Annotated in this window: 50 protein-coding genes and 2 pseudogenes (2 of these 52 cut by a window edge); 10 read left to right on the top strand and 42 right to left on the bottom strand. The window is 37.0% G+C overall.

What is annotated here, in order from left to right; genetic code table 11:
- The 31 genes from LEP1GSC190_RS07080 to LEP1GSC190_RS06935 all read right to left on the bottom strand — a co-directional run.
- On the bottom strand, positions 1-878 hold the 5' portion of the coding sequence (locus tag LEP1GSC190_RS07080) for a putative sugar O-methyltransferase (protein WP_004280480.1). Its footprint begins 178 nt before the window's first position; only the first 878 of its 1056 coding nucleotides appear in the window; it begins with the start codon at positions 876-878; its stop codon lies beyond the left edge, outside the window.
- Between the two features lie 71 nt (positions 879-949).
- On the bottom strand, positions 950-2656 hold the full coding sequence (locus tag LEP1GSC190_RS07075; protein WP_004280488.1) for an ATP-binding cassette domain-containing protein: 1707 nt from the start codon (positions 2654-2656) through the stop codon (positions 950-952).
- A 2-nt stretch (positions 2657-2658) separates the two neighbouring features.
- Positions 2659-3864: a DegT/DnrJ/EryC1/StrS family aminotransferase gene (locus LEP1GSC190_RS07070; RefSeq protein ID WP_004280909.1), complete on the bottom strand. Its 1206-nt coding sequence runs from the start codon at positions 3862-3864 to the stop codon at positions 2659-2661.
- A gap of 4 nt (positions 3865-3868) precedes the next feature.
- On the bottom strand, positions 3869-4552 hold the full coding sequence (locus LEP1GSC190_RS07065; protein WP_004280684.1) for a WbqC family protein: 684 nt from the start codon (positions 4550-4552) through the stop codon (positions 3869-3871).
- Positions 4549-5514: a hypothetical protein gene (locus LEP1GSC190_RS07060; RefSeq protein ID WP_004280045.1), complete on the bottom strand. Its 966-nt coding sequence runs from the start codon at positions 5512-5514 to the stop codon at positions 4549-4551. The genes LEP1GSC190_RS07065 and LEP1GSC190_RS07060 overlap by 4 nt, the downstream gene beginning before the upstream one ends.
- Positions 5515-5516: 2 nt before the next feature.
- Positions 5517-6365 carry an N-acetylneuraminate synthase family protein gene (locus LEP1GSC190_RS07055; protein ID WP_004280665.1) on the bottom strand — a complete coding sequence of 283 codons (849 nt, stop codon included), beginning with the start codon at positions 6363-6365 and terminating at the stop codon, positions 5517-5519.
- Positions 6366-6377: 12 nt separating this feature from the next.
- On the bottom strand, positions 6378-7322 hold the full coding sequence (locus LEP1GSC190_RS07050) for an aldo/keto reductase (RefSeq protein WP_004280493.1): 945 nt from the start codon (positions 7320-7322) through the stop codon (positions 6378-6380).
- Positions 7312-8079: an SDR family oxidoreductase gene (locus LEP1GSC190_RS07045; protein ID WP_004280656.1), complete on the bottom strand. Its 768-nt coding sequence runs from the start codon at positions 8077-8079 to the stop codon at positions 7312-7314. Before LEP1GSC190_RS07045 ends, LEP1GSC190_RS07050 begins: the two co-directional genes overlap by 11 nt.
- Positions 8076-9431 carry a glycosyltransferase family protein gene (locus LEP1GSC190_RS07040; protein WP_174232288.1) on the bottom strand — a complete coding sequence of 452 codons (1356 nt, stop codon included), beginning with the start codon at positions 9429-9431 and terminating at the stop codon, positions 8076-8078. Before LEP1GSC190_RS07040 ends, LEP1GSC190_RS07045 begins: the two co-directional genes overlap by 4 nt.
- Positions 9431-10159 carry a cytidylyltransferase domain-containing protein gene (locus LEP1GSC190_RS07035; protein WP_004280422.1) on the bottom strand — a complete coding sequence of 243 codons (729 nt, stop codon included), beginning with the start codon at positions 10157-10159 and terminating at the stop codon, positions 9431-9433. Before LEP1GSC190_RS07035 ends, LEP1GSC190_RS07040 begins: the two co-directional genes overlap by 1 nt.
- Entirely contained in the window at positions 10156-11583 is a 1428-nt protein-coding gene (locus tag LEP1GSC190_RS07030; RefSeq protein WP_036047975.1) for a DUF4910 domain-containing protein, read from the bottom strand. Before LEP1GSC190_RS07030 ends, LEP1GSC190_RS07035 begins: the two co-directional genes overlap by 4 nt.
- 278 nt (positions 11584-11861) lie before the next feature.
- Positions 11862-12104 carry a transposase gene (locus LEP1GSC190_RS21010; protein ID WP_081606727.1) on the bottom strand — a complete coding sequence of 81 codons (243 nt, stop codon included), beginning with the start codon at positions 12102-12104 and terminating at the stop codon, positions 11862-11864.
- Between the two features lie 326 nt (positions 12105-12430).
- Entirely contained in the window at positions 12431-12565 is a 135-nt protein-coding gene (locus LEP1GSC190_RS20575) for a hypothetical protein (RefSeq protein ID WP_272914456.1), read from the bottom strand.
- 244 nt (positions 12566-12809) lie between these two features.
- Complete coding sequence (locus LEP1GSC190_RS07020) at positions 12810-13505, bottom strand: LbetaH domain-containing protein (RefSeq protein ID WP_004280867.1); 696 nt, start codon at positions 13503-13505, stop codon at positions 12810-12812.
- Positions 13502-14110, bottom strand: coding sequence for a class I SAM-dependent methyltransferase (locus LEP1GSC190_RS07015; protein WP_004280749.1), 609 nt, complete (start codon positions 14108-14110; stop codon positions 13502-13504). The genes LEP1GSC190_RS07020 and LEP1GSC190_RS07015 overlap by 4 nt, the downstream gene beginning before the upstream one ends.
- An 834-nt stretch (positions 14111-14944) precedes the next feature.
- On the bottom strand, positions 14945-16462 hold the full coding sequence (locus LEP1GSC190_RS07010) for a hypothetical protein (protein WP_004280040.1): 1518 nt from the start codon (positions 16460-16462) through the stop codon (positions 14945-14947).
- Positions 16463-16994: 532 nt separating this feature from the next.
- On the bottom strand, positions 16995-18761 hold the full coding sequence (locus LEP1GSC190_RS07005) for a carbamoyltransferase C-terminal domain-containing protein (protein ID WP_004280126.1): 1767 nt from the start codon (positions 18759-18761) through the stop codon (positions 16995-16997).
- A gap of 34 nt (positions 18762-18795) precedes the next feature.
- The gene (locus tag LEP1GSC190_RS07000) at positions 18796-19344 is read right to left on the bottom strand and encodes a GNAT family N-acetyltransferase (protein ID WP_004280171.1); all 549 of its coding nucleotides are present in this window, start codon (positions 19342-19344) and stop codon (positions 18796-18798) included.
- Between the two features lie 19 nt (positions 19345-19363).
- A complete protein-coding gene (locus tag LEP1GSC190_RS06995; RefSeq protein ID WP_004280062.1) occupies positions 19364-20401 on the bottom strand; it encodes a hypothetical protein in 1038 nt (345 codons plus the stop codon).
- Positions 20398-21651, bottom strand: coding sequence for a DegT/DnrJ/EryC1/StrS family aminotransferase (locus tag LEP1GSC190_RS06990; RefSeq protein ID WP_004280727.1), 1254 nt, complete (start codon positions 21649-21651; stop codon positions 20398-20400). Before LEP1GSC190_RS06990 ends, LEP1GSC190_RS06995 begins: the two co-directional genes overlap by 4 nt.
- Positions 21639-23357 (bottom strand): cytidylyltransferase domain-containing protein, encoded by a 1719-nt coding sequence (locus tag LEP1GSC190_RS06985; RefSeq protein WP_004280553.1) that lies wholly within the window; start codon positions 23355-23357, stop codon positions 21639-21641. Before LEP1GSC190_RS06985 ends, LEP1GSC190_RS06990 begins: the two co-directional genes overlap by 13 nt.
- Positions 23305-25056 carry a carbamoyltransferase family protein gene (locus LEP1GSC190_RS06980; protein ID WP_004280066.1) on the bottom strand — a complete coding sequence of 584 codons (1752 nt, stop codon included), beginning with the start codon at positions 25054-25056 and terminating at the stop codon, positions 23305-23307. Before LEP1GSC190_RS06980 ends, LEP1GSC190_RS06985 begins: the two co-directional genes overlap by 53 nt.
- Before the next feature lie 2 nt (positions 25057-25058).
- A complete protein-coding gene (locus tag LEP1GSC190_RS06975; protein WP_004280004.1) occupies positions 25059-26222 on the bottom strand; it encodes a DegT/DnrJ/EryC1/StrS family aminotransferase in 1164 nt (387 codons plus the stop codon).
- A gap of 63 nt (positions 26223-26285) precedes the next feature.
- Entirely contained in the window at positions 26286-28085 is a 1800-nt protein-coding gene (locus LEP1GSC190_RS06970) for a carbamoyltransferase C-terminal domain-containing protein (protein ID WP_004280359.1), read from the bottom strand.
- Positions 28086-28099: 14 nt separating this feature from the next.
- Complete coding sequence (locus tag LEP1GSC190_RS06965; RefSeq protein WP_004280091.1) at positions 28100-28714, bottom strand: class I SAM-dependent methyltransferase; 615 nt, start codon at positions 28712-28714, stop codon at positions 28100-28102.
- A 29-nt stretch (positions 28715-28743) separates the two neighbouring features.
- Positions 28744-29436, bottom strand: a complete 693-nt coding sequence (locus tag LEP1GSC190_RS06960) for a cytidylyltransferase domain-containing protein (RefSeq protein WP_004280623.1) — start codon at positions 29434-29436, stop codon at positions 28744-28746.
- Positions 29437-29440: 4 nt separating this feature from the next.
- Positions 29441-30505 carry an N-acetylneuraminate synthase family protein gene (locus tag LEP1GSC190_RS06955; protein ID WP_004280570.1) on the bottom strand — a complete coding sequence of 355 codons (1065 nt, stop codon included), beginning with the start codon at positions 30503-30505 and terminating at the stop codon, positions 29441-29443.
- 16 nt (positions 30506-30521) lie between these two features.
- Entirely contained in the window at positions 30522-31184 is a 663-nt protein-coding gene (locus tag LEP1GSC190_RS06950) for a glycosyltransferase family 2 protein (protein WP_004280807.1), read from the bottom strand.
- A 4-nt stretch (positions 31185-31188) separates the two neighbouring features.
- A complete protein-coding gene (locus tag LEP1GSC190_RS06945) occupies positions 31189-32274 on the bottom strand; it encodes an iron-containing alcohol dehydrogenase family protein (RefSeq protein ID WP_004280069.1) in 1086 nt (361 codons plus the stop codon).
- A 28-nt stretch (positions 32275-32302) separates the two neighbouring features.
- Complete coding sequence (locus LEP1GSC190_RS06940; RefSeq protein ID WP_004279997.1) at positions 32303-33286, bottom strand: GDP-L-fucose synthase family protein; 984 nt, start codon at positions 33284-33286, stop codon at positions 32303-32305.
- Between the two features lie 4 nt (positions 33287-33290).
- On the bottom strand, positions 33291-33611 hold the full coding sequence (locus LEP1GSC190_RS06935; protein ID WP_002764162.1) for a MarR family EPS-associated transcriptional regulator: 321 nt from the start codon (positions 33609-33611) through the stop codon (positions 33291-33293).
- A 603-nt stretch (positions 33612-34214) separates the two neighbouring features.
- On the opposite strand from LEP1GSC190_RS06935, the gene LEP1GSC190_RS06930 reads away from it, so the two are divergent.
- From LEP1GSC190_RS06930 to LEP1GSC190_RS06905, 5 genes are all read left to right on the top strand, one after another.
- Positions 34215-35630 carry an SBBP repeat beta-propeller lipoprotein, LipL53 family gene (locus LEP1GSC190_RS06930; protein ID WP_117344671.1) on the top strand — a complete coding sequence of 472 codons (1416 nt, stop codon included), beginning with the start codon at positions 34215-34217 and terminating at the stop codon, positions 35628-35630.
- A 213-nt stretch (positions 35631-35843) separates the two neighbouring features.
- The gene (locus LEP1GSC190_RS06920; RefSeq protein WP_117344672.1) at positions 35844-37259 is read left to right on the top strand and encodes an SBBP repeat beta-propeller lipoprotein, LipL53 family; all 1416 of its coding nucleotides are present in this window, start codon (positions 35844-35846) and stop codon (positions 37257-37259) included.
- 465 nt (positions 37260-37724) lie between these two features.
- A complete protein-coding gene (locus LEP1GSC190_RS06915; RefSeq protein ID WP_002762227.1) occupies positions 37725-38132 on the top strand; it encodes an Hsp20/alpha crystallin family protein in 408 nt (135 codons plus the stop codon).
- A gap of 20 nt (positions 38133-38152) precedes the next feature.
- On the top strand, positions 38153-38557 hold the full coding sequence (locus LEP1GSC190_RS06910; RefSeq protein ID WP_002762168.1) for an Hsp20/alpha crystallin family protein: 405 nt from the start codon (positions 38153-38155) through the stop codon (positions 38555-38557).
- A gap of 213 nt (positions 38558-38770) precedes the next feature.
- Positions 38771-39121 (top strand): DMT family protein, encoded by a 351-nt coding sequence (locus tag LEP1GSC190_RS06905; RefSeq protein ID WP_002762216.1) that lies wholly within the window; start codon positions 38771-38773, stop codon positions 39119-39121.
- 360 nt (positions 39122-39481) lie between these two features.
- Here the strand turns inward: LEP1GSC190_RS06905 and LEP1GSC190_RS06900 are convergent, their stop codons facing one another.
- From LEP1GSC190_RS06900 to LEP1GSC190_RS06885, 4 genes are all read right to left on the bottom strand, one after another.
- Complete coding sequence (locus LEP1GSC190_RS06900) at positions 39482-40078, bottom strand: SCO family protein (RefSeq protein WP_002762145.1); 597 nt, start codon at positions 40076-40078, stop codon at positions 39482-39484.
- A 175-nt stretch (positions 40079-40253) separates the two neighbouring features.
- The gene (locus LEP1GSC190_RS06895) at positions 40254-41270 is read right to left on the bottom strand and encodes a multicopper oxidase domain-containing protein (protein WP_002762221.1); all 1017 of its coding nucleotides are present in this window, start codon (positions 41268-41270) and stop codon (positions 40254-40256) included.
- A 6-nt stretch (positions 41271-41276) separates the two neighbouring features.
- A complete protein-coding gene (locus LEP1GSC190_RS06890) occupies positions 41277-41591 on the bottom strand; it encodes a PLDc N-terminal domain-containing protein (RefSeq protein WP_004280204.1) in 315 nt (104 codons plus the stop codon).
- Between the two features lie 39 nt (positions 41592-41630).
- Positions 41631-43643: a right-handed parallel beta-helix repeat-containing protein gene (locus LEP1GSC190_RS06885; protein ID WP_002762248.1), complete on the bottom strand. Its 2013-nt coding sequence runs from the start codon at positions 43641-43643 to the stop codon at positions 41631-41633.
- A 314-nt stretch (positions 43644-43957) separates the two neighbouring features.
- Between LEP1GSC190_RS06885 and LEP1GSC190_RS20730 the strand changes: the two are divergent.
- A pseudogene (locus tag LEP1GSC190_RS20730) lies at positions 43958-44605 on the top strand (histidine kinase dimerization/phosphoacceptor domain -containing protein); the annotation flags it as partial.
- Between the two features lie 170 nt (positions 44606-44775).
- Here LEP1GSC190_RS20730 and LEP1GSC190_RS06870 read toward each other — a convergent pair.
- Entirely contained in the window at positions 44776-46578 is a 1803-nt protein-coding gene (locus LEP1GSC190_RS06870; RefSeq protein ID WP_002762275.1) for a methyl-accepting chemotaxis protein, read from the bottom strand.
- 546 nt (positions 46579-47124) lie between these two features.
- The gene (locus tag LEP1GSC190_RS06865; RefSeq protein ID WP_002762279.1) at positions 47125-47397 is read right to left on the bottom strand and encodes an LIC_11321 family protein; all 273 of its coding nucleotides are present in this window, start codon (positions 47395-47397) and stop codon (positions 47125-47127) included.
- A gap of 449 nt (positions 47398-47846) precedes the next feature.
- Between LEP1GSC190_RS06865 and LEP1GSC190_RS06860 the strand changes: the two genes are divergently transcribed.
- Positions 47847-48851: an LA_0442/LA_0875 N-terminal domain-containing protein gene (locus tag LEP1GSC190_RS06860; RefSeq protein ID WP_004280117.1), complete on the top strand. Its 1005-nt coding sequence runs from the start codon at positions 47847-47849 to the stop codon at positions 48849-48851.
- Between the two features lie 340 nt (positions 48852-49191).
- On the opposite strand, the gene LEP1GSC190_RS06855 is transcribed toward LEP1GSC190_RS06860, so the two are convergent.
- From LEP1GSC190_RS06855 to LEP1GSC190_RS06845, 4 genes and pseudogenes are all read right to left on the bottom strand, one after another.
- A complete protein-coding gene (locus LEP1GSC190_RS06855; protein WP_002762198.1) occupies positions 49192-50172 on the bottom strand; it encodes a cysteine synthase A in 981 nt (326 codons plus the stop codon).
- Between the two features lie 399 nt (positions 50173-50571).
- Positions 50572-51627, bottom strand: coding sequence for a class I fructose-bisphosphate aldolase (locus LEP1GSC190_RS06850; RefSeq protein WP_004280913.1), 1056 nt, complete (start codon positions 51625-51627; stop codon positions 50572-50574).
- A 284-nt stretch (positions 51628-51911) separates the two neighbouring features.
- Positions 51912-52039 (bottom strand): annotated as a pseudogene (locus LEP1GSC190_RS21005) (IS3 family transposase); the annotation flags it as partial.
- Between the two features lie 247 nt (positions 52040-52286).
- Positions 52287-53762 carry an ATP-binding response regulator gene (locus LEP1GSC190_RS06845; protein WP_002762179.1) on the bottom strand — a complete coding sequence of 492 codons (1476 nt, stop codon included), beginning with the start codon at positions 53760-53762 and terminating at the stop codon, positions 52287-52289.
- Between the two features lie 404 nt (positions 53763-54166).
- Here LEP1GSC190_RS06845 and LEP1GSC190_RS06840 point away from each other — a divergent pair, with 404 nt between their 5' ends.
- From LEP1GSC190_RS06840 to LEP1GSC190_RS06830, 3 genes are all read left to right on the top strand, one after another.
- A complete protein-coding gene (locus LEP1GSC190_RS06840; RefSeq protein ID WP_002632856.1) occupies positions 54167-54607 on the top strand; it encodes a CBS domain-containing protein in 441 nt (146 codons plus the stop codon).
- A 566-nt stretch (positions 54608-55173) separates the two neighbouring features.
- A complete protein-coding gene (locus tag LEP1GSC190_RS06835) occupies positions 55174-55365 on the top strand; it encodes a hypothetical protein (protein ID WP_002762129.1) in 192 nt (63 codons plus the stop codon).
- Entirely contained in the window at positions 55362-55880 is a 519-nt protein-coding gene (locus LEP1GSC190_RS06830) for an LIC_12238 family plasminogen-binding lipoprotein (RefSeq protein ID WP_002762120.1), read from the top strand. The genes LEP1GSC190_RS06835 and LEP1GSC190_RS06830 overlap by 4 nt, the downstream gene beginning before the upstream one ends.
- Positions 55881-56038: 158 nt before the next feature.
- Here LEP1GSC190_RS06830 and LEP1GSC190_RS06825 read toward each other — a convergent pair whose 3' ends face one another.
- Positions 56039-57671 carry the 3' portion of a hypothetical protein gene (locus LEP1GSC190_RS06825; protein ID WP_002762060.1) on the bottom strand. Its footprint extends 317 nt past the window's final position, so only the last 1633 of its 1950 coding nucleotides appear in the window; its start codon lies off the right edge, out of view — the gene reads right to left on this strand; its stop codon occupies positions 56039-56041.

Genomic DNA, 57671 nt, shown 5'->3' with positions numbered 1-57671 from the left:
TGTTGTAAAAAAACAGCATTAGCAGATTCATTTACAATGCTTAGATAATTGGAAACAATGTCAGGCTCCATTTCTTGAAAGCTGGCAGCGTTCCAAAACAAATCGATTTTCATATTCTTTAAAATTGGAAACTTCCAATTCCCAAAAAAATAAATTTTTCCTTTTTTCGAAAAATCAATTGTTTCCATATCCAACGTTTCTTTAAAAGTCACCACATCCTTAGGGAAGACAGAAGACAAATAACTCTCTGAAACATAAAGCTGAGGCGGAATATCAAATAATAAAAAAATAACATCCGGATATAACTTTTTCAAAACCTCAACTTGTTTACCGGAACCACATCCTAATTCTGCAATGACTTTAACTTTTGAGAGGTTTAGATTTTTCTGACAAAATAAATAACGAAGATAATAGTATAAAATAGTTAAAGTATAATTTTTGCCACTTACGACAAACACATCTTCCGGGTTTCCAATTAAAGAAGCTGAGAAAGAATTGAGAGGTTTTGCTTTCGAGGATTTTGCGAGTAAATCCACTCTTTCATATAAAATCTCCTTTAATTCCATAAAGTTAATATTATATGGTGGTATGATCGGAAAATGCTGATTGAGTTTCTTATTTAAGAAAGAAATAACTGAATCCCAAAAAGGAAGCGATCTCACATACCGATTATTAAAATATTTATTACTTTTTAGATCGATTTGGCCATATTTAAAATCTAAATCTGTTGCTCCAAATGTTTCTAAAATTGAGTATTTCCTTTTACGAAAATCTTTCAGGCCAATTTTATTTAGCTCTTTGATAAAAACTTGCTGATGCAAATACCAATAATTAGTCGGTTTATAGATATCAGGAGCTTTTTCTAACTCGTCTAACATTAGCTTTAGGATTTCAGGTCTATCAGTAATTTGCATTTTCACCTACATAACGATTATAATTGATTCTTTATTTAAAATTCTATGATCGAATCCGCATACTTTAATGTTTCTTTTCTATGAGTCACATAAATCAATCCAATCTGTCCCTTAAGCTTGGCCAAATTTTCCATAAATTGCTGCTCTGTAGACGCATCCAACGCAGAAGTAGGTTCGTCCATTAAGATAAAATCAAATTTACCAAGTAGAACTCTTGCAATTGAAATCCTTTGTTTTTGGCCACCAGATAAATTCGCACCACTTTGAAACAACTCTTCATGAATATTGCGCGTCGAAATGAATTCTTTCGTCTGTGACAATACTAAAGCATCGTCCAATTCCTTTTCGGAAACGTTTCTATCAATACCCCATATTAAGTTCTCGTAAATAGATCCATTTAGAATTAAATTCTCCTGAGTGAGATACCCAAGTCTCTTGTGAATTTCTTTAATGTCATAAGATTCTAATGGAGCCTGATTTATTTTAACTTTACCAGAAAGTGGCTTTAAAATTCCGCTGATTAAATCCAATAGAGTCGATTTACCTGCACCGGTCTGACCAGTAATTGCATAAAACTTCCCTTTTTCAAATTCAAAGCTAAAATTCTTAAGAAGGAGATTCTCCGAACTATATCCAAACCTAACATTATCTAATAAAATATTCTTAATTTCATTTTTTTCCAAAGAAATAGACGAAGTAGGTTTAACTCCGTACTCAGAAGCAGAAATAGTATCCAACATTGAATCAATTGCAATTCTAGAAACAGATGAGTGAACAGCCCTATTTATGTTATCGGTAAGTAGCTTTACTTCTGGCAAGGTGCGTATTAAGATCGCAAAAATTACGGTCAAATTTTCTAAGGGTGTATGAAATATCACAACACTTAAATAAATAATAAACGCAAAAGTGATAACAATCAAAACCTCTGAAAATCTAGCCGTGAAATCCGAAAGAACCATTGATTTAAAATAAAACTTAGGAAGAGAAACAATATATCGATCCAAATAAGAAAGAACCTTATTTTCATTGGAACTTGTTTTAATGTATTTGAAGGCTTTTGCTATTTCTATTAAATTAGAATTGTATAAAGAAAACTCTTTTACATTTTTCTGACCTAATGCCATTATAATTTTATAGAATGGAAAGAATATGAAAGAATTTAAAGCTACAAGCCCAACGGTTACAGAAATCACTCTCCAATCCACTAAAAATGAAAACAATAGAAAAAAGATAAGATTAATCAAGTTAGCCAAAATCATAAAATCATATTTTATTAGAATTTTATAATTTTCTATTTCACGAGCTCCGATGCTTACAAATTCTCCGTGATTTAGTTTCGAAAGAGCGCCCCAAGAAGAATTTAAAACTTTTTGAAAAAAATCTCTTCGTAACTTTATATCTAATTTTCTTAAAAAATTATGTTGATAGTATTGAGCCAAAAGTAGAAATGCAGAGGAAAAAATTACGGAGATTACAATTCCTAAGATTACATTAGTTAGATTAAATTGAATGTCAAAAAGAGTAAAAATTGACTCTATCTTATTGAGTATCGGATTTTGCTCTTTACTTTGAGAATGGTTTAAAGCCATCATCGTAGCCGGATATATAAGACCAAACCCTATTAATTGAACACTTCCAGAAAGTAATATTCCCAACAAAAAGATAAACGAGCTTATCGGATGCTTTTTAATAAGGTAGAAAAATTCTAATAAAATCTGTATATAATTCGCTTTTTGAATCATTTCTATCTTTTAAAATATCCGAATACTTTTTTAATTCCATTTACAACATCCTCAATATCTTGTGTTGACATACCTGTAGACAATGGAATCGAAAAGATCCTCTTGGAGATCATTTCACAATTAGGAAAATCACTTGGGACGAAGCCATATTTCTCCTTATAAAACTGTTGCTCATAAATAGCTCGATAATGGGTCGCCACACCAATATTTTCTTGGATCAAGGCGGTCATGATTTCTTCTCTACTTCCCTTTAGAATTTCCGGATTAATCAAGATTGGAAAAATATGCCAAGTGCATAGGTCTCCTTCATTTTGTTCAATCAATGCATGAGGCAATTCAAGACCACTTTCGTCAGCCAAATGCTCAAAGTAAGTCTCTGCGATCGCTTTTCTTTTTTTAGTAAAAATTTCTAATTTTTTTAACTGTTCAATCGCCATTGCAGCATTCATATCAGGCATATTATATTTATATCCTGGAACGACTATATCATAATGAATTTGCGAATTTTTTGAATAACGCTGCCAAGCACCTCTACTCATTCCATGGAGTCCGTAAATACGAATTTTATCCGCAAGCTCATCACTATTCGTGGTCAAGACTCCTCCTTCTCCTGCAGCAATATTTTTCGTCACATACAAACTAAATGAAGTAAGATTTTGACCATCTCCGATCAAAGTTCCCTTATATTTTGCACCAATTGCATGCGCTGCATCTTCAATTACTACTAAGTTATATTCTTTTGCAATCGCGTTAATTTCATCCATTTGACAGGGAGAACCTGCATAATGAACCGGCATGATAGCTTTAGTCTTCGGTGTAATTTTGGATCTTATAGATTGAGGATCAATATGAAAACTTTTAGGTAATAAATCTGCCAAAATCGGTTTAGCACCTACATGTTCTATCACATTTACTGTTGCACCAAAGGTCATAGGGGTTGTGATTACTTCATCGCCCGGACCTATATTATGAGCAATTAAACTAAGATGAAGCAAAGCAGTACAACTATTTGCAGCTACAGCATGTTTTGCACCGGTGTAATTCTTAATATTAGCCTCAAATTTTTGTACATTCGGTCCTGTACTGAGCCAGCCAGTTTTTATACAATTGACGACCGCCTGAATTTCTTCATCTCCAATATCGGGAGCACCATATACTAAAAAAGATTCTCGAACGGGTTGCCCACCGTGAATGGCAAGTTTAGACATTTGTTTATTCCTTAAATATATATTTACGGCTTTCAAAACCGCAGTTAAATAAAAGATCTAATATACTAACATTACCGACAAAATCACCATATAACTGAGGATAATTCGGATAATCATATTCCTGGTAGAGTAAAGAAATTCCATCCTTTTCAAAATTTTCAGGAACGATATAGCTTTTGGCACTAGGTCCAGAAATATAAGTCGTAATTCCTACTTCTTTACAAATACTGATCAATTTTTCTTGTCGAGTTCCTTCATTAGCAATTTGTGAAGCACGAATAAATTTTGTATTTAGCTCCAAATATCTTGCAATCCACTCAATAGATAGAATATCTAAGTCAGAAAGATTACTTAACTTCCCTGAATAAAGTATTTCCAATAGCTCATCAAATTTTTTTAAAAAAAGTGTCTTTGAATAATTGCGTGTAATTGCATTTAGATGTTTTTCATACCATTTCGAAGAGTTATCGATTTCTACCTCGTGAATCAGTTGTCCGAATTTGCTCGTTTGAAATACTGGAATTGTCAACCACTGAAGGCCCGTTTGTGTTTTTATTTGATTCCGATTTCTCCAATCTCTGGTTGTATATTGAACGTCGTCTAAAAATACGAAAACGTCTGCTTTACCGATCAACTCAAAATAACCTCTCCAAGGGATATAATTTGGTTGGAGTATAACACCGATCATTTGTTTACCACTGATTCTATTATATTAATTACTCTACTCAAACCTAACCCATCAACTAATCTAATCCCTGCTAGGCTATATTGCTTCCTTTTTCTCGAATCTTTGATCAATTCTTCTAATGAAGATTGAATATCTTTATCTTCTATTTCATCAAAAACCCCAAGTAACCTAAACATCTCTGAATTTCCAATTGCTTGAGCAGTCTCTTTCTGATGATTATATTGGCAAATCACAATGCACGGAATTCCTTCTGACAAACTTTGAAAAAAAGTCAGCCCGCCTGCAACAACTGCGATATCTGATCCAGCCAGAATTTCGTTAAAATTCTTTGGATTCTCAAAAAGTCGAACACGAGAATCTTTTTCTATAAGTTCCAGAATATCTTCTTTTGGAAAAGAGGAACCTATCACTAAATTGATTTTAAATTCACCCGCAACTTTCGATAAGATTTGAAGAACTCGTTTAGAAATTTTTCCATAATCGTATCCCCCGAAGGATAAAAATATTTCCTCGACATTTTTTTTTTTTGTGAATCTAAATGGATTTGGAATAACCATGTAATTCAAACCATCGTATTTCCCTCTTCCATCAATGAGCACAGGATTGATTGGAAAATGAGACAATAGTTTTGATTCGTCAAAATGATCAAAGGTCAAAATCGGAATCTTTTTAAAAGTAAACGGTTCCAAAATAGATTTAGAGTATTCGTATAAATCTATTACCGCAAAGACAGGATTAATCTGATTCAATAAGAAATCGATTCGATTATCCTGAGTCAAATAGAGATCATATCCACGATTTCGAATTTCCTGATGGCCTGGACGAAAATCTTCCTCATCTTGAGATATAAAAACAATTTTAAATCTATTTTTTAATTGGTCCGCTATCAAGCAAGATCTATAAATATGCCCCATTGCTATATCTGGTCGAATCCCTCCATCCACCCGAAATGCAATTATCATTTTTACTTTCTTCTAAGACTATCTCTATATTCTATTTCTTCTTGCTCAGAAGTTTGGGGTTCTAACTTTCCATGCCCAAGAATTTTACGAATACGCTCTGCCTCTGTCACTAATTTAGCAAGTTCCTTAGGCTCTGCAGAGATTTCCCAATCAATTCCCTGTAGAGTTCGATCTACAGTATAATGTTTTTCAATAATCTCTGCACCACTTGCAACTGCAAGCAAAGGTACTTCAATTCCCTTACTATGATCCGAGTATCCAATCGGAAATTCGTATTTAGATTTTAAAGTCTGAATAGCGGATAAATTTGCATCTACTTCATTCATTGGGTAAGAGGATACACAATGCAATAGAATAAAAGGAGATTTCTTTTTCTTAAAAATAGATACTGCTGTCTCTATTTCAGAAGCAGACGCAGTTCCACGAGAAAGGATCACAATCAAACCTGAATCGGCAGCAGCTTCTAGTAATGTTATATTACAAATATCGCAAGAAGCAATCTTTAAAATTTCAACCCCGATTTCTTTGAGCATATTTAAATTTGGAACATCAAATGGCGTAGCAAAAAAAAGTATATTTCTCTTTTGAGATCTTTCTTTTAATAATAAAAATTCTTTTTTTCCAAATTCAGCCGGCTTGACCAAATTTACAGCTTCTTTATTTTCACCAAATCGTTCCTCGCTGTTGTAAGCTTGAAATTTGATCGCATTGGCCTTTGCATCTGCCGCCTCATCAATCATTCGTAAGGCAAGATTTAAATCTCCGCCATGATTCAAACCAGCTTCCGCTATAATAAAAATAGGGTTACTACCGCCTATTTTAATATTTCCTAAAGTAATTTCTTGACTCATATAAAATTTCCTTTAACTAAAAATCTGTTCTACTTGCTGATATGTATCTAACTCAAAAACAACTTCAAGACTCTTCATCTGCGCTTCCAATTGTTCTTGCGTTCTGGCGCCTAAGACAACTGACGTTACTGAATCTATACCTAAAACCCAAGCGATAGAAACAGCCGATGCAGTATGCCCTAGTCTTTTTGCAAATTCAGAAAGCATAGCTACTTTCTCAACGTTTCTCTTCAAACTTTCACCTGAAAAATCTTCATTCCCAGAGCGATTGTCATCAGAAGAAAATTGACTATCAAATTTAAACTTTCCCGTAAGAAGTCCTTTTGACAAAGGACTATAAGCCAAAAATCCTAAATTATTTTCTTTTGCGAATTTCAGATTCGTCAACTTGGCTTCTCTGTGAATTAAACTCAGCTCGTCCTGCAAGCAGGCAACTTGCATCATCGAATTAAACTGAGCAACGGTTTCTTTTGGAAAATTAGAAAGGCCAATATAACGAATTTTACCTTGAGCTTTTAATAGCTGCAACGCTTCTATCGTTTCTTCTATATCTGTATTTACATCTGGTTCATGCAAATAATATAAATCAATCTTGTCTAATTTAAGCCTTTGCAAACTTCTTTCCGCCGCTTCGATAAGATGTCTTTTAGATAAATCGATCTTTCTTGTGCCATCCAGATTCCAAACGACCCCTGCCTTTGTACCAATTACTAAACTTTCTTTTCTGCCTTTCGTCAATCGAGAGACAAATTCCTCTGACTGCCCCTTTCCATAGGCATCAGCTGTATCGATAAAATTAATTCCAAGATCGAGGGCGGATAAAAAAGTTTTCTCACTTTCTAAATTGTCTACATAACCCCATCGAAGTCCTCCAAATAACCAAGTTCCGATGCTCAATCGAGAAACTTTAAGATCAGTTTCAGGGAGAGTGACATAATCCTTCTCCTCAATCCCCAATTGTAAATCCCCCATCGACGAGAAGGTTCTGTCCTGTTACATATTCCGATAAAGAAGAAGTTAAAAAGAAAACACCACCTACGAGATCAGACGGATTGCCCATTCTACCAAGAGGTGTTTTATATATATAATTTTGAATAAAATCAGAACTCTGATTTGCAAAAATTCCCCCAGGGCTGATGCAATTGACTCTGATCCCATAAGGAGCAGCATATTTTGCCAAGTATTTCGTAAAATGTATGATCCCAGCTTTTGTCATTGCATACACTTCAGGACTATTTCTTCCGGAGTCTCCATAGATTCTCATATCTGCAATCGAAACACCATAGATAGATCCGAAGTTCAAAATGATTCCTTTCTTCCCTTTTTCTTTCCAAAGACGGAAAGTATATTGAGAGAGTAAAAAAGTCCCGTTCAAATTTACATGCACGACTTCGTTAAATTCTTCGTCCGTTCTATCCTCAAAAGGGGTAAATACAGAGATCCCGGCACAATTGATTAAGATGTCCGGAATTTTATTTTGATTTACTAAGGATAAAAAAATCTCTTTTATTTCTTTACGATTCGTTATGTCTGCTTGAATCCATTCGAACCGATTTGATTTATAATCTACTGAAGGCTGTTCTGGATCTAAGCAGATAACACGAGCAGATACGCTCAAATATGACTCTACCAGTTCTGACCCTATCTGCCCACTTCCACCCGTAATTAAAACAAGTTTATCTTGAAATTCATCAGAGAAATTTTTCAAAATCATGATTTTGTAATTCCTTCTAATATATTGAAATGTTCTTCTGCATACATTCTATCTTTTTTGTCCCAGGGCATTAAATGATAATCATTTAAAGTCTTAAACATTTTCGGTTTCAGATGTTGCAACACATTGTAACAAGATCTAGCATAGTCTTTAAATCTAGAGAGATTAAAAGATTGATTATTTTTTTTCTTATCTCGAATCAAAGTATCGATTCGTTTTGCCAATATCCAAGAGGAAGGCTCATCTTTCGGATAGCCATAATAGTCAGAAAGCAGTTTTTTTAATTTAGCTGAATTATCAAGAGAAGTTTTCAAGGGAAGCTTACCCAGATACGCCTTTTTTGCAAGCTCAACAAGCTCTTCAATCGATTTAGGCTTATACGTATAATTGTATAACTCACCGCGAACATCCGTTAGCTCTTTTCTAGGCTGGTGAAATTCCAATCGATCTTCAATGACACCTTGGACGCAAATATAAGGAACCCCGCTAATTATCGACTCTATCACGGAACTAGAATAACAAAACACATTTCCATTTTTACTTTGAAGCCATTTCGCAAATGGAGTATCTTTATCTAATTCTAAATAAGACTTATACTTATTTTTAAAATACTTAATATCATTAAAATTCTCTAAAGTATAAGGCCTCAAATATACAGGTAACTTCAAATCAAAACACCATATATCCAAAAACTCCAGATACAATCTCGCAAAAGTCGCCGAAGTCCAAAGAATATCTTCATAGCCTCCCTTTTTTCCGTAAATAACTCCCCCTAAACCTCGACCTTGATCCAATAATTGAAATACATTTCTATTATCAAAGGTCGTAATTCCGGTAAAAGAACTCATCATCCCCAATCCTTGAGATTCCTTCCGATCTTTATTAAGATAAAAGTCATAACGAGGACAACCAATCGATTCTACATTTTCTGATTTATAAAGTTTCGCCTCTATAATCCAATCCTGTAGCAAAGTTCCCCAAGTAAAAACTTTACTGATATTTTTACTATAAGAATCACCAATGGAAATCCCACCCCCTCGCATGTGATCGATCATTGCATGTTTAAGCATTCCAGAACTTTCAGGGTGAAGGAGTATAAAAGTAGTATATTTAGCCGTCTCCTGCATCTCCTTAGGATCAAGGAATCCATTTGGGTGAGTCAAAAGAACCAATTCAGGTCTAAACACATAATACAGTGATCTTGAGGTCAATCGACTACCTAAAATCACATTATAACCTAATTTTCTAAGATAAAACGCAATTAAAAAGCTCGAACTGGAATCTCTTCTTTTGTGATCGCAATGAATCAAAACCGTCTTAGATGAAAATGAATTGAAAACTAAATTATGCATCATTCTGTATATGCCTTATGGTAAACTGTTTGGTTTTTAATGATAGATGGATTTTTTTCAATAATTCGAATAATATCCGAATATTCAAAATCTTTTAATGAAAAAAAGGATAATACTGATTTCAATGTTTCATAATCATCGTTGGTATCTATAGTCAAACGATACATGGAATCATTTCTAATGTTTGGATATTCAAAAAACTTAAACTCCCTGGTATTTTCCTCTACGTAGGGAACAATATGTTCCCTTTCGTAAGGGAGACGGCAAATCGAATCCAGCTTTTTTAATAATGATAAGGTGAATATTTCAATATCCATCCCTCTTGCAAATGTTCTTTGAAAGCAGTTCGTAAGAAATTCAATTCGTCCTTGATTATATAAGAAAAGGTCTACCATTAAATCTAAAATTTTCGAATCAATGAGAGGACAATCCCCTGTCAATCGAACGATAATATCTACATTGTGTAGCTTGGCTGCCTTCAAATACCTTTGAATCAAATCGCTCGTTGATCCACGAAAAACGCTCACTCCATTTTTCTTGGCGATTTCTTCCGTTGTATCATCGATGCTTTCTTCTGTAGTAAGAACGACTATATTTTCCTGAAATTTAGAAAACTTAAGACGCTCTAACATAAAACCCAGAATCGTGGTATCACCAAATGGAAGTGAAATTTTACCTGGCAGTCTTGTAGACCCCATTCTTGCTTGAATTAAAATACCTATTTTCAATGCAGCTTCTTTAAATATTTGTAATTTTCCAAAAGATCCAAGAAAAAAATTAACCCATCGAATAAAGCGTTATTACTTTTATAATGGTAATCCATTAACCATGAAATTTCATTTATTTCGTAACCTAAGGTCAGATAATTGATAGATAATTCGCATTTAGCAAAGTATAATGGATCGGCGGATTGAAAACTTAAAAGACGATCTTTTTCCTCGTTAGAAATAATGGTAAATAATTGATTTCGATAAAGTGGCCCTAAATACGTTTTTTCAAATTTGGGTTTCTCATCGAATGATTTTTCTTGAAGCGAAATCCCAAAGCTTCTCAAATACAATTGATCCATCAATTGAAAGAGTTGAGTTCTTTCTTTCGAATTTTGAATTTCAGCTTTTCTTTCAAAAAGATTCAAAAAATGGCAAATCATGAAACTATCTTTTTTTAGATGTGGCTTTTCAAAAGATTGAATTTTTTCATTCAAATAGCGAACCAAATCTTTTTGAATGGAAGCATAATTCAAAAGTATGGATCGTTCTTTGTCTTGATTTAAAGACTTCGCAAAATCAGAAATAGCATGAATCACAGTAGAAAAAAATAAATTTAAAGTATCTTTCGAAATTTTGTCCGGAGTATCTTCCGGTCTATGATAAAAACGATCCGGGTAAGTATTCAAACACGTCGATGGGATCGCGACCGTCGAATCATTTAAAATATAATGATCACTTCCACCTGTATAAAAAACTTTTTGAGTTCTCGCCCATAGTATTGGCTCCCCAACCATTCTATAACTTCCAGCATGCGCGAGCCTTTGCATATGATCATATAAAAATAAATCCAAGTTACTTGTTAGGTGATGCGGAATTTCATCCACAATCATCGTGGATCCCGCCAAATTTTGGTCTCCTCCAACCATATCCAAAGAAACACCGGCAATACAATTCTTTCTTACATCTAAAAACTTTGAAAAATAAGCAACGGTCCCCCAATATTCAACGGTAAAAAGAAATCGAAGCGAAAGTTCTGGTTTATTTTGAGCAAAATACCGAATCAATTCGATAAACATCGCTGGCCCAGAAGCATTATCATTGGCAGAAGGTTTAGGATGGCATAAATGGGTGATAAAAAAAATTTCCTTTTCATCTTCACCCGAAACAACAACCTCCAGCAATTTTAAATTTCTATTCCTATCAAATTTAACCTGGGTATTTTTTCGACCATCCTTCCAATGCGATGTACCGAGCGGAAGATTCCAATTCCAATAAGTTGCTTCTCCAGGAAAATCAAGAATTTTATACTGGCAATCCATAGATTTAATTTGTGTAAGAACATAATCTAACGATAAATCGTATTCTTTAGATCCAGGCAACCTATCAAATTCACAAAGTGCTACTATGTGTTTATATATTCTATTTATATATTGGAAATTCATTTTAATTAGATATCTTCTTAGACTTAGAGTCTGTCCCAAAACTCAAAACGATCACACCGATCCCCAGAGATTCTGATAAAATCGAATGGTTTTGGGACGGACTCTTAGATAAATTATTTAGAAAAATCATTATTTTATCATACATTTTTACTTACTTTAAAAAACGAATCAAAAGTAATTCATGCAGCTTAACGCTGTTATGATACAAGGTAGCAAGTCTTTTGAGACAGGCTATAACTAAAACTGTTCAAAATTGGCCACTCAGGAAAAATCATGGGTCAATCGCTAAAATGAAAGAAACTAGAGATACGAAAGAATTGGAAGTTTTTAAAGCCTCTTGCATTGGATTTGATTCTTTGAATTATAGAATTAACACTTCTCAAACCAACGTTGGCAGTTCGATGAGAGTAAGTAAGAACAAACTTTAAATTTTCCTTAATCATTTTTGCAATCCTAATGATCGGTTTTAACTTAGAATGAGTAGCTAAAGAAATACCAGTGTTTGAAAAACTTTTTGGCATTGCCTCTGTAACGGAAAGATCAGAATTTCTGAAAGGCTTCTTTGATCTACTACTCTCTGCCTACTTTGAAAAGATTTACGTTTAGGAAACTGAAATTTCCTTTTGTTTTTTAAAATAGTTCTTTTGATTCTTAAGCCATAGACATTTGACTTTCAAAGGAGCTTTATCTCTCTTCTAAAAAGAACACGATCTCTCCCAGCTATGACCAATGCCCCATTCAAATATTTCAATATACAAAACTTGTCATAGACAATGTCCACATTCGGAAGTTTTTTCTATATTGTCTTTAAAACAGAATTCATACCAGCCGCAACGACCGCTTAATCTTACGACTCCAGGGAAGGAGATAATTCGTTTAAGACTTCTTTAGATTCCCCTCCATCATTTACAGCCTGGTGCTCTAATTCATACGGTAACGTATTTCTAAGTTTTCGTTTGGGTTCACTTGAATTATTACGCATTAGTTATGTTCTGTTTTTTCAATGACGAAATTTAATTCAGATTCAACTGCTTCCTCTTCTTGCAATCTTTTGTGAAGTAGCCTTTCCCCATGAACTTCCCTTAAGAGTCTCAAAATTTTAGTAAAAAACTATCAGTTTTGTTTTAGAAAATAATAAAGTGCATTAAAAATTTAAAATTTTTAATGCACTATAAATAAAAAATTAAATTAACACTAACCAGAGCTAATGAAAAATTTTATTAAGTTTAAAATTCTCTGGAAATTGAAGCTTTAAGATGCGATTTAAACGGACTTTGTTGATAAAAATAGCTAATTGGTTTATTTTTAAATATAAGATTAGGTGAAATCCCAAATACAATAGAATTATCAGGAACTTCTTGATCCTTAACTATTGAACCAGAGGAAATAATCACATTGTTACCAATTTTGGATGAACCAATTACACTTGAATTCGCACACAACCAGACAAAATCTCCTATGACAGGACTTTTTCCTCCATTTTCTCCAACATTGCAGTTTTGTTGAAAGATAAAGTAATTACCAAATAAAGCTCGTCCAATTACGCTGCCAACAGGGTGAATACAAGCGAAAACTTGAGGAAGTTCAACTTTATAAAAAAGATCAAATGAATTTAACATTTTATTTAAACAATAAACTTTGTCAGCAAGAACTATATTATTATATTCCTTCCATAATGTTTGCCCAAGAAAATAAAGAAATGTCGCATACTGATCTGAATGAAAAGGACTAAATATTAAGTCTCTTGACTCAGTCCAATAATACTTTTTTACATTTTCCTTAAAACATAGCTCAGATCTGATTAAGGCAGGGGCCACAGCTTGTTTTAAAATATCTTCTTCTATAATATCGCAAAGAAAATTGTTAGAAATTTGACTGATTAAAAGATTCGTTAATGTATTTTCACCAATAGATATAATCATTTTTCAAAAATTGCAACAGTACGTTTTCTTCCTGCTAAAGTTTCTATTGAAACATTAGTTCGAGAAAATAAAGACTGTGATCCAAGTTTTTCAAATTCTTCTGGAGTAAACGGAAAATATTCATAGCTAACTGCGTCAGTGGAAATCTCTTGTACACCTCCTACTACTTCGTGGAGAGCACATTCAATCAAGGCTTTTCCATTAGGTTTAAGTATTCTATGCATTTCATTCAAAGAACTTATCTGATCTTCAAAAATAGTCATAAAATTAAAGCTAGACCAGACACAGAAACTAAAATGAAAACTCTCTTTTGAAAATGGTAAATTTTTCATGCTACCAACTACAAATGGATCGGACTTGATACCGCTTTTAGCACATAAAGTACGACCATAATCAATAACAATTTCTGAAATATCGATTCCTAAAACTGTATAACCAGCTTGAATTAAGGGTATCGTTAAACGCCCATGCCCACAACAAATATCAAGAAGCGTATCTCCCTCGTGAATATACTTCGCAATCAGAGTTAATAAATCCCTTGTATGATCCGGATTTGGTTTGAGCCATTGTCCTCCAAAATGTTCAAAGCATTTTTTAACAGCCATTTCATTATCCATCATTGTTACCCTATAATTTATGATTATATATCATTTTATACGAAATATACCGCCAAGGTATTATAATCGAGTTGTAGCTGAATTAAATTTTGATGGTTCAGAAAATTTCACGGTCCACATGAAACACGAAAAACAGAATCGGCGAAATTACTCTTAATCTCTCGAAATACATTCCATGTGATTCTATATCATTTCACTCGAACGAAAACATTTTCAATTAAGCTCATTTTCTACTGATTCTATAGTTCCTAACTTGTGGGCAAGATAATTTCACGATCCTTTTTCTTTTTCCGGTCGGTTATGGCCAGGTTCTTGACCATGTGCGTTTTTTTCTTGCCGAATAAAATGCTTTCTGCTTCTCGCGGTTTTAAGGTCTTCTGCGGCGGCATTCGGTTGCGTCAGTGACCCACATTTAGACCCGGAACAGCTTTCATAAATTCATGCTTGCTCTTAAAGAATTGTCTTGGAAGAGCCGCCCTATAGGTTTAATGTTCATCAGAGTCTCGATGAAAGTATGGGCCTGCTGATGGCATGCAAGGGAGCGAATCTATTCCAAAATTGGATCCCAGAACATTGAATATCGGGGAAGGGGTAAAATACGCAAAATCGCTTCTCACGAGTGGTGAGAAGCGATGATTTTTTCACTATGTCGTACCCTACATTCAAAAAGCTAAGGAGCTTTTAAAATTCCTTTACCCTCATTCCTATGTTAGCACTACAGTTTCGTGGATCACGCAATATCCCCCTCCCCTTGATACCAATCAATATTTCTACAAAAGGAGTATAAGGATTTTAATTCTGCTACAACTCTAATATTAAAAATTAGAAACCGTGTTCACCAGAGCAATTCCCTGTTTTCTGATTTACAGTAACTGAATACGCATAGTATACAGGTTTCGGGGTTGTTATAACCCACCAAATATACGATGGTATTTCATCTGATAAATTACCAATTTCATTGGCAAGTTCCTCTTTAATCGATAATCGGATCGCCACACCATAAGAAGTTCTCCATGTTCGACGCGCAATTTCTCCAGTGATGTCATAGAAAGTAACCTCTATTAAATCATTATCTTCAAGGTTTTCAGGTTCAGGCATACCACGATGTATAATACCTAACCATGAATCATAATGAGAACCAATAACAGATTGCCCCCATGTAAGCCCATTTCTTCCTGTCGGAACAAATTCTTCGGAGTTAACAAGAATTACATTAATAGAGGAAGGGAGCTTACTTTTACCATAAATTAATTGCTGACTAATACGAGTTGGAATGCGACCTGTATCGGAATAAGCTTTTACTGCAAAAGATCCTATTTCTCTAACAGAAAAGCCTAATACTTCTGCAAGCGATGTTACCGAAACATCGATCAACTCTGGTCCTGGAGATGTCAAAATGCCCACTTCTACTTCGCGTTGTTTTAAGCCATCGACTGACACTACTAATATAGAGATTCTTAAGGTAGATGGAGATGCAATTGGATAAAGACAAACTCGATTTTCTAATTCTTGAAAAAAAGGAAAAAATCGTAAAGAAAGATTGTTATCCCAATATTCATGCGTTTCAGAAGAATCATAGTAACTATGATTAGCACTAAAAGTATCGCAATCACTTAAGCATTTTCCAACCATTAATCGCCCATAAAAAAACACTTGAGAAGGTTGTTGAATTTTAAGAACTCCCTTTATATCAGCTGGAAGATTTGGAAATATCTCACGAATAACTATTCTTTGATTACCAAAGCGTTTTATTTTCAATGGATAAGTAATCGAATAAACATTAGTAGCAGTAAGTATTTGAAAAACAAGCTCACCTTCACATTCAAATTGACCTGCCGTAAATATGACAAATGTTGAGCTATTTTCATTTAAATCCAAATCAATTGAAGCCTCGCGAACAGGAACCTTATTAACCACATCTTCTTCAAAGATATCATTTAAGATACGATTATATGCATGGACCTGATTTAGAAAACCGGGCCCCCTATGCATAATCATAACGGCGGGGAAAGGGATAAATAGATTTGCACTTGAGAAAAACTCTACTAAATAAGTAGATACAGAAATATTTACCATTCCAGATAGGGTAAAAGTATAAACGCGAGGCTCATCGATTTGATACTGCCTTGATTCAATTCGACGCCCTTCAAGATCAATTGCCGTAATTCGGCATGCTACATATTTGTTGTTGCGTTTTATTAAAAAATGATTTAAAAAAGAAATTTCTGCTATAGACCCTGGAATTTCAGGAACCAATAATGAGGAGCGATGGACACTATTTAGAGTCGGTTCCAAGTGATAGCTTCTTCTTGTTGCTTCAACTTCCTTTCTTAGTTTCATTTCAGTTTTGCTCCTTGTTAGATAGAATATATTTTACTACTTTGCACAATGGATAATATTTTAAAAATAAATTTCGAAATCGAGTATTAACATTTTATCTCTTTATTATTTTGAATTAAAGCGAACTTATCAATTAATTTCTTAAAGTTCAGGCTAAATCACTGAAATCCTTATAAAATGAAATTTTAAAACTTGAATATACTCAGTGCACCTTGCAAAAAATAATCCCATAGTTGCGCCTTTCGCTCAGATCAAAGCGCGCAGGGGCTTATAACAATTCTATCCCGCATTTCACACTATGAATTTTTCGGGAGGCACACTAACACTTAAATGCGAAACACAATACCAAAATTCATTTAAAAATTGATTATACGAATTTCTTAAAATTAACAGTAATATTGAAAAAGATTGAATCTGATTTTGAAAATAATCAACTTTTTTCTATTCATATATTTGCAATACAACCTCATGAATTTTTGGCAAATATTTAGCATTTAACATGTATTAAAAGCTTTAACTTTAAAACGAAATTCTACAGTCTTATAACTAAGTAATCATCAAATATTACTCCATCAAGTTCTGATCTCTCCAACGTATGAAGAGCATCCTCCGGAGAGCATACAATCGGTTCCCCATGTAGATTAAAAGAAGTATTTAAAAGCGCTCCGACCCCGGTATATTTTTCAAATGCTTTAATTAAAGCGTAGTATCCAGGATTTCTTTCTTCTTTTAAAATTTGAGGGCGAACTGTAAAGTCCGCAGGATGAATTGCTGCCGCCAAATGCTTACGAGCTAGTTCTGTAGAATCAAAGGCAACAGTCATGAAAGGAGAATCGAAAGGAGAAATCAAATAATCCCCTGCCCTATAATCCAATAAAGATGGAGTAAACGGCATCCAAAAATCCCGACCTTTAATTTTTTGATTGATTTTTCGTAAATTATCATAATTGGAAGGATTGGCTAAAATTGAACGATTTCCAAGAGCTCTTTGTCCGAACTCCATTCTTCCTACGCATCGAGCCAAAATTTTATCTTCAGCCAAAAGCTTTGCTACCTCATCCACATTATAATATTCTACAACTTTAAATTTTTCCCTTGTCTTCAGTTTTGCAATTGAATGCTCAATTGTTGTTTTATCATATGACGGACCTAAATATATGCTTGTAAGAGAATCTGGATTTTTTGATCTATTAAGATCTTTATAATATTTGTAACAAGCTCCAATACATAAAGATCCGTCACCCGAAATAGGATTTACAAATACATTATCGACTTCTGGCAAATCTTTTAAGGCTTTCATTGCTTTGATATTTTGAGCGACTCCTCCACTAAAAACAATATCTCTAATTCCAGTTTCTTTAATATGGTATAAGATCCAAGCACTCAACCTATCTTCCAGATATCGCTGCAATGCACCTGCAATACCGTCAAATCGAAGACCTTGAAAAGCCTCTATAAAGTGAAAATAGCTGTCAGGAATTTTACGCCCCTTTACTAAATTTCCATTTTTTACATCCAACAAACCTTCAAACACAGGTAAAACTTTTTGAATTTCATACTCGGATGCATAAGGAGCAAGGCCCATTACTTTATATTCGTGTTGATTCGGCTTCATACCTAAAATTAAAGTAATATATCGATAATAATGTGCTAAATGATTTTCTTTCGTATGCGCAATTTCCGTCAAGCCACTGGAATCAGCAATACTTACAGTAGAATTTGAATAGTCACCTTCCCCTTCACAAGTAAACACGAGGGCCTTTTTTCGAATATTTGCTCCATAATAACCATAATAAGAATGACAATGCTCATGTGTGATAAAATGGATGATCTTTTCCGAAATTCCTAAATCGTTTTTTGTCTTATTAAATCGAACCTTACGAAACTTTTCTTGATCCACTCCATTAGATTCACTAAAAACACCTTCATAGTTGTAAGAAGTATCGTGTATATATTTAGGGTTTTCAGCAAATAGCTTAAAATAAGATGGATTTTCGCCTGCAAACTTCTTTTTCCAATATAAATTTTGTTCATCAACCCAATCTTTAATCGAAAATGTAGCTTCTCTTTTAATCCTTATATGAGCCGCAGGACTGTTATTTGTTGCAAGAACCACAGCATCAAGATCCTGTGGTTGAATTCCCGCAAAATCCAAACAAAAACGAATCGCTTGGGAAGGATAACCCATGTCAGACTTCAATCTGGAAAAACGTTCTTCAGCAGAGGATGCTATAATCTTTCCGTCAATCATCAAAGCGGCAGCAGCCTCATGCGTATCAGAAATTCCTAATATTTTCATAATACCTATCACCCATTTACTATTATTTATTACTCTATAACTTAATCTTTTTAAAAAAATCTTCTGCAAGTATCGCCATCTTGATATCATCATGATAGGCGCCATCGATATATATTTTTTGGCGACTTACACCTTCGTGTTGAAATTGATTATTTTCAAACATCTTTACGGCGTTAGGATTGAAAGTGCCTACCTCGATTCGATTTAAATTTAAACGGAGAAATCCATACTTAACAATAAGACCAACCGCTGACGTACCAAATCCTCTACCCCAGACAGATTTATCTCCAATTAAAATTCCGAGCTCAGCACATCGCGCCTGCCAATGAATCGATTTAAGGCAAATATTTCCAATATGAACTAGATCTTTTTTTCTTCTGATAGAAAATTGTACTTCATCCGAATGATTTGAGATTTCCCTTAAAAATTTTTCTAAAGATTCTTTTGTAATCGGAAAATATCGGCGATACGAATATCGATTGACTTCTTCGTCATTTAGCCAATTTAAGTAATGCTCCGAATAATCTTCTGCCGTCAGAGGACTAAGGGATACAAGATCTGATTCTAAGAAAACACTTTCCATATCTATTTAACACTCATTATCATGAAAGCTGAAGTATTGAAGAAATTGTTAAAAAGGAATCCCTATGGCGTAGATAATCTTTATTCAAATGACTTATATTAGTAGTTAAAATTAAATCCCTTTCTCTTTGAGAAAAGCTCTTCACCCAACCCAAGCGTTCGCCAATGGACAATTTTCCACCTGCAACGACTGAAAGACTATATGTAGGCACTTCTAATAGAGAGGATTCGAGCAATAACATCGAATCAATTCCTAAAACAAAAAAAGCAGATTGAACGACTTCGAACCTATCCATCTCTTTCGGAATCGTAGGGATCGGGAGAAAATTGTATTTATCTGCATCCTCTCTCGGATGCAACTTAATGAACAATTTAATCTTATTCTCTTCAAGCCAGTTCAGATTCGAAGCAATAAAATCAGAAAGAACTTTCTTTTCGTCTAACAACGAATCGCTATTTTCATCCTGAGAAATCGGCTCCGAAATGAAAACCGCAAACTTCCAGTCCGGAGGAATCTCTAATTTACTCAAGATTTTCTCTTTTACTGAATCAGAAGTCGGATTTGCATGCGCACCGATTTGGCCCAAACCAGGATGGCCGGAAGTTATTAATCGACTTGGATCAAATCCCAGATCCGTCATCTCATGTTTTGCTAAATCATCAGGAGTAAAAATTAAATCTGGCATCGAATCCAAAGTATTCTCTATTTCTTCATAGCGAATGCGATAATTACACCAATGATCTACAATTGAATAAGATCTAATTTTATTTTTTCGCGCTTCCTGAATGATCACTTTCTCAAGATTCCCAGATATACTCGTTCCAGCCAAAATAAATTTATATTGATTCCAATTAAGAATCTGCAGCTCTTCAGAATTTACGACCTCTGAAAATAGAAACTCCTTAGTTCGAGTTTGAAAGTCTTTTTCCAATTCTTTCAAATTACTCGTTATCACAAAGTCTAATTCTAGATCAGAATTTTCGCGTAACAGATACATTGCTACTGGAAGAACTACATTTTTACCTCCAGGATGATTGAATGTGATCAGAGCCTTCAAAAGAATTCTTTTTCTATTTTCTCAAACATAATTGGAAAACATTCCAATACAGAATCATTTAGATCATAGGAGCATATTTCGAAAGTAAGACATTCGTGTAGGTATAGTTTTTCTGCATTGATACAACTTCCCTTTTGATAATTGTTTTCATTCTTTTTAGACAATAACTCAAATGGAAAGTGATCCTTTCCGTAACATATTTTGTTTTGATACAAAGATTGCCAATACAATGGCTTATACGAATCAGTAATCGGAAGATTTTCTAAAGCTGTTACTTCTCTCAAAAGATTGAGATTTATTCCACTACCGGATAATTGAAATTGCATCGGATAATCATAGTATACGTGGGAACAATCTTTTTCCACAACTGGGGTTCTAATCCATTTAAATCGGGATAAAAGATTGCTTAATTTAGCTGCTTGTTTTTGTTTAATACCAATCAAAAAATCCATCTTTTTCGTTTGTTCGACAGCAATAGCCGCCTGAAGTTCCGTTAAACGAAAATTCCATCCAATAGTATGAGATAAGTCACCTGAGAAACCTTTCACCTCTCCGTGATTTCGAATCAAACAAAGTCTTTCTTTTAATTCTTCATAATTAGTAACCGCAATACCACCTTCACCACAGTTAATATGCTTATGAAAATTTAAGCTAAAAATACCGATATCTCCAAAAGTTCCTACATTCTTGCTATGATAGTAAGCAAGGGGAGCTTGAGAACAGTCTTCAATAATTTTTAAGTTATATTCATTAGCAATTGCTAAAATCTCTTCCATTTTAGCGGGATGCCCGTATAAATGAACGACTACAATTGCTTTTGTTTTTTCAGAAATCCTCTGGCGAACTGAATTCGGATCTAATCCATATGTTTCTTTCTCAACGTCTGCAAATACCGGAATTGCAGAATATGCAAGAGCACAGGCAGCCGAAGCTGACATAGTTTGTGCAGGTACAATAACCTCATCTCCTACATTCAATCTCAAAGCTCCAATTGCAGCAACCAAGCCAGAGGTGGCTGAGTTAAAAGAAATTCCATACTTAGTACCGATTTTCTTTGAGAAAATAGATTCGAACTCTTGAACTTTCTCACCGCCATAAAATCGATGGTCACCAGTTGCAACAAAGCCTGATAACTTACCGGACTCAAGCACAGCTATAGCGGCATCTTTCTCTTCTCTACCGATTGGATTATAATCGATAAGCTTTCCAGAAAACGCGGGTGATCCACCTCTATAAACTAGTTTTGACATGGAGTCCTCATAATATCGAATAAAATATTCATTGTAGATAATGTGGTCTTTAAATCCGATTTAAAATAAGATTCATCGCCAGTTCTAATTCCGAGAATCACATCATCGATGACGTTTTTCATACTTTGAAATTGCAAACACTCAATTTCTTCTGCTTTGGAACCAATATAATGATACCCTTCAATATTCGGATGTTCTATAATCGAAAAATATTTTATTTTTGAAGTTAACTCATCTATAACAAATTTACTCAGATCCGTATAAATAGAATATTCAAAAATACTAAATTTTTCTTCATCCAAAGCAAAAAAAGAAATTTCAAAGCTATCATATACCAAATCAAAATCAAAATTTAAGTAGCCCAATCCATCAATATGCTCTTTTCTTTTTATTATCTTATTCGGACTTCCAAACAAATATAAAGATAAATCCACTACATGAATCCCGTTATGTAGAAAGCCCTTAGCATAAAAAACTACTACTTTTTGAATTTTCTCATTTCTTAACTTTTCTTTAATCGCATAAATCCCTGGCTCCCAGCGAAGGATATGATTCACAATGATTTTAGAGTTCGATTTTTTAGAAAGTGCAGCAACTTCATCGAGTTCGTCTTCTTTATCGGTGATTGGCTTTTCACACAAAATATAAGGAATATTTCTCTCCATCGCTTTTTTCAGTATTTCAAAGTGCGAAGCGGTATTGGAACAAATGGATAGTAGATCTAGGTTTATTTCAGAGGCCCAAAACGAATCTAAATCAACAAAAGATATCGGCTCTAAGCCCCATTTTATTTTAAAATTTTGAATTTTTGATATATCTTGATCTGCAACTACCGAGATTTCCGCAAACTCATTTTTAAGAAACGCTTTTGTATGACTATTGATCTCAATACCGTCGATACCAGAATCATAATCGCTTGCTATTTTTCCAAGACCAATGAGACCAACACTTAACTTACGAATATCTTTCTTTTTTCTTTTGATCTCTGAATTGATTGCAGAAACCTCTTTGTGCTGATCTAAAAATTGAATTATATCTCTTAGATTAAAATCGCTTTTTTTCGTGTATAAAGAATCAACAATAGAACTCAATGTAGAGTAATCTTCTTTCGTATCTAAAGTCAGTTGAAGGTCCGGACGATCCTGTTCTTTATCTGCTCGGACATTCAGTAATTTATAACGAATCGGTCGTTCCACTATATAAGTAGTCACATGCTCTTTGTCCATCTCCGTAAGATCCTTTTCCAGATATGTTTCTTTTAACAAGGATAAGGAAAAAACAGCAACATCCATTCCAATCGGATAAGTCCGCACTAATTCGTTTGCGACGTAATCATAACCACCATCTAAATATTTACTCACGCATTCATCAATCAACTCAGGGTCCATCAAGGGACAATCTCCCGTCAATTGAACGATAATATCAGCTTTCCTAGAATCTGCTGCTCCTATCACACGACTCAAAACATCGTCTTCACTTCCACGAAAACAATAAATCCCGATCTCCTTAGTCAGACTTTCAATTGCATCATTTTCAATATTAGAAGAGGTCGCAATTATGATTTCATCTATAAACTTCGAACGTTTGAGTCTTTCGACCAAAAATTGAAGAACAGGTTTCCCACCTAAAGGTAATAAAACTTTTCCGGGTAATCTAGTGCTTGCTAGCCTGGCCTCTATTGTGGCGATAATCTTCTTGGTTACCATATTTACTCATATCGATATCAGTCTTTTTTACAATATAATCTTCCAATACTAACGCATCAATATTGGTTCCCAAAAAACAACGCACAGCATCTTCAGGATTACACACGATCGGCTCATCTTTGATATTGAACGATGTATTCATAATTACCGGAACATTAGTAATTCTATAAAACTCTTCAATAATATTATAATACCTTGGATTAATTTCCTTTTCTACCGTCTGCACCCTTCCCGTTCCGTCTTGATGGACAACTGCAGGAATTTTATCTTTAGCAAACGGCTTTGCTTTGTAAACAAGTAGCATATAAGGAGAAGTATAATCATTTTCAAAATAATCCTTGCAATGATCCGCTAAAATAGCCGGTGCAAATGGGCGGTAAGCTTCTCTAAACTTTACTTTTTCATTTACAATGTCCTTCATATCTTCAAATCGGGGATCTGCAATAATACTTCGATTTCCTAAAGCCCTAGGACCAAATTCCATTCGTCCTTGATACAACCCAATCACATTTTTATTTGTCAACATCGCCGCAGTTTCTTTAGCAACGGAATCTGATTTATAAACAGGTAAATTATATTTCTTTAAAGCACTGATAATATCTTGGTCTGGATACTTTGGACCCAAATAGGTATCTCTTTCCACAAACACTCTTTTTTGTTTCTTCAGAGTATTATATACGTAAAAAGCCGCACCGATAGGAAGGCCGTTATCTCCACTCGCAGGTTGAATAAAAATATCCTTAAACAAACCTTGTTCAACGATCCTCCCATTTGCAACGCTATTCAGAGCGACCCCACCAGCCAGACAGATCGCCTTCATTTTGGTTCTATTATACAACGATTCAGAAATATGCAATACCGTATCTTCCAAAACCTTTTGAGCTGCTGCTGCTACATTAATATAACGTGATGTCATTTCCTCATTTTTGGCACGCCGAGGGCCAAAAACTTTATAAAATTTATCGCTTACCCAGGTATCTCTTTTTTTATAATATTCAAAATAAGACAAATCTAATTGAAAGGTTCCATCTTTCTTTAGTTTAACGAGCTTCTTAAAATCATTATAGTATTCCGAAGCATCTCCATATGCCGCAAGCCCCATAACTTTCCCCTCGTCCAATTCCGCTGTATATCCAACAAAATGTGAGATACAAGCATACATTGATCCAAGTGAATTTGGAAAAAGAATATGATCCAATCTTTTGATCGACGTTCCTTTACCGACAGCTTGTACACTAGTCTCATATTCACCCAATCCATCTAATGTCAAGATAGCTGCCTCTTCAAACGGAGAAACAAGAAATGTACTTCCCATATGTGCATCGTGATGCTTCAATAATATAATTGGCTTATTCGTTTTTAATTCTTTCTGAATATTGGATTTCAAAAACATAAACTTTGAAATCATACGCTTCACATACTTAAGCTCTCCTAAAGCCTGAGGAAAAAAGCGCAATTGATGATACAAAAATCGATGAGTTAGCCAAAGATATGGCTGATACGCATAAGTAATATAGTCGACATCTTCAAATTTAATATTCGCTTCTTTTAAGCAATACTCTATCGATAGATGAGGGAAGGCGCGAGTACTTTTTTCTCGATTCAACCGTTCCTCTTCTACCGCCGCAATCAATTTCCCATCGATAACGAGAGCAGCTGACGTATCATGTCCAAATGCATTAATACCTAATATCTTCATTCTTAATTACCTTTAAACACCTTAATCATGGCAGAATCCACTTTATCCAAGACTTGATCTTGCATCTTTACTTGAATTGGGATGGCTACGCTTCTATCCAATAACTCTAAAGAGCGTGGAAAAGCTTCGAACAAATTAGGATATTGACGAACAAGTTCGGGAATATGATTCCAAGTTCCAGCAAAATGCCAAGAAATAGCTTCGGGGAGTATTTTAGTACCAAGACCTTCCTCAAGCATCGCTAACCGAAAAGCACGTGCCAATTTTGGAGTTTTTGTAAAAAAGACCAAAGCGTCAGCAGTTTCTTCACCGGACTCGGGAACATCTCTAAAACGAATGCCCTCATATTGAGATACAACTGATTTAATTTTCTCTAAATTAGCTCTTTGCAACTTCACGATTTCACCCAACTTTTTAAGTTGAGCAAGACCAACGGCTCCCTGCATTTCTGTCATTCGATAGTTAAAACCCGAACTACTTCTAGAGTCTTCCCAGCGAGGTAACCTTGGGTTATTTTCATGTCCATGATCATGATACGCTTTAGCTCTTTCCAATAAACTCTGATCCTTTGCTAGTATCATTCCACCTTCGCCAGTAGTTATGATCTTTGCAAAATCAAAACTAAAACTACCAATATCTCCTAAAGTTCCGAGATATGAGCCCTGGAATTTTCCGCCACATCCCCAAGCAGTATCTTCCATGACTAAAATATTATGCTTTCGGGCAATCGCGAGAATTTGATCCATCCTTGCGGGGACCCCTAACATATGCACCGGAATAATCATCTTAGTTTTTTGAGTGATCAATTTTTCAAGAGTAATCGGATCCATATTGAGAGATTCATCTATCTCACAAATGATTGGAGTAGCACCTGCCTCTACAATCGCTTCCACAGTTGCTAAGAATGTAAAAGACTGGGTGATTACTTCATCCCCAGGTTTAATATTAGCGGCTTTCATCGCTACTTTCAAAGCTGCGGTTCCGGAAGTAACCGCTAGGGCATCCTGAAACCCGAAATGTTTCGCAAAAGCAAGTTCAAATTCTCTTACCTTAAAAATCCCATTCCGAATCCCGTCAAATCCATGCCGAAAAAGTATTTTACTCCTTTGAAATAAATCTTCCAATTCTCCAAACTCTTCATTTCCTATTAGTTCAAATCCGGGCATATTTATTTTCCTATTTGCTCAATCGAGATTTTTGACCGCGACGAAATCAATTAGAATTGATCTTTAAAATTCCTTTTTAGAGATAATCCAATTTGGAAGAATGATCGCATCCAAACCACTTTTTAAAAAAACACGATAAGCATCTTTAGAACCATTTACAATTGGTTCTCCATGTAAATTAAAAGAGGTATTCAGCAATCCACCAACTCCGGTTATCTTCTTAAACTCATTAATTAAAATATAATATTCTCGATTTGATTTTTCAGTCACCGTATTCGGCCGCACCGTAGCATCTGAAGGATGAGTGGCAGCCCGCAAAGCTTCTTTTCCTTTAGCCGTGGTTCGAAAGCCTATCGACATAAAAGGAGAATCAATATTTTTCGGGTTTACAGTATATTCATTTAAGTCTTCACGTAAAACGGAAGGGGCAAATGGCATCCAAAAATCTCGATTCTTGATCTTCTCATTGATAACACCAATTGTATCAAAGTTTCTCGGATCAGCCAAAATTGCCCGATTTCCAAGCGATCTGGCACCAAATTCTCCCCGACCTACTGCCCTTCCAAAAGCAAAACCTTTTGACAACATTTGAGCAGCGAGAGTTGGATTATATTCTTTGACAAAAAATTGTTTCCTCGCCTCCGAAACAACCGTTGCTTCTTCTTTAAGATCCATATCAGGACCAAGATATAAATTCGCAAGTGGAGTAAGTTCTCGACTTCCAATTTCTTGATCCATATACGCATAGCAAGCACCGATAGCCAGAGACTCATCCCCTCCTGATCCGGGGACATAAAGCTCTTTTAACACACTCTCTTCATGAAGTAGCATGTTGGTTTTAATATTCATGGAAACACCGCCAGAATACGCGAGTTTTGTTTTTTTCTTGGATTTTAGAGCATTTGAGATGTACTTTAATACGATTTCTTCAGTGTATTTTTGTAGTCCGCCAGCAATTCCATCAAAACGACTCCCATTCAATCGTTCCCTAAACCAATAATAGTAATCTTTTGGTTTATTTTTGTAAACCATTGATAAACCATTTACTTGCATTGTAGATGAAAAAATTTCATAAGGTTTTTTTAATATTTCTTCTTTAGCATACGGCGCTAACCCCATTACTTTATATTCGTGCTCATTAGGTTTCATACCTAAAATTAGAGTTACATATCGATAAAGACGGGCCAAGGTAAATTCATTAGAACCAAGTTCATGAACTCTTTTCAATCCACCATCTTTTTTAATGACAGAAATTGTAGAAGAAAGCCCGTCCCCATATGCATCTGCGGTTAACGTGAGTACATCCTCCCCTCTACAAATTGATCCCCAATACGCATACGCAGCATGACATGTATGATGATCTAGGTGAACAATTGGAATGTCCGTTCTACCGAGGATAGAATAAAAATAATCGTGCAAGAAAACCTTATAGTGAGGCCAATCTTTACTTGAATAATACCCCTTTATATTCTTTAAAAGTTTTTTCCATTTTTCCGGCCCAGGTGTTTGATTTAAGTCAATTTTATCTTTAAATACTTTGTAAAAATCTACGTCCTTCTTTTTGTATAATTTAGGATACCAATAATCGTCCATTGAACGGATATAATCTGAAATTTTCCAAGAGCTATAAGTTCTCATAATATGAGTCGAAACATTCAACTCGGTTCCAGCAATCACAACACGATCTAAATCGGACGCTGCAATTCCACCTGTCTCTAAAACATAACGAATTGATTTTTCAGGTAATACTTCGTCATTTTTTTTTCGTGTAAACCTTTCCTCGCTGACACAGGCGACGATATGACCGTCAATCATCAATGCAGCTGTACTCAACTCACCTAAAGATAACCCTAAAATTTTCATTTAAAAACGTCCAATCAATCTATTTTAAATATGCAGCTAGTTTCTATATTCTCAGAACCAGGATATCTGGTCTCAGAAAAAGAAATCAGTTCAAATGGGCACAATTTGATAAATCCTGCCAAATTAGTAAAAAAATCTGTACCATATTTTTGACCTTTTTCGTAAAATTGCAGGTTATGAATAAAATAACCACCTTTAAAATGTTTAGCAATATTCTCAAAAGCATAAAGTAATTTATTATCTTCTAATATATACCAAGTTAACTCTGAAAACATAATATTCTTATACTCTGAATATTTTCCAAGACGCTCAATATCATCACAAAAAAAATCCATATTAAGAAAATATTTTTTCGCTTTTCGTATGGCAGTTTCAGAAATATCAACTCCGGCCACCTTTGCTCCAGTAAAATCTCGAAGAAAAGAAGTATAAAAACCAAGTCCACAACCAAATTCGATGATTTCTTTAATACCGAATTTCAATATATAAGAGGCAGAAACTAATTTAGAAGTACAGCCAAGAACATTTTCATCTTTTGTTTGATACCACGGGTCGTCACATGAAGAATACATTTCTTCAAACTTTCCGACGAACTCCCCATCTTTTATTACATAATCATGGTAATCCATTTTCCAAGACTCCTTCAAGTATTGTCATATCACAATTTTGAAATTAATTCTTCAACTTCATAGTCTTCAGGAAATCCTGAGTAATCCTCAAGATGCATCCGAAACAGTTCATAATCTTCTTTCGTATCAACATCTAATGAAAGTTCCGGAAAACGAAATTTTTCATCGGCAATCGGAGAATAAATCCGATAACGATCCCAGTGATTCCAGATAAAACGGGTCACGTGTTCTCTTTCTTCTGGCAATTTTGCAAGTTCATCGATCTCTTCTAACAATCTTTTTCTTAAAATCTCTACACCGACCCCATCAATAAAAGAATTTTCACCCCAAGGAATATGATTAAAACCGTAATCGTAGTCTTCGTTAGTAAATCCCTCAATTAAGTTGTCGATAACTTTGAAATCCAAAAACGGATTATCTGCGCAAACTCTCACGATATTTTTTGAGATCGACTTTTTACCAGCCAATACAAATCGACCCAACACGTCTGTTTCAGATCCACGAAAGACTGTTACACCAAGACTTTTGGCGGCAACTTCCAGAGAATCATCAATCGATAGATTACTTGTCGCTAATATGATTTCAGTTAATTGTTTTGATTTCTTGAGACGCCGAAGGACCCATTCTAAAATAGTGAATTTTCCAAGTTTTAATAACATTTTCCCCGGAAGTCTTGTAGAACCCATCCTTGCTTGAACTATGGCAAGTGTTGACGAACCCATTTTCCTAAAGTTGAACCAAATCTTCCCAATTTAAGATATGGTCTTCTAAAAGATCTTTATTGACCACTCTTCCAATTACATCATCCCAAAAAATAGGGCTAATCCCATGTGCAGGCCTTTTAAAAGTTATATCTTGTTCTTTGATTTTACTACCTTTCGAAAGATTTTTAGAAAGGACAATAGATCTTCTTGCGTTTTTCCGGCTCAGCTCTTCAGATTGAAGCGGTGCTTTTTTGCTACTACCGATTAAAGATTCAAATTCCTTAAGTTTTCTTTTGAATCTTTTAAGATCTTCCTTATCCATCGCATGATAATGATCATTTCCAGGGAGAGTTTTGTCATGAGTAAAATGTTTTTCTAAAACGACGGAACCAAACAAGGTCGCGGTTATCAAAGATTTCATCTCAAGATCTGGAGGAGTGTGATCTGAATATCCAATCCAATGATGCGGAAATATTCTTTGTAAGTCCTGGATCATACCCAAATTTGCATTTTCAGGTTTAGTAGGATAATTTAATATACAATGCAAAAGAATAATCTCGTTTGCTCCATTTATATGCAACTCTCTCATTGCAAAATCAATCTCTGGAATAGTCGAACTACCAGTTGATAAAATTACTGGTTTAGAATATTTAGCAACGCTTCTTAATAAAGGAACAGAAGTTATATCCGCCGAAGCGACTTTCATAAAAGGCATTTGAGGAGCCAAATGTTCCACCGCCTCCAGATCGAAAGGGGTAGAAAGAAAATCAATCCCGACCGATTGGCAATGTTTGGCGAGAATTTCATACTCTTTCCAACCGAAAGAATCATATTTTTTAAATAATTCAAATTGACTAGCGGTGGACTCTTGAGTTCTATCCCAATAGGATGGTGAATTCTTAGATGCTAACGTCTCCGCTTTATAAGTTTGAAATTTTGCTCCGTCCGCACCACCTTCCTTGGCTTCGTCAATCAATCGTTTCGCTATATCGATCGATCCTTCATGATTGACCCCTATCTCAGCGATCACATAAGGATCGAAAAAACCAGTAATAATTTTATTTCCTAATTGAATCGGTTGTGGCATACAATGCACCCAAAGATCAAGGCTGATCTTTATGTTTTTCCCTTAAACTTTTCATTCGCTCGTCCATCAATTCAAAGTCATTCGTCATATTTGAATCATGTCTTCTATACCGATAAAGAGGGAGCTCAACTCTGTGTATTGAATATTTCTTTTCAAAACGAATTCTCAAGTCTTTATCTTCATGAGAAAGAAATCCGTCGTCATACAATCCAATATCAATCAGCTGTTCAATTCGAAACATAATTCCACAGCCAATTGGATCCATCATACAATTTTTTCGGGACAAAAAATCTTCATGATCGTCAACCAAATAATAATCACAAGCAACCGCGTCGAAATTTGGATTATAAGATAGAAATTTATGAAGAATACTAACATAATCTGAATTCACATAATCATCGGCATCGACCCTAACGATAAACTGTCCTAACGCAGATCTGATTCCAAGATTTAAAGATGCTGGCAAACCCTTATTACTCTCGTTTTCAATTACTTTTATTTCTTTGCCAAAAATTTCAAGGGCATATTTCGTCTTATCCGTACTTCCATCATTGATTATAATAATTTCATAATCTTCTTTTGGAAAATTTTGATTCAATAGAGAGCGAATACATCTTCCAATATACTTCTCTTGATTAAATGCAGCGACGATAACGGAAACGGTTGGTGCTTTTTTCATCATTTCAAAACGAGGAAAAGATCGATCTAGTTTTTTCTTGATTGAGAATGCTTTTAAAATCACTTCCCAACGCATTTGTTAATGGTTTTTCATGAATTACAGTAGACAAATGCAACCTTTCAATCTGAGAGTCATCTAATGAAGAACAAATTCCTTTCGGAAGGTTGATTTTTTGCTTATCCATCATAAAGTGAAATTCATCCGTTTCTTTTGGATAAAACTCACTCATTTGATTCATAACTATACAATTGGAAATACAATGATGAGTTCCTAATACTACACTTAGCCCGGCTGAGAAAGGATGAACCACCCCAACGTAGCTGTTCGCAATCGCGCAACCACCTAAATAAGAAGCGACCATAAGTTTTTTTCTATTTTCGCCCGACATCATATCATCGGAGAGAAAAACCTCTCTACAGAGCTCCAACGCTTCTCGAGAAAATGCATCTCCGACAGGATGACGATAGCTTCCATTTAAAGACTCTATACAATGAATATAAGTATCCATCCCTGTATAAAAATACTGGTCTCTTGGAACAGTAGCAGTTAACTCAGGATCCAAAATGAGCTGATCATAAATAGTAAATTCGCTATTCATCCCAAGTTTAAGATTTTTTTTCAAATTCATGAGGACACAAGTCCGAGAAGCTTCCGCTCCCGTACCAGATAAAGTAGGAATTCCAACTTTAAAAATCCCTGGTTTTTTTAATAAATCCCAACCTTGATAATCTTCTGATCTGCCCCCATTTGGAATGAGATTCGATACCGCCTTAGCAACATCTAATGTGCATCCGCCACCTAAACCAATAATAGCACAAGGTTCTACAATAGAAGATAAAATCTGATCTCTCAATTCATCAATGTAATCCGTCTTCGGCTCATGAGCAGAATCATAATAAAAAACTAAATCTTCTTTCTCTAATGGCAGCGAAGAAACTATATTTTTATTTTTAAAATAGATATCGATAAAGAAAACTGCATTTGTATTTTTCTCTCTTCTTGGTTTTAAAATTTTATTTAGGGATTTCAAAGCGCCATCCCCGAAAACATATCGTAGGACATTTTTTGAGTTAGGAAGATCTATTGACATATTCTAAAAACTAAGCCTCTTTTAAAAATTAAATAAAATCAAACGATACGGTAAAATCTATTTTAGAGCATTTATTTTCCACAAAATCCTCAAACGCTAACCGAATCCCCTCTTTTAACTCCACTTGATGTTTCCAACCCATCTTATGAAGTTTCGAAACGTCTAAAAGTTTACGAGGAGTTCCATCCGGTTTCGTAAGATCGAAAGTCAGAAGTCCTTGATAACCCACTACTTCTTTCACCGTTTCAGCCAATTCTCGAATGCTTACCTCAATGCCACTGCCTACATTCACATGTTCCCCGCCCTTCGCATCTCCGGTAACGTCATAATTCTCCATTAAAAAAACACAAGCTCGAGCCATATCATCCGAATATAAGAATTCCCTTAAGGGTTTTCCCGTTCCCCATACGACCACTTCAGGAAGATCCTTAATTTTAGCTTCGTAGAATCTACGAATCAAAGCTGGGAGAACGTGAGAATTCTCGGGATGATAATTGTCGCCTGGACCGTACAGATTGGTCGGCATAACGGAAATAAAATTCGTGCCGTATTGACGATTGTAACTCTGGCACATTACGATTCCTGCAATCTTTGCGATCGCATAGGGTTCGTTAGTCGGTTCCAGTTTACCGTCCAGCAATTGACCTTCATCCATCGGCTGTTTAGAGAACTTCGGATAAATACAGGAAGAACCCAAGAAAACGAGCTTCTTAACCTTAAATCGATAACAAGCGTCTATGATATTATTCTGAATTTGAAGATTAGAAAAAATGAATTCCGCCGGGTAAGTATTGTTCGCGTGAATTCCACCTACTTTTGCGGCGGCAAGGAAAACATATTCAGGTTTCTGGGTTTCAAAGAATTCATTCACTTTCGGTTGCTCGGTAAGCTCCAATTCCGCGTGAGATTTCCCAATAATATTCCCGTAACCTTCTTTTCTCAAAACTCGCTCGATAGCAGAACCAACAAGCCCCTTATGACCAGCAATGTAAATTCTTGCATCTTTTTCCATCGCCTTATTCTTCCCCGACTTCCTTCTTTAACTCCTCGATTTCTTTTTGGATTTGTTCGTATTCCTGTATTTTCATCTTCAGATAACGAACCGTAATACGGGCTTTCTCTTCGATTCCCATCGGGGTTAAAAAATACGCATAAGCAAATTTGTTATTACTGTTTTTAAAGTTTTTTGCCTTGATCCAACCCTTGTCCATCAAAGCCTTCAGACAATAGTTTACCTTACCTAAACTGATTCCTAAAATCTCGGAAATTTCTCTTTGATTGACTTCGGGATTTTCTTCCAGGATTCTCAGAAGTTTGTGTCTCAGTGCATCATCCATAGGGAACCCCAAAAAGAAGGAGATTCGGAAAAAGGAACTCTAACGGAAGCTCCGAGTATAGCTTCGCCGGGTCAGTCCCAGAATTGGAAAATCCTGATTCATAAAAAAACGCAAAGGAATCCTGTCAAGAAATTTTGTTCAACTGTTGAACAGACCTCAAGTTTGCATCTTTCCGATTTCCAGACAAACCTCAATCGAATCACTCTTAAAAAGAACAACTTCCCTTCTCAATTTACAAACGGAGGCCAATGCCATGAAATGAGAAAGCGGTAGGAAAAGCACCAAAAGTAAACGATAGAACTGCTGGGATGTCTCATTGAAAGGTGATTTGTTTTTAAGAAACGCCAAATAACGTTAATGTGAATTCGATATAAAAAAGTTTGGGCGAATCGCTCGTAATTTTCATAACTACAATGGCTCGCGAGCTGAAACTAAAGTGCTGTTCTCTGCGGATCACAGAATAATAATCGCTTTCGCATTTGTTAACTCACGTTAATAGATTCCCCATATAGGGGAAAACATCCTATGCCCTGAAAAATTTCAGTCTCAAAAAGTCTCGAAGGTTTTCGTCGAAAATAACCTTTGGAAATTGAGAAAAGTATCATGAATCGCATTTGTATTTTCCTTTTTATACTCCTTCAAGCCTGTACTCCGGCTAAGATAATAGGCGTGGCAGCTCCAGAAGCAAACGACTCGTGGATTCAATTTTTAGTTCGAGGAATCGTAAGAATTGAAACGGAAGCAACCGATAACGTTTTTTCCGAATCCGAACTCGAAGATTCCAAAACATTTGAATTAGAACGTACACTCTCAATCGGAGCGCCTAACTCGACAACTTACAGTAGAAGCCTAATCGTAGACGAAAAAGGTTTTATCTATATCACGGGAGATACGGACCAAGGTGTTTACAATGCGGCGGCCACTGGAATCCGGGATATTATTCTTGGAAAGTATGATTCTCAAATGAATCCGATCTGGACGAAACAAATTGGAAACGCAAACACAACTTTGGATGTGAGCGATATTGCAGTCGATATGAACGATAACGTGTATATAACCGGCAATACAAACAGGAATTATCCGGGAGCACTTACGGGTAAAAAAGACATGTTTCTAATCAAATTCGATTCCAACGGAGACCAAATCTGGTCTAGACAAAAGGGGATTGCAAATTATGAAGTTATGCCTCAAAAAATGACGTTAGATTCGGTTGGAAACACTTATATAACTGGAAAATCGACCGGACCTTTTGGAGGTCCTCTGACAGGATCAAACGGATTTATCATTAAGTTTAAAAACAACGGAGACGAGGATTGGGTCCAACAAATCGCAATCCCTAATGCAAGGAGTTTTCCGGAAGGGTTGGCAATTAACAAAACCACAAGTGACATTTATATCACCGGTTCTGGGAACGCAGATTATGAAAAAAATACCGCATCGGGAATCGGAATTGATGACCTTTTTATCCTTAAATATGACAATAACGGTAATCGTCAATTTTTCGCTCAATTAGGTTTCTTTGAAAAATCCTTTCATGGTAAATCCATAACTGTGGATTTATCCGGAAATATTTTTGTAGGTGGAACGAGTAACGGTCGTTTTAAAGATAAATCAACCGGAACGAGTTGGCTTGGAACCATAGCAAAATATAATTCATTCGGCGCCTTACAATGGGTTCAACAATTCGGTCCCGATAGCGCTCCTCCAAAACAAGCGGTGATCCATTCTATCATAACCGATATATATGGAAATATTTTTACTACGGGTTATACAAATGGAAATATCTTAAATGGAAGAGATAATTCTTCAGGAATTCAAGACGCATTTATTACAAAACACAATTCATCCGGACGAATTCAATGGATGGAACGGATTGGCGTCCCCGATGCAACCATTTCCGGAAATGGGCTCGGACTTGATTCAAAAAGGAATCTCTACGTTATTGGAAATACAAACCGAGGAATCAACGGGGCTCCTATATATGGAAATACCGATGCGTTTATCGTAAAATATAAATGATCATTTTTTCTTCTTAGTTACCACCAAACGGAGTCCTCTGAAAAATCAGTTTCCTCTGGCAAAAATTTCTCCAAAAAGGCGATTCGTTTCTTAAGAAACACCAAACAGATTCTACCCATATAGGGGAAAACATCCTATGCCCTGAAAAATTTCTATCTCAAAAAACCTCGAAGGTTTTAACCGAAAATAACGTTTGGGAATTGGGGGAATATCATGAATCGCATTTGTATTTTTCTTTTTATACTCCTTCAAGCCTGCACTCCGGCTAAGATAATAGGCGTGGCAGCTCCAGAAGCAAACGACTCGTGGATTCAATTTTTAGTTCGAGGAATCGTAAGAATTGAAACGGAAGCAACCGATAACGTTTTTTCCGAATCCGAACTCGAAGATTCCAAAACATTTGAATTAGAACGTACACTCTCAATCGGAGCGCCTAACTCGACAACTTACGGTAGAAGCCTAACCGTGGACGAAAAAGGTTTTATCTATATCACGGGAGATACGGACCAAGGTGTTTATAATGCGGCGGCCACTGGAATCCAGGATATTATCCTTGGAAAGTATGATTCTCAAATGAATCCAATCTGGACAAAACAAATTGGAAACGCAAACACAACTTTGGAGGTGAACGATATTGCAGTCGATATGAACGATAACGTGTATATAATCGGCAATACAAACGGGAATTATCCGGGAGCACTTACGGGAATAGAAGATATGTTTCTAATCAAATTCGATTCCAACGGAAATCAAATCTGGTCTAGACAAAAGGGGATTGCAAATCATGAAGTTATGCCTCAAAAAATGACGTTAGATTCGGTTGGAAACACTTATATAACTGGAAGATCGACCGGACCTTTTGGAGGTCCTCTGACAGGATCAAACGGATTTATCATTAAGTTTAAAAACAATGGAGACGAGGATTGGGTCCAACAAATTGGAGTCGATAGAGCGCAAAGTTTTCCGAAAGGAATTGCCTTCGATCAAACTACAGGCGATATTTATATAACCGGTATCGGAGATGCAAACTATGAGACAAATACACTCCCCAGTATCGGAGACGAGGACATTTTTATTTTAAAATACAATAGCAATGGCAACGATCAATTTTTCGCTCAACTCGGTTCTGCCGGCAAGTTCTTTAATTATGCTTCCATAACCACAGATCCATTTGGAAATATATTGATAGGCGGATCAAGCAATGGTCGATTCGAAACAACATTAGGCGGAAGAAATGAACTCGGAACCATAGCCAAATACGATTCGCGCGGTACATTACAATGGATCCGCCAATTCGGCCCAACCAGTAGTTTAGCAAAACATACCAGAATCAATTCGATCATTACAGACAAAAACGGAAACATTTTTACAATTGGTGTCACCAATGGAAATATCTTAGACGGAGGGGATAATTCTTTAGGAACTATCGATGCCTTTCTTACAAAGCACAATTCATCCGGACAAAGCAAATGGATAGAGCGAATTGGCGTCCCCGGTGCAATCATTTCCGGAAATGAGCTCGGACTTGATTCAAAAAGGAATCTCTACATTATTGGAAATACAAACCGAGGAATCAACGGGGCTCCTATATATGGAAATACCGATGCGTTTATCGTAAAATATAAATGATCATTTTTTCTTCTTAGAAAGCTACCGCCCCTCTGAAATCAATCTCCTCTGCCAAGAGTCGCTCTAAAAACCTTAAGAAAACCAGTTTTACCTACACACTTAAATTGGATAAAAAATAATCTCTGAATGAATAAAAACAAAAACAGCGGTAAATTACCGCACAGCTTAGCGGTTAGAACTTTACCCACTACAAGAATAAGGAAATTCCTACAAACTCGCCTTCCTACTTTTTTACGGAAGAATTCAGACAATTCCATTTCAGATCACATCCAATCGGGACATCGGCTTTTAAATCCACGGACTTTGACTTTTTATACAAAAAATCACCGGATTTCATAGTTTCATTCTCTTTTCTTCACCCTGGCACTTGATAAAAAAGATTGCTAATTTTTTAAAAAAATACTGGAACTTTTTTAACATTTTAGCACTCTAAGTTTTAGATTGCCAAAAGAGGTATCAAACACCATGAATGAATTTAGAATCTTTGAAGATCTCCATAAACTACAGAATCAGTTTTCCGGCCTTTGGGACCCGTTTTTACTCCACGGCGGAAGTGCCTATCCAGCTTTGAATATCCACAAAGGAGTCGATGCAGTGACGGTTACCGCACTCATACCAGGAATCGAACCGGAGAATTTGGAGATTACCATAAGTGGAAATCAGCTGCATTTCAATGGGGAAAGCGCGCCAAAATCCACCCAAGGGGTAAATCGTGCAGAAAGATTCCATGGAAAATTCCATAGAACACTGGAACTTCCTACGGAAGTCGATTCGGAAAAAGCAAATGCAGAATTTAAAAACGGAGTGTTAGTTCTCACACTTCCCATTCGGGAAAGCGTGAAACCTCGCAAAATCCAAATTCAAACTAAGTAATTTTTTAGGAGAACCACACTATGACAAACGCAGTTCTGAATCAAGAAAACCGTACCGCTCCCGAGGATCACTCTTCTCAGGAAGTCAAAAAAGAAAGGGTAAGAATCCTCACTCCGAGAGTGGACGTCTACTCCGACGAAGAAAATATCTATCTGCTCGCGGATCTTCCGGGCGTGGAAGAAAAAGACGTTCAAGTGCAGTTGGAAAAGGACCAACTGACCATTTCCGGAAAAACTTCCAGGAAAAATATTTCCGGAGAACTCAAATATTCGGAATTTCGCACGGGAGAATACAAAAGGACCTTCACTCTCGCCGAATCCATAGAGGAAGACCAGATTTCGGCGATTTATAAAAATGGGGTCTTAAACCTGACTCTCCCTAAAAGAAAACCACTCACGAAAAAGATAGAGGTACGTTCCGAGTAATCGTCGGTGCCGGTTTTTTTTGTAAGTTCACCGGCGGAATCTTACTTTTTCGAATTTTATAAAGAAATACAAACTACTTAGAATTCCTTCTTTTGTCGTAACAAGTTACACTACCTGGAGTCTAAGGCCCATATTTAAAACCCCGAGTCTTTCGGGGTTCTTTTTCCCAAATCCGAATTGCCTATCTATAGCTCTGTAAATTTTTATTCTTTTATGAAAACTTTCTTTCTTCTCGTTTGCTCCAATCTATTTATGACCTTCGCTTGGTATGGTCATTTAAAATTCTTCCACGGATGGAGTCTTCCTTTAACAATTTTACTCAGCTGGGGAATCGCCCTTTTCGAATATATCTTGATGGTTCCTGCCAATCAAATCGGTTACGGAGAAGAAGGTTACAGCGCCTTTCAACTTAAGATTCTACAAGAGGTTATCACAATCTCCATTTTCATCTTATTTGCTTCCTTGATTTTAAAGGAAAAGATCAGGTGGAATCATACAGTGAGTTTTCTTTTAATTTTAGCAGCGGTTGGTTTTGCGTTTTACGACAAGATCCCTCCTCGCTGAACTTTACAACATCGACCAATTTACATCCATGAATTCGTTTGAAATCCATACTCATTTCTCTGAATATTCTACAGATCTTGCATTTCTACGCTAAGAACTTTTCCAAAGCTTCTGCTCTTATTTTGGGAAGCTTTATTTCAACCGACCCCTAAAAATTTTCTTATCAAAAAACTGAGTTTATTCTGTCATACGGCAAATATCCATTTTACTTAATAAGACAAGTATAATATTCTTTTATTAAAGTAGATTTGTAAAAGGATTCACGCTCCAAAAAACTCCTCTTGTTTCAATTCAATTTATACTAAAATGATCCGACTATGCACATCTAGAAAGAAAAAATACAAGCGTTATCGCCAAGTCTCAAAGAAATTTCCGAATCCCTTCCGCAAGAGTTTTCCCGTCCGTCCCTCCGGGAAAAGTCATTAGAATTCTACTTTGATCGTCTAAAACATAAATAAACACAGTGTGGTCCACCGTATATCCTCCTTGCAACTGAGGCGCACTGACTTTTTTAGACACAACTCCGAATGCATTCTGCAAAGAATCAAGATTCGTTTTTTCCCCCGTCAAAGCGATCAATCTTTCTTCAGGAAACTGTTTTACATATTTTGCAAGTAACTCGGGAGAATCCCTCTCCGGATCCACGCTGATAAATACAGGTGTCAGATTCTTTCCCTCCTCTCCTAGTTCCTTAATAGCCAAAGACATATCCATCAACGCTCTTGGGCACATGTCCGGACAATGTGAAAATCCAAAATAGACTAGTTTGAGTTTGCCTGGGATTTTGTTTAAAGGAATTTCCAGGTTTTGAGCGTTCCTCAAAACAGCCTTAGACCATTCTTCCACAAAAACAGGTTCTTGAATCCTAACCGACCCGGATTTCCATATCTTCCAACCGAAAAAACCTATACCGATTCCAAAAAATAAAATAACTACAAAAAGAATTCTTTCCTTCAAAACTTTCACCTAAATACGTTATACGCCATTTTATTAACTTGAGTCCGCGTAAAAAATAGAAATAAATCGCTTTCGATCTAAAAAGTCACACGGTAAATACCGTCTTTACGGGCCTATACATTCAAAAAACTTTTTGTTGAGTTCTTGAGATTCCACATTGGTTACTCACATTAAGTTATATCGCGACGATCCAACCCATGGCCCCATTCCTCGCCATCTCCGTTTGATGGGGATGAAACATATACCTCCCCCTTTTGGGAAGTGTAAATTCAAGGATCACTCGTTCCGTTTGCCCGAGAGTTACAACATCCGTATGATCGTCCGGAATCAACCTTGTTCCAGTTCGAAATACATCAAAAGTTTGAGCGTGTAAGTGAAAAGATGCAACGGGTTCGTATTCGCACATGTTCGCGATATAAAGACGAACCTTTTGCCCGACTGGAACCTTAATCGGATATCGATCATAAAAACCTGCCATCCCGTTCCAACAGAAGATATCATTTCTTCCTTTGTCTTTAAGATCCCACCCGGAAAGAATCAACATAAACTCGTGAGCAAACGGACGTCCCCCGGGAGGATCCACGATCAAACCTCCGTAAAGCCCTTTTGCCATGTGACTCGCAAGTGGAGGAACATGACAGTGATACGGATGAAATCCGATCGGTCCAGCGGTAAGTTTATAAGTTTTTTCCCCGCCGGTTACGACCGGTTCCCAACCATCTTCGTTAGGATCGTGGCTTCCGTGAAAATGAATCGAATGAGAATGTTCAGAGTCGTTTCTTAAAGTGATCTCCATCTTCTGTCCAAGTTTGGCTCGAACGATTGGTCCGGGAACAACTCCGTTAAAAGTCCAAGCCTCGACGACTGTGTTATGTGCAACCGTCAAAGGCATTTCTACAATGCTCAAATGTTGTTTTAAAATCGGATCGGAAGAAACTTCCAAATTTTTTAACTCCATCCGATTTAAGAAATCCGGGTCGACTTGAAAGGGAGGATGCAACATGCTCCCGTAAGAATTACTTCCAGGATTTCCCGGGATCGAGGTTTCCCGATTGACCCCTATGACTCCAGGTCGAACTTTACAGAGCAAACCTCCATTTCCATCTTTTTCACCGACAGAACTAATCCCGGCTCCAGCCGCTAAACCGGCTCCTCCGATCCCGATCCACTTGAGAAACTGCTTGCGATTCAATTTCTTTTAGAATTTAGCGACCGATGTGACAAGAATAATCAGCGCCAAAAACCCCACTCCCCCGTAAACGAGAGTATTTCTCAACCAAGTAGGAACCTTAGATCCTCCCGCAACGAGATACGCTCCAGCTCCTATAACCGGAATCAGAAGAATCGCCCCGGTCCATATCGAACCGATCTTGGAATCCACGTCCTCTCTTTTTACGAGATCCACAAGTGCCAAAGGCGCTAAAAGAGTATAGAGGATGAACGGAAAGTAGTACCCGTAAAAATTGAATAATAAAGCTAAAAAACCAGGTCCACCGACGACAGCTTGTTCCATATCTTTCTCCTATAAAAACTTTCGAATATTCTAAAATTATTAACCTATTGTTTTCGTTCCAATGCCGTTCATCAGAGAAATTCCAGTGTAAACCAAAAGCAGAAAGAACGCTACAAATCCTCCCAAAACCAAGGTCCTTTTGAACCAGTTCGGATATTTACTCCCCCCTCCAAGAAGATAAATCCCAGAACTCAAAATCGGAATCAGAGTGATCGCGGCGATCCAGGAAAACTTTTTGTTCCGATCCAAATCTATTCTATCCTTAAGATCGAATAGAGACATGGAAGTCCAGCAGATATAAATTGCAAACGGAAGTAAAAATCCCAACCAATGATAAAAAAACGGAAAAAGACTTCTCGGTTTTACCAGAGTGATCGCACCGGTCGATGGGGAAGGTTTTCTTGGGATCGATTTCAAAATTTTTTCAGTTTCTTCCGGAAGAGTAATTTTATCCAAATCCAGATTGAAATCCTCAAAAGCGGTTAACGCAGGTCTCACCGGAGCGGCGCTTGCATTAGGCATATTTATTTGAGGACCTGGAATCGGTTGTTCCTTATAATTTCCGGAAGGAAAATTTCCGTCGGAAGCTTGTACCATCAATCCAAGAGCGCCGAGCATCATGGAAAGATCTCCGCCCATTGGAAGTCTAAGAAAAGAATCGCAACCGTTCCATTTCTCCAAAAATACAGGAAGTTCAGTCCTGTATTCGTTTCCGGAAAAACAGTTTCCAGTGCTCATCGGCCCGACAAGAGCGATATCCGCTCTTGTCGAATTGTAAACGATATTATCCCGAACTACGTTGTTATGCGAAATCCAAAAGTTTTCGTCCAGATTAGGAAGGATTACAATCCCGTTGTTCTCATGATTGATTACTACGTTCTTGCGGATGATGTTTGAAATTCCCCCCGCAATCAAAATGCCGTTTCCAAAGGAAGGATATTCTAAAGCCGCAATCGGAGCCTTAGGATTATTGTTATTATAGATTAAGTTTCCTATGATGGTGGTTTCTCTTTCAGGAGGAAGAAGTTCCCTATCAAGAGTGTTCGGAGCAACTCCCACGATGTTATTCTTCCAAACGGAACTGATGAGATAAAGTTCACCACCAGAATTCGTTCCGGAATAACCAAGAGCGTTGTGTTCTGAAACGACGTCGTAAAGAATCGCCTTACAGGGATAACACTGACCGATATAAATTCCGGAATCGGGAGAACCGGATGCGTAGGAATGTTCGATCACACCGTTTACCGAGTCAAACGCATAAATTCCATAGTCCCCATTATTATGTGCAGTTAAGTAAGAACCTCTGAAACCCTTTACTCCGGTCCAATAAAAACCGTTCAACGTAGCATTTCTGGCAGTCATATTTTCGATCACAACTCCGTCCGCCGCAACGACCATAATCCCGTTTCCCCTTTGAAACTGACCGTCGATAATGACCTTATTGCGATCCACGCCTCGGATTGTTAGAGAAGGTGTAGTAACGGTAATCTCCTCCAAATAAACGCCCTCGCTAATCAGAATGAGATCACCCGGATTTGCAGCGTCCACGGCATTCTGAATTGTAGGATAGGAGGAAGGAACTTTACGTGTGATTCCAGAAAATTGGGCGACGTTCTTCCAGGATTTGCCAGATTTAGCGGCGGGGTTATAGGAAGCATTTCCCACTACGACATCCCCGACCATTCCATTCTTACCGTCTGAAGTCGCGTGAAAAGAACAAAAATAAGGAAATACTCCTTCTTTCGGAAAGGTAACCTTAGTTTTGGAACCGCGAGGCATGACGATATTTCCAAAGGATTTTTCCGTGGACCAATTTTTATCCACAGCGATCGCGTTATGCGGGTTGTTTCCCGAATTAACAAACTCAATGACTCCTCCGACTGGAATTCTCTGCATCGGTGGAGAAAAAGAATTATCAATCATCAATACGTGAGCAAAACCTTCGATCCCATCTTTCTTTTCCCCAGAACAAACGGAAATAAGGATGCCCATTGAAATTCCAAACAAAAGCAAGATAAACACTTTTTTGATTTCGAAACCTGACTCTTTCATTTTTGATGAACTCCCCGGGCTCTTTGGAATTTTATTGTATACTGGATCGAAGAATTGCTCTGAATAAGATCACATATTTGCGACCGATCCGGAAAGATTGTACGGTAAAAAATAAATCTCTTCGATCTATAAATGGCCTTAAACCCTTTCTTTTAGAAATAATGAGCATCTGCTCACATATTCTAAAAAACTCAAGATAAAAATAAGATGCAAACGACTTTTCCAAAGCCGAATTAAAACATTGATTCTCTTATGATCAAAAAGATACGAATCTTCAAGAATAATATGAAACAACTAAAAGCTTTGTTTCCCGTTTGAAAGAATTCTTCTCTCCAAAATCCACACACCAAACGCCTGGAAAAGAAATATCATTCACGTTCTTTTGATTTTCACTTCCTGTTTTGGTTTTTTAATCTTATATCCTGAGCGTGTATTTAACCTAGTAACAAAAGCTCGGAGAAGTGGTTATTTTAGATATTTCTGCATTTCTTTTCATAATGGTTTCTTTTATTATGCCTAACCAATTTTACAGATCTAAGCTTTATTTTTCTTGTCCTTGGATGGGCTGTTGATTTTACACGAGGTATAGGGCTTCTTTGGAATTAAAAAACAAAAAGAACTCATTCTTATCCAAAAGAAGACGAATAAAAAGTTTCAGAATCAGATCGCAATTCGCACGGCTAGCTACCGAATCGGAACTTACGAAGCTTTGAGCGAGAAGGAAACTTGCTTTCGAGAAATTCAAACATAGGATGAAAAATAACATCCAGTTGATTCTCGAAACGATGAACTTAAAACAACAAAAAACAAAGTCGGAACCGACTAAAAAAGCGATCGAAACCGCGATGAATCCAATTTAGGCAATGGGAATAGTTTAAGGATTGCTTATTCCTAAAAAATTCCTACAATTCATCTACGCAAAGGACTATATCGGTTCTTTAGTGGAACACCCTTTTCTCTCTTAAGGTCCAAACGACAAAAGTATTCACAGGTTATTTTTACGAAAAAACTGGGTTTTATAAAACATTCGAATCACACCGACTACATATCACTTTTTGAATATACAATTTATATTCTCTTAATTCAAAAAACTCGATATGCCTAAACCCCTTTTTAGTCCTTAAGGAACATGTCAAGCCTCAAAGAAATCCATCTCCGATTTCAGTTTATCCGCCTGTTTGTTTAGCTGAACAGATAGTCCGTCGATCTGGGTGACTACACAACCTAGAAACTCGGTCGTTTCTGAAATCGAAACGATTGTTTTTGAGAACTCTTCGGAAGTTCGAGTTTGTTCTTGAGTATGGTTTCTAATTTCATTGGAAGAAGTAGAAAATTCGGTAAACGCTAATTTTACCTGTTCGCTCGCGGTTAATTGAGAGTCGGCAAGTAACGCCACTTCGGAAATTCGATCGAGAGTTGCGCCAACAGTACCTCCTATTCTTTGAAAAACAGTCTGCATGGATTCGATCACTTCCCTACCGCTTTTTGTGGCGTTCAAAGCTTCGGAAATTGCGGAAGTGATTCTCTTAGCATTCTCTTGAGTTTGCTCCCCTAATTTTGCAATTTCTTGCGCCACAATCGCAAAACCTTTTCCGGAGTCGCCCGCTCTTGCGGCCTCAATCGAAGCGTTCAAAGAAAGAAGACCGATTCGATCCGTGATTTCTTTGATCACATTCACTGTGGCTCCCATCTTTGCGGTACTTTCATCAATAGCTTCCATCGCTTTTTGAGTTCCTTTCAAAGCTTCTTCGCCGCTTTTAGTTTCGCCTTTCATTCGATCCGCGTCCACTTTGGTTTCCACAAGAGCGGAATGAACCTGATGAATTCTTCCTTCCAATTCCGCGAGAGAAGTTTGTGCTCTTTTAGCGATCAAGGTTTGACTTTCCGCCCGAGAAGCGGTGGAATGAATCAAAGTAGAAATTTTTTCGACCGCCGAAGCCATCTCCTCTGAAGAAGCGGTCTGATCTCCCATCTTCCTCGACAACTCGCTTGTATTTTCACCTAAAGTTTTAGAACTTTCGGAAAGTTTATCCGCCTCCCTCGTCACTCTTTTCACGATAATACGAAGTCGCTTAACAAATTCATTTAAGGCTCTGGTATTAGAACCCAACTCGTCGCTGGAAACGGTAGGAAGAAATTGAGTCAAATTTCCGTCCGACATTTTTGCGAAAATTTGAATCATGTTTTCTGAATTTCTTCGAATCGTGGAAGAAAGTAAATACGAAGCAACTCCGACGGCAATCAACATAAACGCCAAAGTAAGAATCAATGGAATCGTAACATCTCCCAATTCAATCCAGCCGGAAGTTTCTTCGAATAACAGATAACCTAAAATGATAATCGGAAGAACGGCGATCGCTAAGATTGTGCTGAAAATTCTGGCGTGGGCGCCCACGGTCCTTATTTTTCCAGGATCGGTATGGACCTCTCTCAACCGATCAGATTCCAAAAGAAGCACAAGAATAGATTCCGTTAAAAAGAAATGAGAAACCCCTAAAACCGGATAGATGATCACCGGAAGAAAAGCAAATGGAATTGATTCGATTGATTTTGGAACGAAAAACAAGTGCATAATTCCCCACGCCGCAAATATTCCGTAGCTCCATTGGATCACGTAAAACCAAGAATTATAGAGAGGAAAATTGAGAATTTTCGTTTTGATTTCGGATTTTTCTTTGGAATTTAAAATAAACCAATTTTTATCCTCTAAGTTTTTTAAAAGTCGCCCAAGGATTACAAAACGGATGGAAGGCACCACAAATGAAGTGTACAAAGAGATCGTAGCGGAAACGATCAATCCAATAGACTGGCTGAAATCGTAACCTCCCGCAGAAATCACAAACAAAACCGCCAAAGGAACTGCCATAATTGAAGTCAGCAATTCCAGACCGACAGTTAATTTCCATCGTAACTTTTTAGATTCCAATTGATTCATAACTCTAACTCTAACTCTAACTTTAAAATTGAAACTAATCGTTCGAAGGGAATCTTTTTTATACGCGAATGATAGTCATCGGCTGAATTGTTTTTCCGCTACTATGAAAGAACAGAATTTTCTGGAAATTATTTTTTCGCTCTTGAAACATAAAATTACATTTTAAAATCTCAAAGTATGTTTTGAAATTACGCTAAAAAGAAATCACAGAAGACCATCGCATAAGTCATTTTATAAATATGTGATTTTTTTTATCTTTTTTCAAAAAGAGGTCGTAACCGATCATGAACGGGTAATCACAATTTCAACCGAACACCTTTAAACGGTTGAAATTTTATAAAACGAATTCCTTGTATCGAACCCGCGCTATTTAGAGAGCGCTTAACTTGTCCCAAAACTTCTTCGGTTCTCTAAATGAAGGAGTTAGTCGTATTAACGGTTTATAGGTTTTCGCGCGTCTTTGTCTTTATTACGGTTTGAAATTGTAGGAGTTCTTAGTATATTATATTTTCAAATAAGATTTTTGCGGCCCCGTTCTATTCTCGTTTAAAATTGTTCCGGAAAGGATTCAAAACAAAGCGTCCTTTCTTTTAGAAAAGAATGAAATTGTTTATGAGAGACGCAGTCTTCTTCTGTGCTAACAAAGTAGTCGTATCCGCCACCGGCCATTTTAATTCTGCAACATCCTTGAGCAGTTGGTTTGGAAGAAGTAGCCGGATTTTTTTCTGGCGTTTCCGATTCTTTTGCAAATAAAATTCCGCAAAAAATAAGAATGCTCAATGACGTCATCCATCTTTTAAAATTCGATTTTCTTTTCATTGTAGGATCACCATAAAATCAAAGTGCAATGATTTCAAATCTTCTTTTTTAAAATTCCATCCTTAGTCTCAGGCTAAACGGATTTTGTATTTTTTTTATAAATCCGGGCGTAATCATATTTAAACCCGAGACTTCGTTTTAGGCTCCAAAATCAAAGCGCGCTTCAAAGATTCCCAAGGGAAAAATAAAAATGATATAACCCGATTTCATTGGAATGAAATTTCTACATGAGAAAATTGACTAACGGATCTAGGTTTCATTTTTTTATTTCATTTTAAAGTTTAAAATTTGCCCCAAAATCTGAATAAAAATCTACAAAGCGTCCGGTTTTAGGACAAACGATTCGATTTTTAATCAAATAAAATCGATTGAATTCGGAAATAAATTGCAATTCTCATTCTTTTACCAATACTGAAGCATTAATTTAAATTCTCAGGAACCTTATTCTTATGAAATTTTTTACCCATTCTTTTAAAAACGTTATCAAGTACAAATTCTTAATTTTTATTTTTCTATCACCTAGTTGGATTTTTGCGGAAACGATCCTTTTCAAATCAGGAGAACGGGCCTATGCGACCGTGATTGATCAAGATGCAGAAACGGTAACCATCATTCGGGACGGGAAAAGGGGAAAACTAGGGAAATCTAAAATTCTTAAGATCATTTTCAAGGAAATTAAAGATGAGCAGGAAATCGCCAAAATCATCGAAACAGAAAAAAAGAAACTGAACAAAGAAGGCAAAAAAAGCGATAAGGAAGAACAACTCGATACTATTTATCTCGAACAGATGATTAAAGAGAATAGTTATAAAATCGTTCAGAAACGTCTGTTGTTATTGGAAAAATATCTGGAAGAAAGAGACGGAGATTGGGAAAACTATATTACTGCGAAAAGAAATCCGTGGGAACCCGTTTGGAAATCCGCGATTCTTCCTGGTTGGGGTCATAGCGCGATGAAACGAAGTGGGTGGGGCATGACGTATTCCACTCTGTTTTTCGTTTCTTTACTTTCCTATTTCGGGTTGGACGCAGCTGAAAAAGATAGAGCAAAAGCTTACGATAAGAAGATCGAAAAGATCATAGAACAACAATTTACGACCGATCTCCTCCTCACTCCCAATTCTTCTTCCAGTTCGAATTTAAATTTTATTTTCCAACTCAACGCTTTCAAAAACTCTAATTCGCTTAACTCGATCCGTTCAGACGAGGGAAATTATAAAAATGCAAAACATACTGCCGCCGCAGTTACAATCGGAATCTATCTCATTCAGCTAACACATGCTTATTTTACCGGAAAAACTTGGGCACAAAATAATCTAATTCAAACTCCTACGGGTGAAACCGTTTCAGAGGGTTTTGGAATTCGAGGAAATCCTCTGGTTTCTAAGGAAATTACAGGCGGAACGAAAAGTATCGATATCGGTGGTCAAATCCTTTATACACTCTCTTACTAGTGTTATTTGGGGAAACTCATATTCGCGCATTTTCTAAGGATTGTTTGGGCGGTTTTCGGAGAAAAAACACTTCCTAATTTTGATATTTTAGTATATTCAAAAAATATCATCTGTTTTTCCTTCTCCGAAACCGGGCTCCGGTCGATCCATTGGGAATGATTCTCTTTTTTAAAAAATTGCAGATTTGCAATGGATCGATCCCGCTTTGATCCCTACCGCGGGGATCGCAATTCCAATTCTCAACTTGTGAGGTTGGCTATGGGCCCATACTTCAAAGATGAAAATTTCAAAAAATCAAGATTTACGGATAAAACTTCCTTGTTTCAAAAGAAGTACAAATTCAAAACTTAGGAACAAAATGACCTTTCGACACCAACCATTCCGGATTAAAAATTCGAGACTGGTATCTAGCTCCGGAATCGCATAGCACCGTAACAATAGTATGACCGGGTCCGAGTTCTGTAGCGAGTTGTACTGCGGCGGCCACATTGATTCCGGACGAACCTCCTAAAAAAAGTCCATCCTTATAAAGAAGTTGATAAACGACTTTCAGACACTCCTCATCCGTGATTCGAACCGCATCGTCCATAGGTGCCCCTTTCATGTTTTCGGTAATCCTTCCGTTTCCAATCCCCTCGGTAAAGGAACTACCTTCCGCAAAAACCTCACCTTTCTTTACGAAATTATAAATTCCCGATCCGTACGGGTCGGCGACCACGGTTTTGATCTTGGAATTTTTTTCCTTTAAAAATAAAGAAACTCCTGCGTAAGTTCCTCCAGTTCCGAGAGAAGTGACCCATGCATCTAACTTTCCTTCTGTTTGTTTCCAAATCTCTGGGCCTGTGGTTTTATAGTGTGCTTCTCGATTGGCAAGGTTATCGAATTGATTGGCCCAAACCGCGTTGTCCATCTCTTGAGCGATTCTACCCGAAACCTTTACGTAGTTATTCGGATCCTTATAAGGAACGGCCGGAACGGTTTTCACTTCCGCGCCCAAAGTTCGTAAGAGATCGATTTTTTCCCTAGACTGTGTATCCGGAATAATAATTAACGTTTTATAGCCCTTCGAGTTACAAATATGAGTAAGCCCAATTCCTGTATTTCCTGCGGTTCCCTCCACCACCGTTCCTCCGGCCTTCAGAAGTCCTTTTCTTTCATAGTCTTCCACGATAAAAAGAGCGGCCCGATCCTTAACGGAACCTCCCGGATTTAAGAACTCTGCTTTTCCATAGATGTTACAACCGGTTTTCTCGCTGAAACTACGAAGTAAAATGAGCGGTGTATTTCCTACCGCATCGGAAAAATCTTTTTTAATGTTCATAGCATTTACTTCTCATCCTGTAAATTTTATACCATCAAGTTTTAAAGCGTGAAGTTCAAAGAACGGAGTACTTGCAAGCAAAAGCCGAATTAGACAAACGAATTATCGTCACAAGTTCTAAATCAAATAGACCATAACTTACAAGTAAGATCACGACTCATCACTGTCCCTTGCAGGTGATCGTTTGCCTCCAAATAAAAATCCGATCTTTAAATCTATTCCAAAACTTTAGAATGTAGGAATTATCAACGCAAACCGAACAACAATAAAAACTTGAGCGTCTCGCTTCTATTGGCGCTCGACGGGTTTTGGGATGGATTCTAACTAAAATGAAATACTCCGCATCATTCGCGGAGTATCCCTTTGAACGGTTCCGACTTAAACTTCGGATCCTGATTTTTAAGCGATGGTAACGTCTTTGGAAAGATAAACGTCTTGGATCGCGTTTAGAAGAGCAATTCCGTCTTTCATCGATTTTTGGAACGCTTTTCTTCCTGAAATGAGTCCCATTCCACCCGCTCTTTTATTTACGACCGCCGCTTTTACCGCGTCGGAGAGGTCATTATCACCGGAAGCACCGCCGGAATTGATAAGACCCACTTTTCCCATGTAGCAGTTTGCCACTTGGTATCTTGCCATATCAATCGGGTTGTCAGCAGTTAACTGGGTGTACATCCTATCGTCTTTTTTACCGAATTTCAAATCCTTAAAACCACCCGCAAAAACTTCAGGAAGCTTTTGTTTTACAATATCCGCTTGAATCGTTGCACCCAAGTGATTGGCCTGTCCGGTAAGGTCAGTAGCAAGATGATAATCAATTTTATCTGGCTTGAACGAATCGTTTCTCAAATAAGCCCAAAGAATGGTGACAAGTCCAAGCTCGTGTGCTCTGTGAAATGCATCGGAAATTTCTTGAATTTGACGGGAAGATTCTTCCGACCCGAAATAGATCGTGGCTCCGACCGCAGCTGCTCCCATGTCAAACGCCTGCTCTACATTTGCGAACAGAATCTGGTCGAACTTGTTGGGATACGAAAGAAGCTCGTTGTGGTTGATCTTTACGATAAACGGAATCTTGTGTGCATATTTTCTAGAAACGAGCCCTAAAACTCCGAGAGTGGAAGCGACCGCATTGCAACCCCCTTCGATCGCCAGTTTTACGATATTTTCCGGATCGAAATAAGCCGGATTTTTCGCAAAAGAAGCTCCCGCGCTGTGTTCAATTCCCTGATCCACGGGGAGAATAGAAGTATAACCGGTTCCCGCGAGTCTTCCTGTATTCAGAATCGCTTGGTAGTTTCTGAGAACACTGTTGTTTCGGTCGCTTTGGGAAAGAACTTCGCCAACGTAATTGGCTCCGGGAAGGCTTAAAGATTCTTTTGGAATCGTTTTACAAGTATGGTTTAAAAGAGAGTCCGCTTCTGCACCCAGGGCGGCTTTGATTTTATCAATCATTCCTAAGTTCCTTGCTCGATTTGAATGTTGAATACAGGTTTTTTCACTCCACCTGGTTTTTCCATCACTTTTGGTTGACTTTAAAGTCAACCCACGCAGGTTTCCCGGGATCGAAATTTGATCGCTCTGCCTGATGAGAAAGAACGAGGTCGGCTTGGTATTGGCTTCGTTACGTTTAATGGATACGTTTTTAGGTGGTATTTTCTTCAAATTCAACAGGGTTCACAAAGCTAAGTACGAAGTCTCTGCCTAATATACATTTATAAGATCAAAAAGTAATTCTATTCCGTTCTTCTTTTCAGAGAACCAAAAAAGGATTTGGCGTTGTCTCAACAATTTCTATTTCACTATCGTTCCTTCGAATTTTGTTACTGAACAAATACTTTCGAGTTTCGTTGGAACAATAATTGGTTCGAATGAAAACCAAACTCAAAACGTATCATTTCTCTACGGATTGTGTTGCCGAGTCGAATTTTGGACTTAGAGTCCATCTCGAAATCCTGTCGCTTGGACCCATAGGGAGCAAACCCTGGCGGCTTGAGTCTAACAAAAATGTTGGAGCTATTACAATCTTTAAACGACAGGAAAAAACCGCCAATACGATGTAATCTGTAGGAACTCCCACATCCAGAAGACAGTTTTTAAGACGGGCTCTTACTTTAAACGGGGATTTGAATGATAAAATCCCAACCTAAATTCGATTTTTTGAGGAGAAGTTGCCCTCGGTTGGCTTGTAGAATTCCGTAACAAACCGAAAGCCCCATTCCGATCCGAGCGTCGTTTGAGCGAAAATTTTCAAAGGGTTCAAATCTACTTTCTTCATTTAGATTTAGATCCAACTTTCCTGAAATTAAAATTTTCAGATAAGAAGTATCTCCATAATCCAAAACGGCTTTCAAATGAATCAGAGTTTCCTTTTGATTTTCAGAATAATAATAAAGAATGTTGTAGAGAACTTCTCGGATCTGATTCGGACGGATGAAAACTTCCAAGTCTTCCGGAATTTGTTTCTCCAATCGAATTTCTTGCGACTTCAACATTTCAGAGATCATATCTTCCACGGAATTTACAAGTTGTTTTATATTGGTTTGCATCGGTTGTTCCGGATCTTTTTTAGAAAACAGGATCAGATTACGGATGATAGCTGCGATTCTTTCTCCCTGTTCTATAATGAGACGTGCATAATTTTTCGTGTCGGCGTCCCCTCCCTTGTGATTTCGAATGATATGTCCGTAATTGATGATTCCCATCAAAGGATTATTGATCTCATGCGCAAGGCCGGCCGCAAGTTTTTGAATCGAATCCAATCTTCTTTCGGATTGAATCACCTTTTCCATTTCGGATTTCTCTTTTTCGGATACAGAAAGCGAAATCAGTTCCGAAAGCATAATGATGGAACCTACGACATTCCCATCTTCATCTCTGACAGGAGAAACACGAAACGCAACTTGAATGCGGCTTCCGTCTTTACGAGTTAGCAAAGACGGGATATATTTCAGATGACCGGAGTTTACACTTCCGATCCGAGTTCGAATGTTTTCACCGCTGTCCGTAGAAAGCCTTAGGACTCTCTCTCCATCTTTTCCATGAACTTCGGAAAGAACCCAACCCGTGAGATACTCCGCAGTCCGGTTCATAAATAAAATTTTTCCTTCCCGATCCAGAGAAATTGCACTCTCTCCGATGTTTTGGATAACGTCCTTAAATTCCTTTCCTTCTTCCTGCGCCCTTCCGAATCTCCTTTGTTGTTTGAGTGCGATCTCAATCGAATTCTTCAGGGAAGCGGGCTGAAACGGTTTTGAGATATAACCGTACAAAGATGCTTTACTTACAGCACGATTGAAAGTTTCCTCATCTGCAAATGCGGTCATAAAGATTACAGGAACATCCATCTTATTTTGGATTTTTTCCGCAGCTTGAATTCCATCCAATTCTCCCTCGATCCGAATATCCATGAGGATCAAATCCGGTCTTGTCCGTTCCGCGAGTTCCAACGCCTCTTCCGCAGTTCTTGCGATTCCAGCAACTCGATACCCTAACTTTTGAAGGGCAACTTGAAGATTAAAAGCAATCAGCCATTCGTCATCCACGATCAAGATGGAAGGAAAAGGAGGGTTGATGTCAGATGAGTTCATTCTTCTCTGTGTAACCTTAGAAAAAGTATACCCTACTTAGATCGAAATTTTTTTTCAATCTCAATCCAATAATTCTATCCCGAACGCGGTTTGAATTCAAAAGATATTCATTCCCTTCGCTGAAAAATTCTTGAACCTTATACAAAAACCCTTAGGATAATAGCGAGCATCCAAACTCAACAAAATGCTCTCACAAATGCGTTCGAGATGACTAAAAAATAATGAAGGGTGTATTATGCTTTGCCTCGTGGGTTCCGAGCATACGAGTTGCCGACAATAGGGAGCGGCAACTCGGGACCAAGCGAATATCCTGGACATTCTAAGAACTTGAATTACATTGTGTCATATCTCTTTGAGGAACACGTCAATAAATCGTGGGATAACAATCGAAACGGAGGGCGGTGATGTACATAAAACAGATCCTGGCAAAAAAAGATCGAAAACTTCTGTCGGTGGAACCAGAAACTTCGGTGATGGATGCGGTCAAGTTTATGACCAAATACGATATCGGATCGGTGATAATCTTAACGGAAGGAAAACTCAAAGGAATTTTTACGGAGAGGGACGTTCTTCACCTTTCAGCCGAGTTGGGATTGGACTTTTTTAAAAAATCGGTTTCGGAAGTGATGTCCACATCCTTGACTACAATGACTCCGGAAGACGACGTGGATGAACTACTTTCCATCATGCTCAAAAAAAGGATTCGTCATATGCCTATTTTAGAAGACGGACTTTTAGTCGGAATCGTCTCGATAGGGGACGCAGTCAAAGCGAAGATTGAAAAAACGGAGGAAGAAAACAAAAATCTCAAACAATATATGTATAACGAGAACGGATTTATCTAGAGTCAATTTTCAGAGTTTATTTTAGAATAGAAATTTAGAACCTAAATCAACTCTCAAATCGAACAAACGCGAATCGATCTCGTTTCAAAACGGACAGCTGAAACGATGAACTTTTGAATTTTTCTCTCAAAGACTATATTTCTTCCAAACAGATCTCACACATTAAAGTTTAAAACATTAAAAAATTCTAAAGAACCAATATCTTAATAACTCGCGATCAAACTGCATATCTTAATCTTACCAAAGTATGTAAATCCTATATTTCAAGATATTAGAAGCCATCTCAAAAACATTTCATCTGCTTTCGAAAAACCATTATATAACGTTGAAAACTATTTTCGAGGTGATTTATAGCAACTAGTCATTAGAAGATAGGATGCCTTCCGAAGTGTTAGGCCTAAGGTACTGATTTTATACGATTCGGCAAATTTTTTCCTTTTTTTCCGATTGCAAGAAACAAGACCCAAGTCAAATTAGAAACAGGTCGATGAACCGAATCAAATCCGTTTCATCTTGGATTTTCTCCTTTCAAAAAGAAAATTAGGCCTGAACAAATCGTAAACATTATGAAACTGATTCTTTTTATTCTGATGACTTATCTGGTTTATCGTTTTCTTTCCCGCTTTTTTACGACCCCTACAGAACGTCCCAATACGCATTGGAGAACTTTTTATAAAAACGTTTCCCCGATTCCAAAAGAAAAAGACATTTCGAGCCAGGCTCGAGTAATTGATTCTAACTCTTTGGGAGAAAAATGAAAACGGCTTCCGTCTCCCAAAAAGTTACGGTTCTTTTTAGAGTTTTCCTTTTTTCTTTGATTTTCGGCCTGACACTGACTTGTTTTAAACCTACCGGAGAATTCGGTTGGGCCTTACTTGATGAGGAAAAGCTCAATATTCTTGAAAAGAAGATTATGACCGTCGGAGAATATACTATCACAAGAGAAAATCTGATTTTTCCCGACGACAAATCTATTTATTATATCTACCGATTCTCTAGATCCGTCCCAGAAACTGCAGTGACTTATGTAAGTTTAAGTCGCTTTCAACTCGGATACAATGAGATGGACGTTCTTCGAAAAAGACCGAATCCAATTTCCAAGACGATCGAAGGTTCTTTTCAAGGACTTACTCCCGGAAAGTATCTTCTCAAAATCGCTTACGAAGGAGACGTGATTGACGAGGTTGAATTTTTAGTTCGTTCTACGCAAATACCTTATATAGAAGATATTCCCTCTCCATCGGACAATGACATCGAAAGAGCGATGAAGTAAAAAACAAATTCGCGAATATTATGATTCATATTTTAATTTGTTCCTAAAATCTTACCTTAAAAAAAATCCGAATTTAAATCCCAAAACCATATCCTTAAACTCTATGAGAAAAGAGCAATATCTTCGATTCAAGTTGAAGTGCTTCCCGGGAAGACATTTCAAAACGGTTCTCTTTTAATTCCGTCTTCCAAGATTTTATTGATTCGATCTATGTTCATCAATGAAAGATTGATTTCGATCGGATTCCCGATCCTCACAATGTCTTCATAGATTTTTCTCGCGGAAAGGAAGTCTTTTTCTTCTTCTAGGAGAATCGATAACTTTTTCATTGCCAAAGTCACAGGCGTAGAATTCAATTTTGTTCGAACGACTCCGAGACGACTCGTAGATTCCTGAAAATCCAAATCTTTCAGACGATACTGGGCCATGATCGAATCGTCCGTTTTTTCCAAAAGATTTCCTTTGATTGCGAGCGTTTCTTTTTTTAAAATTGCGTTTCTGTTTTCTTCTACTTTATAAATTTCCTTTAAACGTTCATACGAACGGATCGCTGCTTTTAAAGCGCCCTTCTCTTCCTGACGTTTTCTACGATACGAGTACAGTTTCGAAATTCCGAACTCCGCCAGAAATTCCTGACGATGAAGTTCACAGGTGTCCGCAAAAGGAAGATTCTCAGTTTCCGGATTTAGATGATTTTTGAGCCAGATTCCATAATAAAGAGCGGCCCGTTCCAAATCACCGGTTCTATTTTCAAAAAAAGAACCGAGTTCATATGCAAACGAGCTTTTCTTTTTGGGATCGGTTTCCGCTTTGTAATACAGTTCGTAAAAGGAAGCAGCCAAAACGTTCTGCTTTAATTCGGTATAAAGAGAAGCGATCGCAGAATAAATCTCCGCAAGCTTGTTTTCTTCAGTTCGTTCCGCAAGAGAAAGCTCCAAATATCTTTTATAAAAATCAACCGCTTTTGCCTTTTTCCCCGAAGCCTTGAGTTCCTTAGCAAGATCTAGAACAGGCTCCTTCATAGTAGGGTCAAGTTTGGTCGCGAGTTCCCAAAGAGCGGCGGTTGCATAAAAGTCCGTGTTCCGCTTGTAATCGAATAAAACGAAAATCCCAGTTCCCGCAGCTCCAAATTGATTCACTACTTTCAGTCTCTCTTTATTTTCACTTTCAGCTTGTTTTACAAGCCCAGCTAAATAATAAACGACATCTGCATCTTCCCTGGACTTCTTCTTTCGAAAGTTCTCGTAGAAACCGGATTCGTTATATTCCTTTTCCTTATTTTTGAGATTGCTTTCAGACTGAGCGATTTTTTCCTTAAAGGCAGGAAGTTCACTTGCGGTTAACGTTCTTTCGAAAGTTCTTCCACTTGGGTCTCGTTCCATGATTTTTGTTTCCTTCCCTCGCATCAAATTGGCTTCGAAAAGATGAAAGAAATCCTTAGAATCCTTAAGATCCTTTTTGGACTTCTCTAAATTTTCTAGGGACCTACTATGGGAAAGAGCCGCTTGTTTTTCGACAGGATCGAAAATTTCAGCCAACCTTCTTTCATCTAAGAACTCCTTTTCGGTATGACTGAAGTCTCTATAACGAATCGCAGCAAGCGCGGATTCGATCGCCTTTGCGTTCTGCTTCTTCTTTTCATATTCTTTCGAAAGAAGCATGTGAAGTTCAAATAAAATCGGAGAATCCCTCATCATTTTAGAAGGAGTGAGTTTGGCAAACATGCCGAGAATTAAAAGACGGATCGTATTTCGGTTCGTCTTCTCGTCGAAGATTTTTCCGAGGCGTTTT

This window comes from Leptospira mayottensis 200901116 (genome assembly GCF_000306675.2).
In the GTDB taxonomy this organism is placed as follows: Bacteria; Spirochaetota; Leptospiria; order Leptospirales; family Leptospiraceae; genus Leptospira; species Leptospira mayottensis.
Note: the sequence above shows the minus strand (reverse complement) of the source record. Positions and strands in the feature narration are given on the sequence as shown.

Bases quoted from the DNA above. Each gene is read 5' to 3' on its own strand.
- LEP1GSC190_RS07075 (WP_004280488.1), bottom strand. From the start codon at position 2,656: ATGATTCAAAAAGCGAATTATATACAGATTTTATTAGAATTTTTCTAC.
- LEP1GSC190_RS07070 (WP_004280909.1), bottom strand. From the start codon at position 3,864: ATGTCTAAACTTGCCATTCACGGTGGGCAACCCGTTCGAGAATCTTTT.
- LEP1GSC190_RS07065 (WP_004280684.1), bottom strand. From the start codon at position 4,552: ATGATCGGTGTTATACTCCAACCAAATTATATCCCTTGGAGAGGTTAT.
- LEP1GSC190_RS07060 (WP_004280045.1), bottom strand. From the start codon at position 5,514: ATGATAATTGCATTTCGGGTGGATGGAGGGATTCGACCAGATATAGCA.
- LEP1GSC190_RS07055 (WP_004280665.1), bottom strand. From the start codon at position 6,365: ATGAGTCAAGAAATTACTTTAGGAAATATTAAAATAGGCGGTAGTAAC.
- LEP1GSC190_RS07045 (WP_004280656.1), bottom strand. From the start codon at position 8,079: ATGATTTTGAAAAATTTCTCTGATGAATTTCAAGATAAACTTGTTTTA.
- LEP1GSC190_RS07040 (WP_174232288.1), bottom strand. From the start codon at position 9,431: ATGCATAATTTAGTTTTCAATTCATTTTCATCTAAGACGGTTTTGATT.
- LEP1GSC190_RS07030 (WP_036047975.1), bottom strand. From the start codon at position 11,583: ATGAATTTCCAATATATAAATAGAATATATAAACACATAGTAGCACTT.
- LEP1GSC190_RS21010 (WP_081606727.1), bottom strand. From the start codon at position 12,104: ATGCCAAAAAGTTTTTCAAACACTGGTATTTCTTTAGCTACTCATTCT.
- LEP1GSC190_RS20575 (WP_272914456.1), bottom strand. From the start codon at position 12,565: ATGCGTAATAATTCAAGTGAACCCAAACGAAAACTTAGAAATACGTTA.
- LEP1GSC190_RS07020 (WP_004280867.1), bottom strand. From the start codon at position 13,505: ATGATTATATCTATTGGTGAAAATACATTAACGAATCTTTTAATCAGT.
- LEP1GSC190_RS07015 (WP_004280749.1), bottom strand. From the start codon at position 14,110: ATGGCTGTTAAAAAATGCTTTGAACATTTTGGAGGACAATGGCTCAAA.
- LEP1GSC190_RS07010 (WP_004280040.1), bottom strand. From the start codon at position 16,462: ATGAAACTAAGAAAGGAAGTTGAAGCAACAAGAAGAAGCTATCACTTG.
- LEP1GSC190_RS07005 (WP_004280126.1), bottom strand. From the start codon at position 18,761: ATGAAAATATTAGGAATTTCTGATACGCATGAGGCTGCTGCCGCTTTG.
- LEP1GSC190_RS07000 (WP_004280171.1), bottom strand. From the start codon at position 19,344: ATGGAAAGTGTTTTCTTAGAATCAGATCTTGTATCCCTTAGTCCTCTG.
- LEP1GSC190_RS06990 (WP_004280727.1), bottom strand. From the start codon at position 21,651: ATGTCAAAACTAGTTTATAGAGGTGGATCACCCGCGTTTTCTGGAAAG.
- LEP1GSC190_RS06985 (WP_004280553.1), bottom strand. From the start codon at position 23,357: ATGGTAACCAAGAAGATTATCGCCACAATAGAGGCCAGGCTAGCAAGC.
- LEP1GSC190_RS06980 (WP_004280066.1), bottom strand. From the start codon at position 25,056: ATGAAGATATTAGGTATTAATGCATTTGGACATGATACGTCAGCTGCT.
- LEP1GSC190_RS06975 (WP_004280004.1), bottom strand. From the start codon at position 26,222: ATGCCCGGATTTGAACTAATAGGAAATGAAGAGTTTGGAGAATTGGAA.
- LEP1GSC190_RS06970 (WP_004280359.1), bottom strand. From the start codon at position 28,085: ATGAAAATTTTAGGGTTATCTTTAGGTGAGTTGAGTACAGCTGCATTG.
- LEP1GSC190_RS06965 (WP_004280091.1), bottom strand. From the start codon at position 28,714: ATGGATTACCATGATTATGTAATAAAAGATGGGGAGTTCGTCGGAAAG.
- LEP1GSC190_RS06960 (WP_004280623.1), bottom strand. From the start codon at position 29,436: ATGGGTTCGTCAACACTTGCCATAGTTCAAGCAAGGATGGGTTCTACA.
- LEP1GSC190_RS06955 (WP_004280570.1), bottom strand. From the start codon at position 30,505: ATGCCACAACCGATTCAATTAGGAAATAAAATTATTACTGGTTTTTTC.
- LEP1GSC190_RS06950 (WP_004280807.1), bottom strand. From the start codon at position 31,184: ATGAAAAAAGCACCAACCGTTTCCGTTATCGTCGCTGCATTTAATCAA.
- LEP1GSC190_RS06945 (WP_004280069.1), bottom strand. From the start codon at position 32,274: ATGTCAATAGATCTTCCTAACTCAAAAAATGTCCTACGATATGTTTTC.
- LEP1GSC190_RS06940 (WP_004279997.1), bottom strand. From the start codon at position 33,286: ATGGAAAAAGATGCAAGAATTTACATTGCTGGTCATAAGGGGCTTGTT.
- LEP1GSC190_RS06935 (WP_002764162.1), bottom strand. From the start codon at position 33,611: ATGGATGATGCACTGAGACACAAACTTCTGAGAATCCTGGAAGAAAAT.
- LEP1GSC190_RS06930 (WP_117344671.1), top strand. From the start codon at position 34,215: ATGAATCGCATTTGTATTTTCCTTTTTATACTCCTTCAAGCCTGTACT.
- LEP1GSC190_RS06920 (WP_117344672.1), top strand. From the start codon at position 35,844: ATGAATCGCATTTGTATTTTTCTTTTTATACTCCTTCAAGCCTGCACT.
- LEP1GSC190_RS06915 (WP_002762227.1), top strand. From the start codon at position 37,725: ATGAATGAATTTAGAATCTTTGAAGATCTCCATAAACTACAGAATCAG.
- LEP1GSC190_RS06910 (WP_002762168.1), top strand. From the start codon at position 38,153: ATGACAAACGCAGTTCTGAATCAAGAAAACCGTACCGCTCCCGAGGAT.
- LEP1GSC190_RS06905 (WP_002762216.1), top strand. From the start codon at position 38,771: ATGAAAACTTTCTTTCTTCTCGTTTGCTCCAATCTATTTATGACCTTC.
- LEP1GSC190_RS06890 (WP_004280204.1), bottom strand. From the start codon at position 41,591: ATGGAACAAGCTGTCGTCGGTGGACCTGGTTTTTTAGCTTTATTATTC.
- LEP1GSC190_RS06885 (WP_002762248.1), bottom strand. From the start codon at position 43,643: ATGAAAGAGTCAGGTTTCGAAATCAAAAAAGTGTTTATCTTGCTTTTG.
- LEP1GSC190_RS06870 (WP_002762275.1), bottom strand. From the start codon at position 46,578: ATGAATCAATTGGAATCTAAAAAGTTACGATGGAAATTAACTGTCGGT.
- LEP1GSC190_RS06865 (WP_002762279.1), bottom strand. From the start codon at position 47,397: ATGAAAAGAAAATCGAATTTTAAAAGATGGATGACGTCATTGAGCATT.
- LEP1GSC190_RS06860 (WP_004280117.1), top strand. From the start codon at position 47,847: ATGAAATTTTTTACCCATTCTTTTAAAAACGTTATCAAGTACAAATTC.
- LEP1GSC190_RS06855 (WP_002762198.1), bottom strand. From the start codon at position 50,172: ATGAACATTAAAAAAGATTTTTCCGATGCGGTAGGAAATACACCGCTC.
- LEP1GSC190_RS06850 (WP_004280913.1), bottom strand. From the start codon at position 51,627: ATGATTGATAAAATCAAAGCCGCCCTGGGTGCAGAAGCGGACTCTCTT.
- LEP1GSC190_RS06845 (WP_002762179.1), bottom strand. From the start codon at position 53,762: ATGAACTCATCTGACATCAACCCTCCTTTTCCTTCCATCTTGATCGTG.
- LEP1GSC190_RS06840 (WP_002632856.1), top strand. From the start codon at position 54,167: ATGTACATAAAACAGATCCTGGCAAAAAAAGATCGAAAACTTCTGTCG.
- LEP1GSC190_RS06835 (WP_002762129.1), top strand. From the start codon at position 55,174: ATGAAACTGATTCTTTTTATTCTGATGACTTATCTGGTTTATCGTTTT.
- LEP1GSC190_RS06830 (WP_002762120.1), top strand. From the start codon at position 55,362: ATGAAAACGGCTTCCGTCTCCCAAAAAGTTACGGTTCTTTTTAGAGTT.